Here is a 56,192-nt window from a genome sequence, read left to right on the forward strand (position 1 = left end):
CCTCTGAAACACCACAGTCACCACTAAAGGTGCCACGGAATCACCGTGCCATATGACCTCTGTTTGCCATCTCGGCTCACACGGCTTCCCTGGACACTCCGCCACTGATTTTGCTTTGGTGCATATGAAGTAGAGGGAGGGGCAAACCGTCCACTCAACAGACTTGGCTGCCCGGTGAATAGAGAAGTGATGAAGTAGTGTCCCGCTGGGCGGCTAAGGCGCTCTGCTCTTCTGTCAGTGCAATGGATATTGGTTTCGATAACTGTGGTCAGGGGTTGTCCATGAGATGCACGCGATGCATCTTATGCCTGCGGGCGAGGTGATTCAGGCAACAGCTCCGGAACATGGGGTAAGTGCGCCCCTAGGGTGGGCTCATCCGCTGGAGTGCATATAAAGAAAAGGGGACGGCGTCTGCCGTCCCCTCAAGTCATCTCGTCCAGTCCCTGAACTGCCATGCTCCCTGCAATCCTTGACTCTATCCTTTCCTTTGGAATTTCCCCTTCCCATTCCATTGGGGTGTCCTGTGGCCATCCTAGCCTGGCAATCACTCCTGATTGCTTCACCGTCTCCGTCCTGGAGGTGTCCATTACCACATCCCGTGGTGTTCCTTGCGTCATCCTGACAGATAACCACCCTGGTCATCTCGCTTCATCCTGAAGCTGTTCCTGCCGCTCCTGCGGGGTTCCTGTCATCCTGAAGAGTGACTATCCGTGCCACTTGGCCTCATTCCGAGGTGTCCTGCGACCGCATCCTGCGGTTGTCCTGTCATTCCTTGTGATAACCATCCGGGTTATCAACCTCATCCTGAGGTGTCCTGCCACGTCCTGCGGCTTTTCCTATTTATGCGCTGTTCCTGCATCCTGCCGGACCAGCCGTCCTTGTGAGACCCATACTAAGGCAATCGTGGGCAGGAACAAGGCATGGGAGGGCATCAGATAACACCAGATGATGAATGAATATCTGTCATTAATCTGAATTTGTCTTTTTTATCAGTGCCTTATTTAGTTTCTCAGGAAAGCATAAGGCTCTCGGGATGGCTTCACGTACGGCTCAACACTGAGGGGTCTTACAGGAGGAATGGCGGATCTCTCACAACCAAAAACAGGGAGGAAAACGATGGTACAGAAGGCTCAATCAGGGGTGTAAGAGTTAAAAATTAATTGAATAATTATGTGTGAAAAACAGACAAAAGCCGAGCTCATGCTCGGCTTTTCATCATTCATCCGATTGTGCTCAGCTGACCCGGGTACCCGGTGTCGGGTATGCCTTGCGCAGGGACTCCGGTGCCAATACTTCCAGGTTGCCACTCATGTTGTTCAACCAGGAGCGGAACTCGGGCGTATCCTGGACCTCGGTCTCCACCACCACGCTGCGCTTGTCGTAGCGGGTCATGCGCGGGTTGTGTCCCGGGATCTGCCCATCGATCAGGGTGGGGCAGTTGGCATCGATGCGTCCGACGAAGCGGATCGGGCCGCTGACGTCCTGATAGCCCTGGTCGCGGATCAGCTTCTGGACGTTGAAATCCTTCGGCTGGGTGGCGCTGAAGTTGGTCAGTTCCACGTTCTTGATGTGATCGAACGGGATGCCATAGACCTTGGGATCCAGCTCGGACAGGGTACAGAGCAGGATGGGGCCATCGGGCTGGTTCAGGATCCCGAGCGGATTGATGCGGTCATAGCAGAGCCACACGGTGCGTTCCTTGATGACACGCTGGATCTCGGCGCTGAACTTGCGACCACGCCAGAGGGCGTCGCGGATCAGGGTGCTGCGGCGGATCTCAGGGTTGCCGGCAAACGGACGCGGCGACTGATGCACGCTCTCGAGCCAGCGCTCCGCCAGTTCGCTCTGGCTGTCACGGATCACCTGGCTGGCCTTGTCGACCAGGGGGTTCAATTCGGTCAAGACACTCGCCGGTAGCAGTTGGCTCGCCTGATCACTCCAGGTTTTCAGGGCCACTGCCAGGGAGAGCGGCATGATGTTGGCAAAGTCGTTGAGACCGTGGCGCTCGAAGCACCAGCCGTGTGGTTTGCTGCGCTCATCCGAGGTGAGGTCGAACAGTCCCATGCCGGACATCTCTTCCAGGTCCCGTTGCACGGTACGCAGACTGACGTGAATGCCTTCCTCTTCCAGTTTTACCTGGAGTTGGCTGGCGGTCAGCTTGTAAGGGCGGTGCGGGATGCAACGCGCCAAGGTCAGTTGTCGTAACAGCTTCTTACTCATGGTGCATGCCTTCACTGGTTTAGCGTTGAGTGTATCCTAGCCATGGCATGCGACAGTCTATGTCGCAAGTTTTGCTGCGACAACTGTCGCCATTTTCATACATAACGAGCTAACTGATTGATAATAATCGACAATCAAAGCGTGGAGGGGGTTGTTTGGCGCTGTTTTTTGCCAAAATAAAGCGTTCTCCAGATTTGCCAGGTTGTCACGACAGGGGAGAAATGTATAGGGAGCCAAGGGGGAGGAGGGTATTCGGCAGGGGGAGAGAGGTGAGGGACTGGGCCCTCACCGGCAAAGAGGTCGTTCAGGCCAGCCAGGACCAGGCTGACTTGGTGATGGCGGCGCCAATCATGTAGCCAAATACCGCGAGGGCGGCGACCCCGGCAATCAGTTTCTGGCCGCGCGCAGGGCGCTTGAGCGCCATGACGCCGAGACCTATGTAGAGCACCAGGGCGATCAGCTTGGCCATCAGCCAGGGCTGCTGGCCTGGGCTCATCTGCAGGGTGACCGCCAGCAGCACGCCAAACAGCAGCAGCAAGGTGTCGTTGATGTGGGGCAACACCTTGAGCCACTTCTGCTGCAAGCGCCCGCTGCCAGCCAGCGCCAGGCTCCAGCGGTAGATGAACAGCAGCAGGCTGACCATGGCCAGGGTCATGTGCAGGTGTTTGAACATGGGGTAATAGGCAATCATATTGCTTCCTTGTCGTTGTCGGGCAGACCGCTGTTCCAGTTGTGCGCGTGGGTACGCTCCTGTCCTTCCTGATCGTCTTGCAGCAGATCGGAGAGGATCTCGCGGTATTGCAGGCTCTTGTTGATATAGGTGTGCTCGTCATCCAGGTAATTGACCTGTTCCCGCAGCAGCCGGTTGTCATACTGCTTGAACACCTGACCCGCACGCCAGGCCTGGTTGGCCCGGAATCCGAGCTGGGTCAGTGCCTCTACCCCCAGATCCACGGCCGATCCCAGGGTTTCCCGGTGCACGCTGTCGACGCCGTGTCGAAGGATCTCGTGGGCATGGGGCCTGTCCTGGGCGCGGGCCAGGATCTTGAGGTGCGGGAAGTGTTTCTTCACCATCTCGATCACCTCGAGGGAGGTAGCCGGATCGTTGATGGAGAGCACCAGCAGCCTGGCCTTGTGGGCCCCGGCGGCATGGAGCAGGTCGAGCCGGCTGGCATCGCCGTAGAATACCTGATAGCCGTACTTGCGCAGCATCTCTATCTGGCTGGCGTCCTGCTCCAGTATGGTGGTGCCTATGCCGTGACCGTGCAGCAGACGCCCCACTATCTGGCCGAAGCGGCCGAAGCCGGCGATGATGACCGGGTGCTCGACCAGTTCCGGCTGTTCGTGCTCGGGTGCATCGCTCTGGTTGCGGTAGTCGAACCAGGGCTGGATCACCCGATCGTTGAGGATCAGCAAGAGCGGCGTCAGCGCCATGGAGAGCGCTACCACCAGGGTCAGCAGCGAGATGGTGTCACCGGGCAGCACCTTGTTCTGGGCGGCGAACGAGAACAGCACGAAGGCGAATTCCCCCCCTTGTGCCAGCGCCAGGGCGAAGGTCCAGCGCTGGCTCGGCGAGATGCGAATGATCAGGCCGAGCACCATCAGCACCCCCCATTTCAGGAGCATCAGCCCTATCACCAGGGATGGAATGAGCAGGGGATGGGCGGCAAACAGGCCGAAGTCGATGCCGGCGCCCACCGACATGAAGAAGAGGCCGAGCAGCAGCCCCTTGAACGGCTCTATGTCCGCCTCCAGCTCGTGACGATACTCGCTGTCCGCCAGCACCACGCCAGCGAGGAAGGAGCCGAGGGCGGGGGAGAGGCCCACCGACTCCATCAGCACGGCGATGGCGATCACCAGCAGCAGGGCGGCGGCGACGAAGATCTCCCGCATGTGGGACTGGGCGATGGCACGGAACACCGGCCGCATCAGGTAGTGGCCGCCCAGCACTATGCCGGCGATGGCGGCGACCACCAGCAGGCCGTGCTGCCAGCCCGCCAGATCCGGATTGCCGTTGCTGACCACAGGCGCGATGGCGAGCAGCGGCAGTATGGCCAGGATGGGAATGACCGCGATGTCCTGGAACAGCAGCACTGCGAAGGCGGATCGCCCGCTCTCGCTCTGCATCAGTTTGCGCTCCTGCAGGCTCTGCAGCACGATGGCGGTGGAGGATAGCGCCAGAATGAGACCGATGGCGAGCCCCTGCTGCCAGGGCAGGCCGATGAGATGAGCGACCCCGGTCAGGGCCCCAGTGGTGAGCAGCACCTGCAGGCCACCGGTGCCGAGTATGGGTCCCTTCAGCTGCCACAGCAGAGCAGGGCGCAGCTCCAGCCCGACCAGAAACAACATCAGCACCACCCCGAACTCGGCGAAGTGCATCACATCCTTCTGCTCCCCCACCAGCCCTAGCAGGAAGGGACCTATGATGATGCCCGCCAGCAGGTAGCCGAGCACGGAACCCAGCCCCCAGCGCTTGGCCAGCGGCACCGCTATCACCGCCGCCGAGAGATAGATCAAGGCGTCAAACAACAATCCGTGCCCCATCAGCCGGCCCTCCGTTCGTCTCTGTTCGTCAGGGCCGGCAGCGCAAGCCCGATGAAAATCCAATCCGTCGTCATGACAATTCCCCCAGCAGATCCCGCAGATAGGGGCTGCCAGCGAGCTGGGCCGGGGTCAGCCGCTCATCGCGCAGGGCGCAGATCAGCTGGCGGTAATCCTGGCCACAGCGGCGCAGCGCCTCCGGATCTTTCAGCTTGTGGAAGGAGTGCAGCACGAAGGGGGGCAGCCACTGCATGCCGCACAGCTGCGCCGTCTGCTGGAACGGCAGCAGGAAGTCGAGCAGCGGGCGCTGGTTGTAGCCTTCGCTGCAATATGACTCCGGAGCGCCCCCCGTGGTGATGGCGGAGAGCCACTGCTTGCCACTGAGGGCGTGGGCCTCGGGGCCGTAGGCGTAGCCATATTCCAGCACCAGATCCAGCCACTCCTTCATGATGGCCGGGCAGGAGTACCAGTAGAAGGGGTGCTGGAAGACGATGATGTCGTGCTCAGACAGCAGGGCCTGCTCCCGCTTCACGTCGATGAACATGTCCGGGTAGTGGTGGTAGAGGTCGTGCAGGGTGATGCCCTCCAGACCGTCGAGTGCCTGCAGCAGCTGCCTGTTGGCCCTGGAGCTCTGCAGGGCCGGGTGCGAGAAGATGATCAGAATGCGTTTCATGGGGTCCTAGCCTGAAGAGGGGCCTGGTGCCGATAAAAAAGGGCGGTGAGCTGCGACGTTATCAAGAAGCACCCCGGCTCGCCAGTGGCGGACGTGAATGACGCCTGTATTGGACACTCGTGGCCGCTGGTTGTGGCAGTGTCTGACGGGGGATGACCCTCGCCCCTATTCCAGCCTCTCTTGATCTCTCGCAGGGTGCGGGCTTGACCCTCCCCCTGGGCCAAGGGTTACCATAGGCCCTCTTCGATCACTGAGTCATCCCATGGTCCTGACCCGTCGCCAACTCGCTCGCGCCCGCCGCTGGCTTCCCCTGTGGAGCCTGCTGATGGTGCTGATGTCGTTTGGCAGCCGGGCGGCGACCGATCTCTGTACTCTGACCCCCCATTGCAGCCAGAGCGAACGCACCCTGGAAAAAGCCATGCCTTGCGGCAGCTTCACCTCGGCGCTCGCCATGACGGTGCTTACCAGCGACAGCCTGACGGTGGCCTGGCTTGAGCCCGACATGCCAGCGTTCATTTCCCCCTCCCTCTTCATGCCGGAGGCGCCGCTAGAGCGGCTCGAACGGCCCCCTCGCCAGCTGGGTTGAGTCGAGTTACCCGTTTTTTTGGGCATTTCTTCTTATCCGAGGTGAGTCATGTACAAGTCCCTGTTACTGGCCGTACTGGCCGGTACCGTCAGTTTTTCTGCTCTGGCAACCGAGCAGATGACAGTCTACAAGTCCCAGTATTGCGGCTGCTGCAAGACCTGGATCAAGCACATGGAAGAGAACGGCTTTGCGGTCAAGGTCGTCGAAACCGAGCAGCTTGAACCGGTCAAGCAACAGTACGGCATCACCCCGCAGCTGGCCTCCTGCCACACCGGGGTGGTGAACGGCTATGTGGTGGAGGGACATGTGCCCGCCGCCGACGTGCAGAAGCTGCTCAAGGAAAAACCGGCGATCCGCGGCCTGACCATTCCGGGCATGCCCCAGAGTGCGCCTGGCATGGATATTCCGGGTCAGCCCTACCAGGTGCTGAGCATCAGCGAGGAGGGCGCGACCAAGGTCTGGTCGAGCTATCCCGGCTGACGAACACTGGTCATGAGCCGGCACCACTCCATCATGTGAGGCACACCTGAGCGAATCCGTGCCGCTCATGGCCAGAGCAGGAGGGCCACCCTTGTGAGAGGGTGGCCCTTTTTCATGGTTTGGGGCCGAATGTCCGGGGATCACTTGCAACCCAGGGCGACAAGGGGCAGATTGATCGCCAATTTATTTTCTCAGGGGCGATGTTCCGGTTTGCCAGCCTTGTTTCCGCACCGGCGGAGTGAGCGGCGGCGGCCTGATCGTCAATTCATGGCGCTCCCCGCGAGCCTGCCTGCCCTGTTACAGCGCAAAGGATGCGACATGTTCATCTTTCCCCGAGGGTTGCTGCTGCTGGCTTGTCTGGTCGCCGTGCCCTGTACCCATGCCAATGAAGAGCCCGTCATGCCGACAAGCGAAACCCCCATCCTGCCTCCTGTGGCCCCCAAGCACCCCCATACCCTGAAAAAGCACGGGGACGTCCGGATCGACAACTACTACTGGTTGCGTGACGACGAGCGGGAAAAGCCCGAGGTACTGGACTATCTCAAGGCCGAAAACGCCTACACCGAGGCCATGCTCAAGCCGGTCAAGCCGCTGCGTGACCAGCTCTACAAGGAGATGGTGGCCCGCATCCCCCAGCAGGACGAGTCCGTGCCCTATGTGAAGAACGGCTACCGCTACCAGACCCGCTATGAGCCGGGCAAGGAGTACGCCATCTACTCCCGCACCAGGGTAGGGGAGAAGGACGTCAGCCTGATGCTGGACAGCAACCGGCGCGCCGAGGGTCACGAGTTCTATTCGCTGGGGGCGCTCGAGGTGAGCCGCAACAACCGCTGGCTGGCGGTGGCGGAAGACTTCCTCTCCCGCCGTCAGTACCAGATCCAGTTCCTCGATCTGGAGAGCGGCACCTGGGCCGCCGACAAGCTCGAGAACACCTCGGGCAACCTGGTGTGGGCCAACGACAGCAAGACGGTGTTCTATGTGCGCAAGCACCCCAAGACACTGCTGCCCTATCAGGTCTATCGCCACGAGCTGGGCAGCGATCCCGCCAAGGACAAGCTGGTCTACGAGGAGAAGGATGACAGCTTCTACGTCAGCCTCTATGCCACCACCTCGGAAGACTTCATCGTCATCGCCCTCTCCAGCACCACCACCAGCGAGGCGCGCCTCATCGACGCCAACACGCCGGTTCAGGCGCCGCGCCTGTTCCTGCCCCGCCAGGTGGATCACGAATACAGCTTGGATCACTACCGCGGCCGCTTCTATGTGCGCTCCAACAAGGACGGCAAGAACTTCGGCCTCTACGAGACCAGGGAGAGCCCGGTGGATCGCTGGAAGGCGGTGATAGCCCCCAATCCGGGCGTGCTGCTGGAGAGCTATGCCCTGTTCAGGGACTGGCTGGTGCTGGAGGAGCGCAGCAAGGGGCTGACCCGGCTGCGCCAGATCAACTGGCAGAGCGGCGAGCAGAAAGAGATCGCCTTCGACGATCCCGCCTATGTCACCTGGCTCGCCTACAACCCGGAGCCGGAGACCAGCGCCCTGCGCTATGGCTACTCCTCCATGACCACGCCGTCCTCCACCTATGAGCTGAATCTGGACAGCGGCAAACGCACCCTGCTCAAGCAGCAGCCGGTGGCGGGCTTCAAGGCCGACCAGTACGCCAGCGAGCGGGTCTGGGTGACCGCCCGCGACGGGGTGGCGGTGCCTGTCTCCCTGGTCTATCGCAAGGATCTGTTCAAGAAGGAGGGCAAGAATCCCCTGCTGGTCTATGGCTACGGCTCCTACGGCGCCAGCATGGATCCCGACTTCAGCAGCTCGCGCCTGAGCCTGCTGGACCGCGGCTTCGTCTACGCCATCGCCCATATCCGGGGCGGTGAAGAGCTGGGGCGCCCCTGGTATGAAGACGGCAAGCTGCTGAAAAAACAGAACACCTTCCACGACTTCATCGACGTGACCGAGGCGCTGGTGGCCCAGGGCTATGGGGCGAGAGACCAGGTCTACGCCATGGGCGGCAGCGCCGGCGGCCTGCTGATGGGGGCCGTCATCAACCAGGCGCCCCAGCTCTATCGCGGCGTAGTCGCCCAGGTGCCCTTCGTCGACGTGGTCACCACCATGCTGGACGAGTCCATCCCCCTCACCACAGGGGAGTACGACGAATGGGGCAACCCGAACCAGAAGCGCTACTACGACTACATGAAGAGCTACAGCCCCTACGATCAGGTCAAGGCGCAGGCCTACCCCAACCTGCTGGTCACCACGGGTCTGCACGACTCCCAGGTACAGTATTGGGAGCCCGCCAAGTGGGTCGCCAAGCTGCGGGAGCTGAAGACGGACGACAACCAGCTGCTGCTCAGCACCGACATGGATGCCGGTCACGGCGGCAAGTCGGGTCGCTTCAAGGCTTACGAAGACATCGCTCTGGAGTTTGCCTTCATTCTGGAGCTGGCCAGGCCGAAGGCATGAGACCGGGGTTAACCGCTTGTTGCTGAACCGCGATCCGGGCGCCAGAGATGGCACCGATTCGCAGATGAGATAAGGCCGGCGAGGGCAACCCCGCCGGCCTGTGTCTTGCCCCCTATCCTGACCCTGTCTCGGGGCGCCCTCAGCCAGATGGCAGCCCTTGTCAGCAAAGGGTTACAAAAGAATCCACCCCCTCCATTTCCCCGCTGCCTGCGCACACAAAACCAATTAATCCACGACCGATGAATTGATGATCCAGTTCAAATTTCTCGCTATTTAAATCCGCCGCTTTGCCATTTTGTTTGATTTATGTTGGCACTCTGTGCCTAATCAAGGGGTTACAACTTTTGATCCGGCTCTTTTGTGGTCGAATCACCCTCAGTCGGCATGACGCTGATTATCTCACCGCAGGATGATGGTGGCTTCTGGAAGGGCGTTCGCCGCTCGACCATTTCCTCGTACGAGGCTGTATAGGCAGACCCAGTCTTGGTGCGGGTCCGTCTCATATTCACCCGGGAATCGGGTGAGATAAATCAATGAAAAGGATGAAGAACATGAAAGGATTATCCTTGGCGTGCGCCCTGTCGGCGGCCCTGGTCGGTGTGTCGTTTGGTGGTCCGGTACAGGCGCAGGAGCGCTTCGTGACCATAGGCACCGGCGGTCAGACCGGCGTCTACTACGTGGCGGGCCAGTCCATCTGTCGTTTCCTCAATCGCGGCGCCGCCGATCACCAGATCAAGTGCAATGCGCCTGCCAGTGGCGGTGGCGTGGCCAACGTCAACGGCATCCGCAGCGGCGAGTTCAACTTCGGCATCATGCAGTCCGACCACCAGTACAAGGCGATGAAGGGGCTGCCCCCCTTCCAGGCCGAGGGGGCCATGGATGACATGCGCGCCGTCTTCTCCCTGCAGAGCGAAGTGTTCACCATTCTCGCCCGCCGCGACGCGAAGATCGCCGGCTTCGACGATCTGAAGGGCAAGCGCGTCAACATTGGCAACCCGGGTTCCGGCCAGCGCGACACCATGGAAGAGATCATGGCGGTCAAGGGCTGGAAGAAGAGCGACTTCGGCCTGGTCTCCGAGCTGAAGCCGGCGGAGCAGGCCTCCGCCCTGGGTGACAACAACATCGACGCCATGAGCTACTTCGTCGGCCACCCGAACGGTGCCATCCAGGAAGCCTCCACCACCACGGACGCCGTGCTGGTGCCGGTGACCGGCGCCGACATCGACAAGCTGCTGGCCGAGAAGAGCTACTACACCAAGGCCGAGATCCCGGGTGGTCTCTACAAGGGCAGCGACAAGCCGACCCCGTCCATCGGTGGCAAGGCGGTGCTCTCCACCAGTGCCAAGGCCGATCCTGAAGTGGTCTACCAGCTGGTCAAGTCGGTGTTCGACAACCTGGATCGCTTCAAGCGTCTGCACCCGGCCTTCGCCGATCTGAAAGAGGCCGACATGATCAAGGTGGGTCTCTCCGCGCCCCTGCATGAAGGCGCCGCACGTTACTACAAAGAGCGTGGCTGGCTCTGATTGAAGGCCTGCCGGCCTTCCATCGTTCTCTTCGACACCCGCCCGCCACACCGGCAGCGGGTGTCGTGTCGTTGTACTCGCAGGCAAAAGTTAACCCTATGCAAGAAAAACAACTCTCTACCGAGGAACTGATCGCCCAGGACGTGGGCGCCCGGCTGCCCCTCGGCCTCATGGGCTGGCTGATCACCGGGCTGGCGCTGGCCTGGTCCCTGTTCCAGCTCTGGATCGCCTCGCCGCTCCCCTTCATTTTCGGGGTCGGCGTACTCAATGACACCGAAACCCGCGCCATTCACCTGACCTTCGCCCTGCTGCTGGCCTATCTGGTGTTCCCGGCCTTCCGGCGTTCCCCCAGAGACAGGGTGCCCCTCGGCGACATCGCCCTCGGTCTGATCGCCGCCGGTGCGGCCGCCTATCTGTTCGTCATGTATGAGGCCCTGGCCCAGCGCCCCGGCAACCTCACCACGGCCGATCTGATCACCGCCTGCATCGGCATTCCGCTGTTGCTGGAAGCCGCCCGCCGTGCCCTGGGCCCGGCCCTGGCGGTGATCGCCCTGGTGTTTCTCGCCTACAGCCTGGCCGGCCCCTGGATGCCGGGGCTGCTGGCACACCGCGGGGTGAGCTTCACCGCCCTGGCGAACCACCAGTGGATCACCACGGAGGGGGTGTTCGGCATCGCCCTCGGGGTCTCCACCAGCTTCGTGTTCCTGTTCGTGCTGTTCGGCGCCCTGCTGGAGCGGGCCGGTGCCGGTCACTACTTCATCCAGCTCGCCTTCAGCCTGCTCGGCCACCTGCGCGGCGGCCCGGCCAAGGCGGCCGTGGTGGCCTCGGCCCTGACCGGGGTCATCTCCGGCTCCTCCATCGCCAACGTGGTGACCACGGGCACCTTCACCATCCCCATGATGAAGCGGGTCGGCTTCTCCAAGGAGAAGGCGGGGGCGGTCGAGGTGGCCTCTTCGGTCAACGGCCAGATCATGCCCCCCGTGATGGGGGCGGCGGCCTTCCTGATGGTGGAGTACGTGGGTATTCCCTACGTGGAGATCATCAAGCACGCCTTCCTGCCGGCGGCCATCTCCTACATAGCGCTGCTCTACATAGTCCACCTGGAAGCGCTCAAGCTCGGCATGCAGCCCATCGGCGGCCATCAACCCAAGCCCTGGCTGCGTCGCCTGACCGGCTTCGCCTTCGGTGCCACCCTCATCAGCGGCCTGTCGATGGCGGTCTACCATGGTCTGGGCTGGCTCAAGCCGGCGCTGGGGGACTATGCCCTGCCGGGGATCGCCCTGCTGCTGGCGGCCGTCTATCTGGGTCTGCTGAAGATAGCGGCCAGCAATGCGCCGCTGCCCGCCGAGGATCCGGATCAGCCCCTCACCGAGCTGCCGAACACCCGCGCCGTGCTGCTCTCCGGCCTGCACTTCCTGCTGCCGGTGGTGGTGCTGGTGTGGTGCCTGATGGTGGAGCGCCTCTCCCCGGGGCTGTCGGCCTTCTGGGGTACCGTCATGCTGGTGATCATCCTGCTGACCCAGCGGCCGCTGCTCAACTGGCTGCGCACCGACGGCAAGCATGACTACGGCTCGGCCCGCGATGGTCTGGTGGACTTGAAGGAGGGCCTGGTGGCCGGTGCCCGCAACATGATCGGCATCGGCATCGCCACCGCCACCGCCGGCATCATAGTCGGTGCCGTCTCCCAGACCGGGGTCGGCCTGGTGCTGGCGGATCTGGTGGAGATGCTCTCCATGGGCAACCTGCTGCTGATGCTGATCCTCACCGCCCTGCTGAGCCTTATTCTCGGCATGGGGCTGCCCACCACAGCGAACTACATAGTGGTCTCCAGCCTGCTGGCCCCCGTGGTAGTGACGCTGGGGCAGCAGAACGGCCTCATAGTGCCGCTCATCGCCGTGCACCTGTTCGTGTTCTACTTCGGCATCATGGCGGACGTGACCCCGCCGGTGGGACTGGCCTCGTTCGCGGCGGCTGCCGTCTCCAAGGGGGATCCCATCAAGACCGGGATCACCGCCTTCTACTACAGCCTGCGCACCGCGGCGCTGCCGTTCCTGTTCATCTTCAACACGGATCTGCTGCTGATCGACGTGGACTTCGCCCACGGGGTGCTGATCTTCGTGGTGGCCACGGTCGCCATGCTGATCTTCGCCGCCGCCACCCAGGGCTGGTTCCTGGTGAAGAGCCGCTGGTACGAGAACGTGCTGCTGCTGCTGGTGGCCTTCACCCTGTTCCGTCCCGGTTTCTGGATGGACATGGTGCACGATCCCTATCGTGAGACGCCTCCCGCCCAGCTGGCCCAGACCCTGGGCGAGGTGGACGCGGAGAGCACACTGCGACTGCGGATCCAGGGGGAGGATGCGGTGGGCAAGCTGCGTCAATCCACTGTGCTGCTGGCGGTACCGGCCGGTGCCGATGGCGAAGAGCGATTGGCCGGCCTGGGGCTGACCCTGTACGAGCAGGACGGCAAGACCCTGATCGACAACGTCACCTTCGGCAGTCCGGCGGCGGCGGCCGGCATGGAGTTTGATCAGGAGATCCTCTCCGTGAAGGCGCCTACCGAGCGCTGGCACAAGGAGCTGATGTGGATCCCGGGCTTCCTGCTGTTTGCGCTGGTGATCTGGCTGCAACGGCGACGGGCCACCCGCTCATAGACACCACCAATAAAAACGGCGCCTCGATGGCGCCGTTTTCAATACCGGGCAGGCTAGTTTGACTGGGTCTGCTTCTGCTTTTGCAGCTGATCCAGGGTCTGTTGTTCCTGCGGGCTCAGACCAAGCTGTTCACAGGCTTGTTCGAAGCTGATCCCCAGGTGGCACATCATGATATCGATGGCGGGCAGGTAGTTGGTCATTGCGTCTTCCATGGTGATCTTCCAGAGCTGTCTCTTATGCCCGAGCCGCGAGCAGGGGGCAATTAGACTTTAGGTGTAGGGTGCCATCTGCTTCACCCCCCTGCCACTGGGCGGGGGAATTTGCTACTCTTGCGGGCACTAAAGAGGTTGCCGTGTGACCGCGAGCAATCGGTGAGGAGCAGGGCATGTTATTGAGTTTCTTGATCATCGCATCTGGCTGGTGGCACATCCGCGCGGCTTATGGCTCAGACTCCCGTCAGTTCTACATCAGCAAACCCCTGACCATGCTGTTCATCATCGCCCTGGCCTTTGGCTACCAGAGCGATGACCACAACGGTTCCCACGCCTGGATCCTGCTCGGCCTCTGCCTGTCGCTGGCCGGTGACGTGCTGCTGATGCTGCCACGGGATCGCTTCATCCAGGGACTGGCGGCATTTTTTGTCGCGCACCTCTGCTACATAGTCGGCTTCGCCCAGGGCCCCCTTGTGCTCAAGCTGGTGGATGGCCTGCTGCTGTTGCTGGTGGCCGGCATGGTGTTCGGCCTGCTGTGGGGCAAGCTCGGCGAGATGAAGATCCCCGTCTTCTGCTACATGCTGGTGATCATCGGCATGGCCTGGGTCGCCGCCGGCGCCTGGCACGCCTCTCTTACCGCTGGTTCTGCTGCGGCCCTGGTGGGGGCGCTGATGTTCCTCTTCTCCGACAGCATGCTGGCCCTCGATCGCTTCCGCCGCCCCTTCCCCCATGCCACGGCCTGGATCATGAGCAGCTACTTCGCCGCCCAGTTCCTGATCGCCGCCTCCCTCGCGGGCTGAGCGCCTCGGGGCCCTGTGCAGAGGGCGAACGGGGCACGCGCTCCCACACAAAAAAACGGGCCATGGGGCCCGTTTTGTCATGCCGGTGTCACGCCTCCAGCGGCTCGGCGTCCGCGGCCCTGGGGGCCGGTTGCCTGAGCAGCAGCATCAGGGCGCTGGCGATGAGCAGGAAGATGCCCATCACGTAGAACACCTGGTTGTAGGCCATGATGGCGGCCTCCCGGTTGATGGTATTGGACAGCATGGCCCTGGCCTGCTGCTGGGCGAGCGCGGGATCCGAGCCCTGGGCCATCATGGTCTGGGCCAGCTGCAGCAGGTAGGCCTGCCCCTCTATGCTGGTGGCGGCCAGGGTGCTGCCTATCTGGCTGGCGTGGATGCGGGTGTCGTTGTCGATCAGGGTGGCTATGATGGCGATGCCGAAGGCCCCCCCGAGGTTGCGCAGCACGTTGAGCAGGGTGGAGGAGGAGGGGATCTCCTCCGGGGTCAGACTGGCGGTCGCCACCAGGGAGAGGGGCACCATGATGAAGGGCTGGCCCAGGGCCCGCACGATCAGCGACTGGATCAGCTGGGGGCCGGCGTAGTCGGCGCTCATGTTGACGTTCATGAAGCAGCTGATGGCGAACACCAGGAAGCCGAAGCTCACCAGGTAGCGCGGATCTATCCGGGTGACCAGCCTGGGTACCAGGGGCAGCACCAGCAACTGGGGCAGGCCCATCCACATCAGCACCTCCCCTATCTCCAGGGCGTTGTAGTTGTGGATCTGCGCCATGTAGAGCGGCAGCACATAGATGGAGCCCATCAGCGCCATGCCGAGCACCAGGTAGGCGAAGCAGGCCAGGGCGAAGCGCGGACTGTGCAGCAGCCGCAGATTGACCAGTGGATGGCGGCGCAGCAGCTGGCTGATGACGAAGAACACCAGGGCTACCACCGAGATGACGGTGAGCCGCACTATGAAGCTGGAACCGAACCAGTCCTCTCTGTTGCCCTCCTCCAGCACCACCTCCAGCAGACCCAGCCCCACCGCCATGGTGAGGATGCCGACCAGATCCACCCGTTTTATCACCTCCCAGTCCACCGGCTTCCTGTCCAGACCGTGGGCCAGCATGGCCATCACCAGCAGGCCGGGGGGCACGTTCAGGTAGAAGATGTAGTGCCAGGAGAGCTGCTCCGTCAGCCAGCCACCCAGCGTCGGACCTATGGCGGGGGCGAAGGTGGCGCACAGGCCGAACAGCGCCATGCCGGTGGCCCGTTTGTGCAGCGGCAGCAGGCTGACGATGAGGGAGAAGGCCATGGGGATCAGCGCCCCGCCGGTGAAGCCCTGCAGCGCCCGGAAGACGATCATGCTGGTCAGGTTCCAGCTGAACGAGCAGAGCACGGAGGCGACGATGAAGGCCCCCGTGGTCCACAACAGGTAGCGGCGCACGCTCAGCCCCCGGCTCAGCCAGCCGCTGAGGGGAATGGCGATCATCTCCGCCACCAGATAGGAAGTGGAGATCCAGGAGCTCTCGCTCAGGGTGGCCGAGAGGGCGCCCTGAATGTCCTTCAGGGAGGCGTTGGTGATCTGGATGTCGAGTATGGCCATGAAGGCGCCGATGAGGCCCCCCATGACCGCGATCCAGTTGCGACGTGGAATGGGTTCCATCAGTTGGCGGCGACCACGGGATCAGGGGTGCGGGTGTCCACTATCACCTCGCTGGAGAGACCAGGGCGCAGCTTGCCCGCCAGTGCGCCCGGCTCGGGGATGCGGATCTTGACCGGCACCCGCTGCACTATCTTGGTGAAGTTGCCGGTAGCGTTCTCCGGTGGCAGCAGGGCGAACTTGGCGCCGGTGGCGGGGGCCAGGCTGTCGATGATCCCCTCGACCGGCTGATCCGGATAGGCATCCAGGATCACTTCCACGCGCTGACCCGGTTGCATGTGCTGCAACTGGGTCTCCTTGAAGTTCGCCTCGACCCACACCTGTTGCAGCGGCACCAGGCTGGCCACCTGCATGCCGGACTGCACATAGAGCCCTTCCCGCAGGCTGCGCTTGCCTATGATGCCGTCCGCCGGGGCCCGCAGCTCTGTGTAGCCGAGCTCCAGCCTGGCCTGTTCGAGCTGGGCTTCACTCAGTGCCAGTCTGGCCTGGTTCTGCTTGGCTTCGGCGTCCAGCACCAGCAGGCGCTCGCGAGCGGCCTGCAGGGCGGCTCTGGCCTCCTGCTCCTGGGCCTGATTGACCTGCAGACCGGCGCGCACCTCGTCCAGGCTGTCCTGGGAGCTGTAGTTGCGCTGATTGAGCTGACTGACCCGGCGCACCTGCTGCTGGGCCCGCACCTGCTCGGCATTGGCGGAGCTGACCCTGGCTTCGGCTTGGCGAATGAGGCTCAGCTGCTGGGTACGGGTGGCGGCCAGGTTCTCCGCGGTCGCCTGATTGAGGTGCAGATCGGCCTCGGCCTCGAGCACCCGGGTTCTGTACTCCCTGTCGTCCAGTCTGGCGATGAGCTGGCCGGCCTTGACCTCCTGGTTGTCGGTCACCAGCACCTCGCTGATGTAGCCGGGCAGCTTGGAGCCGATGCCGGTCACCTCGCTCTGCAGATAGGCGTTGTCGGTGCTCTCGAAATGGCGGCCGTGCAGATACCAGTAGGCGGCAAACAGCATGCCGAACAGGGCCAGCAGCAGGGCTGCCAGCAGGGGGATCTTCTTGTGTTGACTCATGATATGGGTTTTTCCTGAACTGTGGCGGGCAGGCTAACATCGCGTAACTGTTTCGATTAGTATCCATTCATGAGATATACAGTTTCACTGGTGAGACAATGGACCTGAACGCAGCCTTGATTCTGGTGCGCATCGTCGACAAGGGCTCCTTCACCGCCGCCGCCCAGGAGCTGGGCATGACCAAGGCGACGGTGAGCCGCCGCATCGCCGAGCTGGAGCAGCACCTCGGCGTGCGGCTGCTCTATCGCTCCACCCGCCAGCTCACCCTGACCGAAGCGGGGGAGCAGTATTACCTGCGCTGCAGCAAGGCGGTGGAGGAGCTGGCCCAGGCCGAGCTGATGCTGAGTGCCAGCCAGCAGGAGGTGACAGGCACCCTCAAGCTGGCGGTCCCCATCGAGACGGGACAGCTGGTGGTGGGCCGACTGGTGGCCCACTTCCTGCAAGCCTATCCGGGGCTGCGGGTGGATCTGGAGCTGACCAACCGCATAGTGGATCCCATCAGCGAGGGGCTGGACGCCATAGTGCGGATCGGCGACATGAGCGACTCCAACCTGGCGGCACGGCGCCTGTGGAGCACGGGGCGCCTGCTCTGCGCCAGCCCGGATTACCTGGCGCGCAGCCCGGCCATCACCCGGCCCGAGGATCTGGTGCGCCATGAGCGGGTCGCGGTGAGCAGCGGTTTTCTGGCTTCCCACTGGTGTTTCGAACGGGATGGCCGGGAGGTGCTGGTGGATCCGCCGTCCCGCTTCCAGGTCAACAACATCACCTGCGCCAGAGAGGCGGCGAAGGCCGGGCTGGGGCTCGCCTCCCTGCCCGCCATGTTGTGCCATGATGAGCTGGCCGACGGCTCTCTGGTGGCTTTGTTGCCGGACTGGCAGCAGCCCAAGGTGCCCATCTATCTGTTGTTTCCCGAGCGGCGGCTGATGCCGCGCAAGTTGCGGGTGTTTATCGATTTTCTGGTGGCCAACGGCCCGGCGTACGGCATCGACAACCTGCTGTGAGCGGCAAGCGGCCATGGAGAGTGATGGTCCGGGGGCTGGCGCCGTCGGGGCATCGACAAGGGGTTGCGAGGTGAGGATTTATGGAGCAGTGGATTAATTTGTATCGGGCCGGGCCTCTCTATCTCGCTGGAGGCATGCCCTGAAGGGAGCGCTGGAAGTCGAAGGAGTGCGGGTGCGGGCTAAGCGGGAGGGGCTCGGGGCGTTGGGGAGTTGCCCGTGGATCTGCTGCAGGTCACCCTGATGGTGAGCGAGCAGGATCGTCAGCGGGCAGGCCGGATCATAGAGCGCTACCAGCAGCGCCAGGGCAATGGCTGGCTGTGCGGCCAGTGCGGAGAGGAGAACGGCGCCAACTTCGATATCTGCTGGCGCTGCCATCACGATCCCCAGGATCACTGAGATCTCCCCCTTCTCCCACCCCTCAGCGCAGGGTGAAGTCGATGTCCTCCCCCGCACTGGCATCGTGATAGATCGCCAGATCCAGCTCCTTCTCGCTGCGGGCGATCAGCACTGACACCAGGATGTCGCCGGAGACGTTGACCGTGGTACGGGCCATGTCGAGGATCCTGTCTATTCCGGCGATCAGCGCCACCCCTTCCAGCGGCAACCCCACCGCGGTCAGGGTCAGGGTCAGCAGCATCAGCCCGGTGCCCGGCGTACCGGCCGTGCCTATGCTGGCCAGGGTGGCGATGCTGATGATGGTCAGGTAATCCACCACGTGCAGATCCACCCCGAAGGCCTGGGCCACGAACAGCGCCGTCACCCCCTGATAGAGGGCGGTGCCATCCATGTTGATGGTGGCGCCTATGGGCAGCACCTTGGCGGTGATGGCGGGGGAGACCCCCAGCCTGCGCTCGGCGCAGGCCAGGCTGATGGGCAGGGTGCTGCTGCTTGAGCTGCTGGTGAAGGCCACCGCCTGGGCGTCGACGATGCTCTTGAAGTAGTGCAGCGGATTGAGGCGGGCCAGCAGGATCAGCAGGCTGCTGTAGACCCCGAGCACGTGCAGCAGGCAGCCGAGGTAGACGGCGCCTATCACCTTGAGCAAGGGGAGCAGCAGGCTCACCCCGTATTTGCCCGTCATCCAGGCCATCAGGGCGCAGACGCCATAGGGGGCCAGCGCCATCACCATCTGGGTCAGCTTGAACATCCCCTCCGCCAGGGAGGTGAAGAACAGGATGGCGGGGCGGCCGCGCCGGCCGGTGGCATTGAGGGCCAGGGCGAGGGCCACCGCAAAGACGATCACCTGCAGTATCTTGCCATCCACCATGGCCTGTACCGGGTTGTGGGGCACCAGATGGCTCAGCACGCTGGCCAGGGTCGGCTGCACCATCACCCCGGTCCGTTCGTAGGGCCCCATGTTGGCGCCCATGCCGGGCTCCAGCAGCCAGCCCATCACCAGGCCGATGCAGATGGCGACGGCGGTGGAGCAGAGGTAGAGACCTATGGCCTTGCTGCCGATCCGATCCAGGCTCTTGCCCTTGAGCAATGAGGTAAGGCCGGCGATGACGGAGCAGAAGATGAGGGGCACCATCAGCATCTGTATGGTGTTCACGAACAGGACGCCGATGGGCTTGAGCAGCAGTGCCTGCTCGCTGAAGCAGAGCCCCAGACCTATCCCGGTCAGCATGCCGAGCAGTGTCTTCAACCAGAGCGGGCGGCGGGTCCAGATCCGCCAGGGCTTGAAGACCAATCCATGGAACAGCATGACGCCAATGTCCTTATTTTCTGTCTGCGATGGCAAAGGGGGCGCTAGTGTAGCCATCCCCCGATCAGGTTGCCACATTATCGACAAAGCTAGGCTCACGGCCAGCCCGGGGGAGCTAAAAAAGGCGTTTTGTTGGCTTATATCAAGATCGGGGACCGGGGTTCAGGCTCTAATGGACATCTGACATGATGATTAAAGAGGCTTGAGATGTCCCAGTCGATACACGGTCACGAAGTGATGGAGATGATGCTGGAAGAGGGGGGCCATTTTACCCTGGCCAGCCTCAGGGAGGCGATTGAGGCGCGCTTTGGCGCCGATGCCCGCTTCCATACCTGCAGCGCGAGCGAGATGGATGCAGAGGCGCTGATCGACTTGCTGGCCAGACGCGGCAAGTTCATCGAGTCCGAGCAGGGCTTCCAGACCCGGGCCGACAAGATCTGCAACCACGGCTGATCCCGCGGCGAGCGCGCCGGGGCGCTCGCCGAATCCCGCCTCCTTTGTTATATTTCGCCCTCTCCCTCCTCTGCTAAAGGCTTGGCCTGGGCAACGCCCGGAATCTGTATGGATACTTTCTCCGCTGCCGTCATGTTGTTTCTGATCATGGATCCGCTGGGCAACCTGCCGGTCTTCCTCTCCATCCTGCGCCATGTCGATCCCAAGCGGCGGCGCAAGGTGATGATCCGCGAGCTGCTGTTTTCCCTGGCCATCATGCTGGGCTTCCTGTTTGCCGGTCAGCAGATCCTGAGCTTCCTGAACCTGCGCCAGGAGGCGGTCAGCATCGCCGGGGGCATCATCTTGTTCCTCATCGCCATCAAGATGATCTTCCCGAGCCCCGGCGGCGTGACCGGGCTGGCGGCGGGGGAGGAGCCCTTCCTGGTGCCCATGGCCATCCCCATGATAGCGGGCCCCTCCATACTGGCCTCCCTGCTGCTGCTGGCGAACCAGGAGCCGACCCGGATGGCGGACTGGTCCCTGGCCCTGCTGATGGCCTGGGGTGCCAGCGCCGTGATCCTGATGTTCTACGAGCTGTTCAACAAGCTGCTGGGTGAGCGAGGACTCACCGCCGTGGAGCGGCTGATGGGCATGCTGCTGGTGATGATCTCGGTGCAGATGCTGCTGGATGGGGTGCACCACTATCTGGCGGTGACGGGCCAGGGGTAAGAAGAAAGGGGCTGCCAGGCAGCCCCTTTCCTATTGTGCGTCCATGACGGCCAGCGCCTCGTCCTGGCGGGACGGGTCGCCTGGGGTCTCCAGCTTGCCCATGATGAGGGTGAGCAGGGTCTCCCGCAGCCAGCGGTGGCCCGGATCCTCCTCGTGGCGCTGATGCCAGATGAGCAGGTGGGAGATGCTGTCCAGGGCGATGGGCAGCGGCAGCGGCACCAGCGGATAGACCTGGGTGGCGTGGCGGGCATAGAGCCGTGACAGGGTCACTATCATGTCCGAGTGCATGCCCATGCGCAGCGCCGCCTCGAAGGAGGGCACGGTCGCCTCGATACGGCGGTAGAGATCCTGCTCCGCCAGCTTGTGATCCAGCATCCAGCGATCCCGTCCCTCGCAATAGGTCTGCACATGGGGATAGGCCAGGTAGCGGGGGAGATCCCACTCGGGTTCGCGCAGGGCCGGGTGATCCCGCTGCACCAGGCAGGTGAGGTCATCGATGGCGAGCAGTCGCTGGCAGATGGCGTTGGGCAGGGTATCCAGCCTGAAATCCGAGTTGATGCAGTTCTCCCGCACCGTGAAGGCGATGTCCACCTGACCCTGGCTCATCTCGGTCAGGCTGTGCTCTGTCCACTCCTCGTAACGCAGCCGGATCCCCGGTGCCTGGCGCTTGAGCTCGCTCAGGTAGAGCGGCGCGAACAGGGTGAAGGCGCTGTCCATGCTGGCGATGACGAACTCCCGCTCTGTGCTGGCGGGATCGAAGGCGGGGGGCTGGATCAGGTTGTCCAGGGAGAGCAGTATGGGTTGCAACTGCTGCTGCAGATCGAGGGCGCGCGGGGTGGGATCCAGCCCGTAGGCGGAGCGGACGAACAGGGGATCGTCGAAGGTTTCCCGTAGGCGACCCAGGGCCTTGCTGACGGCAGACTGGCTCAGATGCAGACGGCGGGCGGCCCGGCTGCCATTGCGCTCTTCCAGCAAGACTTGCAGGATAATCAACAAATTAAGATCTATGCGCCCGAGCTGTTCCAGCAACATGATATGAATCCTCTTCAATTCTTAGATGAATTTATACCATTTGTTTTCATATCTTGGCGACCCTATGCTCGACCTGTCTCTCGCCTTCATGGCGACTGGTACAGGATGTAGCGGTTGAGGGGACAAGTAGCACCGACTCATACGGCGGCCAAGGGTCGCCGTATCTTTTTATGTTTTTTGACGATTTTCCTGCCAACTTGCGCCTGCCTTGATTTTGCCCAACAATCGTTGCGCCTTCTTTTGATACAAACAACGGGTATCTATCTGTCAGGAGTCGCCCTATGGGACTTGGTGGAATTCATATCTGGCATCTGTTGATCCTGCTGGTGGTCGTCGTCGTGGTGTTTGGCAGCAAACGCCTGGCCGGCGCCGGTGAGGATCTGGGCACCGCCATCAGGGATTTTCGTAAAGCCTTGCGTGACGATGAAGTACATCCGAAATGAGTAGGAGTGGAAGTATGTCTGTAGACGAAAAAGTGGAATTGAATGAAACCTGCGACAGCTGCGGCTGTTTCGCCGAGATCGGCACCATCATAGGTGAAGGGGACGATGTGATGGAGCTGGTGATCGAGGCTGCGGCAGAAGCCGACGCTCGCGCCAAGCTCGCAGCCTATGAGGCGCTGGCCAAGCAGGTGACTGCCGAGGCCGTGATCGACAGCGAACTGACCCAGGGCGCCGACGGCGTGATCCTGAAGGCCCGCCTGCAATTCACCTGCACCGCCGAGAAGCTGATTTTCGAGATGCGTGCCCGCTCTATCTGAGCCCCCGATGAGACGGCAGGCTTGCCTGCCGTATTGCCCCTCCGGCGGCCATACCCGTTGTATAGTGAGTTATCCCGCGGACTATCCCGTGCCAGTCCGGCACCTGTGGCTCCGTGGCAGGAGAGTGCCATGATGCAGTGATGGCACCCCGTCATGAGTCCCGTGTGTCGGGCCTTGTCCTGCCGAGAATCTCAAGGCGCGAGTCGACCAACAGAAGGTGGCTACCTCATGATGCGATGGATTTGGGCCCTGCTGGTCCTCTGTTCTCTCCCCCTGCTGGCGGCGGATCCCGGTTCCCCGCCTGGCGATACCCCTTCGCGTGCCGCGGACGTCAAGCCCAAGCTCCTGCCCCAGCCCGGGGATCTCGAACACATACTGCAACAGAAGGAGCTCAGGGCCCTGGTGGTCTATGAACGGGGCTTCTTCTTCTTCGACAAGGGGGCCCAGTACGGCATCCTGGTCAATCAGCTGCAAGGCTTCGAGCGCTGGCTGAACCAGACCTATCTCCCCAAGGAGAAGCTCAAGCTCAAGATCATCTATATCCCGGTGCGTCAGGACAAGCTGCTGGACTATCTCGCCGAGGGGCGGGGGGATCTGGTGGCGGCCAACCTGACGGTGACGCCGACCCGGCGCGAACAGGTCACCTTCTCCCAGCCGCTCATCTCGCCCATAGAGGAGTGGGTGGTGAGCCAGCGGGAGCTGACGGGTTTCAACCGCATCACCCAGCTCTCCGGTCGGCGGATCTGGGTGCGGGCCAGCTCCAGCTATTACGAGAGCCTGCACCAGCTCAACTGGCTGTTCCGCGAGCTGGGGCTGCCCCCCGTCTACATAGAGACGGTGCCCGAGTACCTGCAGGACGGGGATCTGCTGGAGATGGTGGCGGCCGGCATCATACCGCTGACCGTCACCGACAGCTTCAAGGGGCGGATCTGGCTCGACATGATAGGGGGCCTCAAGGCCCACAAGCTGATCCCGCTGCGGGACAAGGGGCGCAGCGCCTGGGCACTGCGCAACAACAGCCCCGAGCTGCTCAAGGCGGTGAACGCCTATATCTCCGAGTCGAGCAAACGCACCCTCTACAGCGACATGACACTGCGTCGCCTGCTGGCCCAGAGTGACAAGATGAGCAACATACTGGCGCCGGATCCCCTGGGGCGGCTGTCGACCATCCGCAAGGTACTGGAAACCCAGGCCGAGAAATATGATCTCGACTGGCTGATGCTGGCGGCGCTGGCCTACAAGGAGTCGGGACTCAATCCCAATGTCCGCTCCAACCGCGGGGCCGTCGGCATCATGCAGCTGCTGCCGAGCACGGGGGGCGAGGTGGGGATCCGCGGCGCCAGGCTCACCAGCCTGGAGGGCAGTGTGGAGGCGGCCTGCCGTTACATGCGGCTCATTCTCGATACCTACTTCAACGATCCCGGGATGGACAGGGTCAATCGTCACCTGTTCGCCCTGGCGGCCTACAATGCGGGCCCGAACCGGGTGCAGGCGTTGCAGGCCAAGGCCAGGGAGAGGGGGCTGGATCCGAACGTCTGGTTTGGCAACGTGGAGCAGCTGGTGGCCAACGAGGTCGGCCAGGGCCCCATCAACTACGTCGGCACCATCTACAAATACTACGTGGCCTACCGCTTCAGCCTGCCCCAGCTTGAGGGCAAGACAGAGGCCATGGAGGCGGCGCAGCCCTGAGTGCTCAGTGCCGGTCGGGCAGGCCATCCTCTGGGGTGAAGGGGAAGGCTTCCCAGCCCTGATCCCTGTGCTGCTGGTACCAGGGGGTCAGCAGTCTGGCGGGAGTGGGGTCCGGCTGACTGGCCTGGGGTCTCTGGCTGAGGCTGGGGTGGTCGCGCACTTCCATCATCGGCTCCTTGACACGCCGCAATCGGGGCTGTTGTCTGGGTTATGCCACCGTCTCATGACAAGGAGATGACCCTTGATCCCCGCCGACTTTGCCCTGCTCGACGATCCCGGTGTCGCCCTCAAGGCCCGCTGCCAGCTGATCCGCGGTGCCCGCAGCCGGATCCAGGCCCAGTATTACAGCTGGGAGGAGGACAGCAGCGGCAAGCTGCTGCTGTCCGAATTGCTCCATGCGGCGCGGCGCGGGGTCCGGGTCCAGCTGCTCATCGACGATCTCTATGCCGGTGACAACCGATTCCTGGAGGTGGTGGCGGCAGAGCCCGGCATCGAGGTGCGGCTGTTCAACCCCTTCTGGCTCAGGGGCTGGCGCCCTCTGACCCTGCTGCTGGAAGGCCTGCTCAGCTTTCGCCGCATCAACCACCGCATGCACAACAAGCTGCTGCTGGTGGATGGCCACGAGGCGGTGATCGGGGGCCGCAACATCGGCGATCCTTACTTCGGGCTGGGGGCGCCCCCTCACTTCGTCGATCTGGATCTGATCTGCCGGGGCCCCCTCTGCCGCCAGGCCGAGCAGGGCTTCGAACTGTTCTGGCGCAGCCGCTGGAGCCACCCCATCCGGCACCTGTTGCGGCGCCCCCTGCTGCCCGCCGAGATCCGCGCGGTGAACGACTTCCTGCTGACCCTGACCGACCCGGCAGTGGCCATGGTCTACGATCTGCCCGCCAGCCTGTTTGATGAAACACCTCTCCCCCTGCGTTGGCATCCTGGGGTCGGAGAGTGCTGGTTTGACAGGCCCGGCAAGGGGCTTATCTCCCGGCCGACCACGGCGCCCCGGCTGGGACGCAAGCTGGCGGGCAACCGGGGGGCGCTGCGGTTGGTGAGTCCTTACCTGATCCTGACCCGAAGCCTGCGCCGCCATCTCAAGCGGCAGCGCCAGGCGGGGGTCGGCATCGAGATCCTGACCAACTCCCTGGCCAGCACAGATGTGCCCCTGGTGTATGGCGCCTATCGGCGCCATCGCCCCTGGCTGGAGCGGCAGGGCATTGTGCTGGCCGAGTTGTCGGATGAGGGGCAGAGCCTGCACGCCAAGCTGATCCTGATGGGGGAGGAGGAGGCGCTGCTCGGCAGCTTCAATCTGGATCCCCGCTCCCTGATGCTCAACACCGAACTGATGCTGCATCTGAGCTGTCCGGCGCTCTGTGCCGAGCTGCGGCACTGGCTCTGCGGGTGGCAACGGGCGGCGGTCCATCCTGTGGTTGCGCCCTCGACGCTGCGGCGTCTGCTGGCGCGACTGAGCGACTGGCTGCCGCTGCGCCCCTGGCTGTGAGTGGAGCACGGCTTGTGCGAGATCTCGCAAAGCCTTGTGCGCCTTAGAGGATAACGTTTGCCATCCAAAGCCTGATTGAGATTTTATCGTATTGTTTTTAATCACTTTATGTTGATAGGCGCAACCTGATGCAGCACCCTGGCTTGCATACGGGGCCGCATATAACGGTTTTTTATTTTATTTAACTGCGTAGTATTTCGGTTGCAAGGACAAACACGGCGGCTGGTCTGCCGTGTGGGTGAAGGCAGCAAGGGAGTGGGTCGGTCAGCGTGTTCTGGCCGGCAGTGCGGATCGGGAGCGGAAACCCGTGACGCGCATCAGCACCGTTATTGCAGGATCCCAATATGGAACATGCTATTTGCGAGGGGGTGACATGCGAATGTCGCCCCATTTTTTATGCCAGGGGATCGCCAGGCACCCATGAAAAGACCGCCAGCGGGCGGTCTTGGGCAGTGGGGCTGGCGGTCGGTCTCTCAGGCGATACCGGCCAGCAGGCGACTCCAGTTGCGCTTGGCAACGAGGAAACCATCCCGCAGGTTGCGATACTCCAGCTGCAGCTTGAGCCTGTCGTAGCGCGCCAGCGCCTTGCGCTTGCGCTGCTCCAGCAACTGCTTGCGGCTGGCGTAGTAGTGCTGGATCTGCAGGCTCAGCTTGTCGTACTCCTCCTGCAGCAGCGCCTGCCACAGCTCCCTGTCATCCTGTTTGTGCAGTCTGGCCTGGGCTCGCTTGAGCTGCATCTCCAGCCTGGCCTGCTCGATCCGCTCCTCAGGACAGGATCTGAGATCCCGGGCCAGCCCGCACCAGGCGGCGGTGCGGATCAGCCACTTGGTGGGATCGAACTGCCACCAGCGGATGCCGTTGCGGTAGTCGTTCTCGAACAGGTGGTGGAAGTTGTGATACCCCTCGCCAAAGGTGAAGAAGGCCAGGATGCCGTTGTCCCGGGCGCTGTTGCGATCGGTGAAGGGCTGGCTGCCCCAGATATGGGCAAGGGAGTTGATGAAGAAGGTGGTGTGATGGGTCATCACCATGCGCAGCACCCCGGCGAGCAGCAGCATGCCGAGCAGATCCCCATGGATCAGGCCGAGCAGCAGCGGGATGCCGATGTTGGTGGCCAGGGTCAATGCCAGATAGTGCCTGTGCTGGAAGGCGACGATGGCATTGTTCTGCAGATCCCGCACATTGCTGTAGTCGTGGTAGATCTCGCGCTGGTATTCCCGCAGCATCCAGCCGATGTGGGAGTACCAGAAGCCGCGGCCCGCGCTGTAGGGATCCTTCTGATTGTCATCCACGTGGCGGTGGTGGCGGCGGTGATCGGACGACCAGTGCAGGGCCGAGTTCTGCAGGGCGAGGGCACCGCCTAGGGCGAAGAACCATTGCAGGGCGGGGTGTGCCTTGTAGGCCTTGTGGGACCAGAGTCGGTGATAACCGGCGGTGATGGAGATGCCGCAGTAGCAGAACAGCAGCAGGAAGCTGCCCCACTGCCAGAGGTCATAGCCGTGGGTCAGGCCGTACCAGGGTACCGCAATCAGTGCCGTCAGCCCGGAGAGGGCGAACAGCAGGGTGTTGGTCATGATGATAGGGGGGCGGTCCATTTCACTCGGCTCCATTCAGCGAACAGCTGTCCACTATTCTCCATTGAGCCGGAATGCGGGTCAATGGTAAAAAAGTCGGAGACAAACCTGATCCAGGCCCCGCCTTCGGGTTATCATCTGGCCTCGCTAATCTCAAGGTGACTGTTTTCGTGGGTATTCGCGCGCAACAAAAAGAAAAGACCCGGCGTACGCTGATCGAGGCGGCGTTCAGTCAACTCTGTGCCAACCGCAGCTTCTCCAACCTCAGTCTGCGGGAAGTGGCCAGGGAGGCGGGCATAGCGCCGACCTCCTTCTACCGCCATTTTCGCGACATGGAAGAGCTGGGACTGACCCTGGTGGACGAGGGCGGCCTGACCCTGCGCCAGCTGATGCGCCAGGCGCGCCAGCGCATCGCCGGTGGCGGCAGCGTCATCAGCACCTCGGTGCAGACCTTCATGGAATTCGTCGAAAACAACCCGAACATCTTCCGGCTGCTGCTCCGTGAGCGCTCCGGTACCTCGGCGGCCTTCCGCCAGGCGGTGGCCCGCGAGATCCAGCACTTCATCGCCGAGCTGACCGATTATCTGGAGGCGACCACGCAGGCGCCACGGGAAGAGGCCTACATCCAGGCCGAAGCCATGGTCACCATCGTCTTCAGCGCCGGTGCCGACGCCCTCGACATGACCCCCGAAGAGTGTCGGGCCCTGTCGGAGCGCACCATCAGCCAGCTGCGGATGATCGCCATGGGCGCCGAGGTGCAGAACCGCAAGCGCCGCGAATCTCTCTCTTAAGTCAAGGATGGACAGTCCCATGCATGAATCGAACGCGATCCCGAAGAAGCCCCTGTTGCTGGCCCTGCTCATCGGCATCTGCGGTGATGCCTTCCTGTCGGTGTTGACCGAGTCGGTCGTGCCCTTCTCCTTCTTCCCCCTGATCGCCCTGCTGCTGGCGGCCTACCAGCTCTATCAGCACTATCGCCACGAGCCCATAGTCGGCAATACCCCCAGCTGCATCCTGCTCTGCTTCTTCATCGGGGCGTTCGGGCACACGGCCCTGCTCAAGGTGCAGTACCCCGAGCTTGGCAGCAACTTCTTCTCCCTGATCGCCATGCTGCTGCTGCTCGCCGTGCTCTCCATCAAGCTCGGCATCAGCCTGGGGAAAAAAGTGAAGGAGTGACGTGTCACTCCTTCAGGTTCGCTCTGGCAGTCTTGGGTTAATCGGCCCGGGGCGGGGTCTCTCCCCTCTGCCTGGCATCTATGATGGCCTGCAGCTTGGCGCGGATCTCCATCATGCCGAACACCCCGAAGATCAGCACCTGGGTGAATTCGAGGCGGGTGATGGCAAAGTAGGGCTTGCAGGCGGCCTTGATCATGCTGGCCTGCACCCAGTGCATCAGTATCACTATGACGCCGCAGACCGGCAGAAAACCGTTCAGTTTGCCCGGCAGTGTACCCAGCAGGGCGAGCACCACGCCGAGCCAGAAGAACAACAGCACGCCCATCGCCAATAGATTAAACACCCGCTTCATCGCTTATCTCCCGTACATAGAGTTGATAGCAGACCCGACCGGCCTGCTTGTCCTTGAGTCGTTGCGCAAGTTGACGGGGAGGGGCATCGCGCCCAGCTCCCGCACCTACCCGGCATTTAAACCGCAGCGTCATCCTTGCTGTCCCGCAGATAGAGCTGGTAGCTGACCTGACCCGCTTGTTTGTCCTTGAGCTGTTGCCAGCTGGCAGGCAGGGGGAGATCGCTCATCTCCTTTTCCCGTTCAAGATAGATGAGGGCGTCCGGTGCCAGCCAGCCACGCTGCTCCAGCAGCTCGCACACCTGGGGCAGCAGCTCACGGCGAAACGGCGGATCCAGGAACACCAGATCGAAGGGGGTGGCCGGACCTTGCAGCCAGCTCACCGCATCGGCCTGGATCACCTGCCCCTGGCTTGAACCCAGGGTGAGCAGGTTTTTCTTGAGCTGATCGGCTGCGCCCTTGTCCATCTCGACCAGGGTCACCTGCTCGGCGTAGCGCGACAGCGCCTCCAGCCCCAGGCCGCCGCTGCCGGCAAACAGATCGAGGCAGCGGGCACCGCGGACATGGGGGGCCAGCCAGTTGAAGATGGTCTCCTTGACGCGATCCGTGGTGGGTCTGAGTCCGTCCACATCCCTGACCGGCAGTTTTCGGCCCTTCCACTGGCCGCTGATGATTCTTACCACGCCCGCTCGCCCCTGGGGGGCTGGGCTCTTGCTCGGGCTGTTACGGCTGGATTTCACTCTGGGCATCGCGTTTCGTCGTCAGAAAATAAAGTGGTAGTATAAGGCGGTTCATTTTTATGCCGACCCGCCGAGGGACGGCTATCTTAGCAGTCAGCCTTTGATGTGAGTATTTTTAGATGGCAAAAGGTTTGTTTTCCTGGCTGGGTTTCGGCCGCAAGAAAGAAGAGGCTGAGGCCGTCCAATCACAGGCCCCTGACGCCACCCCGGCTGTCGCCGAGTCCGAGGCCACCGTTGCCCCCGCTCCCGTCGCTGATGTTTCCCTGACCGAGGCCCCTGCTGTATTGCACGAGGCGCCCCTGGCGACCCCTGATGAAGGCCCCCTGGTGGTGGAGGAACCTGCCTCCGAACTCGAGCCCGTCATCGTCAATGAGGCGCTGATCACCGCCGAGGCAGAGGCCGCCGACGCTGCCCGCGTTGCCGCCGAGGCGCAGGCTGCGGAAGCCGCTCGCGTTGCCGCCGAGGCACAAGCTGCGGAAGCTGCCGAAGCTGTACGCGTTGCCGCTGAGACACAAGCCGCCGAAGCTGCACGCATTGCCGCTGAAGCACAAGCTGCGGAAGCCGCCCGCGTTGCCGTCGAGGCGCAAGCTGCGGAAGCCGCCCGTGTTGCTGCTGAGGCACAGGCTGCCGAAGCTGCTCGCGTTGCCGCCGAGGCGCAGGCCGCCGAAGAGGCCCGTGTTGCCGCCGAAGCTCGCGCCGCAGAAGAAGCCCGTATCGCCGCCGAAGCTCGCGCCGCCGAAGAGGCGCGTATCGCCGCCGAGGCTCGCGCCGCAGAAGAGGCCCGTATTGCCGCCGAAGCCCGTGCCGCGGAAGAGGCTCGTATCGCCGCTGAAGCTCAGGCTGCGGAAGAGGCCCATATCGCCAAAGAGGCCCAGCGAGCGGAAGATCTGCGTCTGGTCGCCGCGATGGAGGCTGAAGCCGCTGCCCTGGCCGCCCTGCCGCTGGCCGCCAAGGTGGACGACGACACCCAGGACAAGCCGCAGCGGGAGGGCTTCTTTGCCCGCCTCAAGCGCAGTCTGGTGCGCACCAGGGAGAATATCGGCTCCGGTTTCTTCGGCCTGTTCCGTGGCAAGAAGATCGATGACGAGCTGTTCGAGGAGCTGGAGACCCAGCTGCTGACCGCCGATCTCGGCGTGGATACCACCAGCCGCATCATCGAAGGCCTGGTGCAGCACGCGGATCGCAAGCAGCTCAAGGATGCCGAGGCGCTCTATGGCTTGCTCAAGCAGGACATGGGCGAGATGCTGGCCAAGGTCGAGCAGCCGCTGGTGATCGACACCGGCAAGAAGCCCTATGTGATCCTGATGGTCGGCGTGAACGGCGTCGGCAAGACCACCACCATCGGCAAGCTGGCCAAGCAGTTCCAGGCCGAGGGCAAGAGCGTCATGCTGGCGGCGGGGGATACCTTCCGTGCCGCTGCGGTCGAGCAGTTGCAGGTGTGGGGTCAGCGCAACAACATTCCGGTTATTGCCCAGCATACCGGCGCCGACTCCGCCTCCGTCATCTATGACGCCATCGAGGCCGCCCGCTCCCGTGGCGCCGATGTGCTGATCGCCGATACCGCCGGTCGCCTGCAGAACAAGAGCAACCTGATGGAAGAGCTCAAGAAGGTGGTGCGGGTGATGAAGAAGCTGGATGAAGAGGCACCCCACGAGATCATGCTGACCCTGGATGCGGGCACAGGCCAGAACGCCCTGAGCCAGGCCAAGCTGTTCAGCGAGGCGGTGGGCCTGACCGGCATCACCCTCACCAAGCTGGACGGGACCGCCAAGGGCGGCGTCATCTTCGCGGTGGCCGACAAGTTCCAGATCCCGATCCGCTACATCGGGGTGGGCGAGGGGATCGACGATCTGCGTCCCTTCGTCGCCAACGACTTTATCGAGGCGTTGTTCAGTCGCGATGAATGAGTCTGGCCGCGATGCGCCAGCTCAGCCGCGATGAGCAGTGTCCCAGCCCCGACTCCGGTCGGGGCTTGTCACTCTCAGGGTATGATCCACCTCGATCCCGGTCGGGGTTTGTCACTGTCAGGGAACCGTTATGATTCGTTTTGACAAGGTCAGCAAGGTATACAGCGGTGGCCATCAGGCGCTGCAGAAAGTCAGCTTCCACCTGCGCAAGGGGGAGATGGCCTTCCTGACCGGCCACTCGGGGGCGGGCAAGAGTACCCTCCTCAAGCTCATCAGCGTGATGGAGCGGCCGACCGATGGTCGCGTCTTCTTCCATGGCGATGACGTCAGCCATATCCAGCGCAGCCAGATCCCCTATGTGCGCCGCCAGATCGGGATGATCTTTCAGGATCACCGGCTGCTGATGGACAGAACCGTGTTCGACAACGTGGCCCTGCCCCTGGTGATCGATGGCTACAGCCATGCCGACATCAACAAGCGGGTGGCGGCGGCGCTGGACAAGGTCGGCCTGCTCGGCAAGGAGCGCTACCAGCCGCGCATGCTCTCCGGCGGTGAGCAGCAGCGGGTCGGCATCGCCCGGGCCATCGTCAACAAGCCGCCTCTGCTGCTGGCGGATGAGCCGACCGGCAACCTGGATCCTCAGCTCTCCATGGACATCATGCGACTGTTCGAGGAGTTCAACCGCTTCGGGGTCTCGGTGCTGATTGCCACTCACGATCTGGGGCTGATCGCCCGGATGCGCTATCGCACCCTGACCCTGAAGGCAGGGCGCATGTATTCCCAAGAGCAGGAGGAGAGCTGATGGCCATAGTTCGTCATAAACAGCCGCCGCTTCGCCGTCTGATGATGTACGGTGTGGACCACGTGCGTCAGGCCTTTGCCAGTCTGGGAGAGCTGTGGCGCAATCCGCTCGCCTCCCTGATGACGCTGGCGGTGCTCGGGGTCAGCCTGGCGCTGCCCTCCTGCTTCCACGTGCTGCTGAAAAACGCCGAGGTGGTGGAGGGGAGCTGGCAGACCAGCTCCCAGATCTCCCTCTATCTGCGCAAGGATCTGCCGGAGCAGAGCATCCTCGACATGAAGCAGCGGATCCTGCTCTATCCCGAGGTGGAGTCCGTCACCTATATGAACCGGGACGAGGCGCTCAAGGAGTTTCGCGAGATCTCCGGTTTCGGCGATGCCCTCGATTACCTCGACAGCAACCCGCTGCCGCCTGTGTTGAGCGTGATCCCGGATCCGCGCTGGCAGAACCCGGAAGGGGCCGCCGAGCTGCTCGCCAAGCTGGAGAACGAACCCGGCATCGAGCAGGGCAAGCTGGATCTGCAGTGGCTGACCCGGCTGCAGGGGATCATGAACCTGCTGCGTCACACCATCACCGGCATAGCGGTGCTGCTGCTCTCAGCGGTGCTGCTGATCGTCGGCAACACCCTCAGACTCAATATCCTCAACCAGAGATCCGAGATCGAAGTGCTCAAGCTGGTGGGGGCGACCGATGCCTTCATCCACCGCCCCTTCCTCTATACCGGCATCTGGTTCGGGGTGATCGGCGGCATGCTGGCCTGGTGGCTGACCGAGGTGATGGTGATCTGGAGCGAGGGAGTGGTGAAGGAGCTGGCGGGGCTTTACAACAGCAACTTCCGGCTGGTGGGGATGGGGGCGTTCGACGGCTTCAACCTGATACTGCTCGGCGCGCTGCTGGGGCTGATTGCGTCCTGGTTCTCGGTGCACAGACACATTCGTGACATAGAACCATCCTGATTAATTTATCAGCATTTTAAAGCGCTGGATTTTGCGAACTGGATCAAGTAAAAGAGTGGCCCGTTTCTGGCACGGGTCACTTTCTCAGAGTAATCTGAATGATGCCTGCGCCAAGGATCATATTTGGATCCTGTGAACCTTTTGATTTATAAACAGTCTATCTAGTGCAACAGAATGTATACGGGTGTGGCCCCTCTGCCTTGCTCGTCTGACTTGGCAAGCATGTGAAGGTTGCGAGCTCCGCAACAATGGACTTAGCATGCTACTTTTCAGGGGTCCTTCATTGTGACCCCTTTTTTTTGACCGTTCATTTATGATTCATCCCGTCAGCCTAAGATAGGCCGGGTTCATGCCGGGGCCGATGTTTGACTGATGTTTGATATGGGCCGCAGAATGACCCCCGGTCAGTAGACAGACCCTCTCAGGGTGTTAGACTGATTCGATTGAAAAGTAAGAGGTAGAACATGGGAACTTCATTGCAACGCACTATGGCTCTGATTCCGCAAGGTAGTCTGGAAGGCTATATCCAAGCCGTCAACTCGATCCCCGTGCTGAGCGCGGAGGAAGAGCGTGAACTGGCGATGCGTTTGCAGCAGGGTGGCGATCTCGAGGCTGCCCGTCAGCTGGTCATGTCGCATCTGCGTTTTGTCGTTCACGTGGCCAAGAGCTACTCCGGCTATGGCCTGCCTCAGGCCGATCTGGTGCAGGAAGGCAACATCGGCCTGATGAAGGCGGTCAAGCGCTTCGACCCGAGTGTGGGCGTGCGTCTGGTCTCCTTCGCCGTGCACTGGATCAAGGCCGAGATCCACGAATATGTGCTGCGCAACTGGCGCATGGTCAAGGTGGCCACCACCAAGGCCCAGCGCAAGCTGTTCTTCAACCTGCGCAAGTCCAAGAAGCGTCTGGGCTGGCTGAACCACGAAGAGGTTCAGGCCGTTGCTGCCGACCTCGGGGTCTCTGCCGCCGACGTCACCGAGATGGAAGCGCGCATGAGCAACTACGATCAGGCCTTCGATCTGGTCGGTGACGATGAGGATGAAGGCGGCTTCGCCCCCGTCCATTATCTGGAAGACAAGTCTTCCGATCTGGCCGCCACCATAGAGAACGACAACTGGGACAGTCACGCCACCCGTCGCCTGAGCGCGGCCATGGCGACCCTGGACGAGCGCAGCCAGCACATCATCCGCGCCCGCTGGCTGGATGAGGAGAGCAAGACCACCTTGCAGGAGCTGGCAGACAACTATGGTGTGTCCGCCGAGCGTGTGCGTCAGCTTGAGAAAAATGCGCTCAAGAAGCTGAAGGATGCGATGGCCGCCTGAGGGCATTCGCCGAGCCTGCGTCAGCTTGAGAAGAACGCACTCAAGAAGCTGAAAGACGCCATGGATGCCTGAGGGCATTCTCTTCTGGAAAACAGGGCCTGATGGCCCTGTTTTTGTTTCACCAGGATCTGGTCGGCCTTGCCTTGGTTACCCTTGTGTATGGTATGTTGCCGCCACTGCCACAGTTAGGGAGAGCAGAAGTGAAACTGTTGAACGACCTGTTTACCAATAACCGCGAGTGGGCGGAACGGATCAAGGCCGAAGATCCCAATTTCTTCGCTACCCTCTCCGCCCAGCAGGCCCCCGAGTACCTCTGGATCGGCTGCTCCGATAGCCGGGTTCCCGCCAACCAGCTGATGGGGCTGCTGCCGGGGGATGTCTTCGTCCACCGCAACGTCGCCAACCTGGTGGTACACACCGATTTCAACTGCCTCTCCGTGCTGCAATACGCGGTGGAGGTGCTCAAGGTGAAGCACATCATCGTCTGCGGCCACTACGGCTGCGGCGGCGTCAAGGCGGCGATGCAGAACCAGGAGCTGGGCCTCATCGACAACTGGCTGCGCAACATCAAGGATGTCTACTTCAAGTACGGCGAAGAGCTCGAAGCCATCGAGGATGAGCACGAGCGCTTCGACTACCTGTGCGAGCTGAACGTGGCCGAGCAGGTCGCCAACGTCTGCCACACCACCATCATCCAGAATGCCTGGCGCAAGGGGCAGGAGCTGGCGGTGCACGGCTGGATCTACGGCATCAAGGACGGTCTGCTGCACGATCTCGATCTCTGCATCAGCGGCCCTGACCAGATCCCGGACGTCTACCGCGCCTGGCCGGACATGCGTCCGCCTCACCGTCGTCGCTGAGGACCCCATTGGTGGCACCCGCCCTCTATCTGCAGATCAAACAGCACATCCTGGACGGGATCCGCGAGCGCCACTATCAGGCGGGCGACAGGATCCCGACCGAGGCCGCCCTGTGTGAGCAGTTTGCCGTGAGCCGGATGACGGTCAACAAGGCGCTGCGTGAACTGGTGGCCGAGGGCTGGCTCAATCGCACCGCCGGATCCGGCAGCTTCGTGGCGGACAGGCGTGCCGAGTCGCCGCTGCTGGCCATTCGCAACATAGCCGACGAGATAGCCGAGCGGGGGAGCCAGTACAGCGCCCGGGTGATCCGCCTGCAGCGCCAGGCCGCCGACGAGAAGGTGGCGGTGCGACTGGGTTTGCGGGTCGGGGCGCCCACCTTCCACAGCCTCATCGTCCATCAGGCCGATGGGGAGCCGCTGCAGCTGGAGGAGCGTTTCGTCGATGCCGAGCGCCTGCCTGGCTATGGCGAGCAGGACTTCACGAGGCAGACGCCGAATAGCTACCTGATGGAAGTCTGCCCGCTCTCCGAGATGGAGCACGTGGTGGAGGCGGTGCTGCCGAGCGCCGGCGAGGCGGGCTTGCTGCAGGTGAGGGTCGATACCCCCTGCCTGCTGCTGCATCGCCGCACCTGGTCGGATGGCTTTCTGGTCTCCTATGCCCGCCTGCTCTCGCCAGGCTCCCGCTACAAGCTGAGCTCCAAGACCCGATTGACTTAATTGTATATACATATCTTGTTTTGAAAGCCCACCCCTTGGTGGGCTTTTTTGTGCTTAAACTCTAATGAAACCGCTGTTATCAAGATGTGAACTTGATCCTTTCTTTCTCGTCAGAGATCGGCTATAAATTATTGTATATACATTTAGAGGTCGGTATGAACAAGGAACTGTTGAACTGCGAGCGGGTCTGGCTCAACGTGACACCCGCCACCCTGCGCTCCGATCTGGCGGACTACGGTCTGCTAGAACCTCATGCCCTCGGTGTGCATGAGGGCAGGATCCACGCCCTGGTCCCCATGCAGGATCTCAAGGGGCCCCATCCCGCCCACTGGCGTGACATGAAGGGCAGGCTGGTGACCCCTGGCCTCATCGACTGTCACACCCACCTCATCTTTGCCGGCAGCCGGGCCGAGGAGTTCGAGCTGCGCCAGCAGGGCGTGCCCTACAGCGACATCGCCCGCAAGGGGGGTGGCATCCTCTCCACCGTGCGCGCCACCCGGGCCGCCAGCGAGGATCAGCTCTATGAGCTGGCGGTGCCGAGGATCAAGTCCCTGATCCGGGAAGGGGTCACCACGGTAGAGATCAAGTCTGGCTACGGCCTCACCCTGGCGGACGAGCTCAAGATGCTGCGGGTCGCCCGCCGGCTGGGGGAGGCGCTGCCGATCCGGGTCAAGACCACCCTGCTGGCGGCCCATGCGGTGCCGCCGGAGTACCGCGACGATCCCGACTCCTGGGTCGAGACCATCTGCCAGGAGATCATCCCGGCGGCGGCCGAGGCGGGTCTGGCGGATGCGGTGGACGTCTTCTGCGAGCACATCGGCTTCTCCCTGGCCCAGACCGAGCAGGTCTATCTGGCGGCGGATCAATACAATCTCGCGGTGAAGGGGCACATGGAGCAGCTCTCCAACCTGGGGGGCAGCACCCTCGCCGCCAACTTCGGCGCCCTCTCGGTGGATCACCTGGAGTATCTGGATCAGGACGGGATCCAGGCGCTGGCCCACCGTGGCGTGGTCGCCACCCTGCTGCCTACCGCCTTCTATTTCCTGAAGGAGACCAAGCTGCCGCCGGTCGCCGCCCTGCGCAAGGCGGGCGTGCCCATGGCGGTCTCCTCCGACATCAACCCGGGCACGGCCCCCATCGTCTCCCTGCGCATGGCCATGAACATGGCCTGCACCCTGTTCGGCCTGACGCCGGTTGAGGCCATGGCCGGGGTGACCCGCCACGCCGCCCGGGCGCTCGGCGAGCAGGAGCGTCTGGGGCAGCTGAGAGTGGGCATGCAGGCCGATTTTCTGATCTGGAATTGCGCCCACCCCTCCGAGATCAGCTACCTGATCGGGGTCGATCAGCTGGTCAGCCGGGTACTCAACGGGGAGGAGACGCTCCATGGATAAGTTCAACATGGCCGACATGTCGCTCTGGCAGGGACGCCAGGATCCGGAAGATGGTGAACTGGCCCTGCGCTGGCACGACAAGGTGAAACCCTGGCAAGCCGACAGCGAGCCCGGCGTGGTGCTGCTCGGTTTTGCCTGTGACGAGGGGGTGCGCCGCAACAAGGGGCGGGTCGGCGCCGCCGCGGCCCCGCTGGCGGTGCGCAAGCTGCTGGCCAACACCGCCTGGCACCTGAGCGCCCCCGTCCATGACGGCGGCGATCTGGCCTGCGAGGACGGCGATCTCGATGCCGCCCACGACCGTCTGGCGGAGCGGGTCGCCCGTGCGCTGGATCTGGGTCACTTCCCCCTGGTGCTGGGGGGCGGCCACGAGGTGGCGTTTGGCAGCTGGAGTGGCCTCAATCGCCATCTGGGCGGCAAGGGCCGGGTCGGCATCATCAACTTCGATGCCCACTTCGATCTGCGCATGAAGCAGGAGCAGGCAAGCTCGGGCACCCCCTTCTTCCAGATCGCCGAGCAGTGCGCCGCCCAGGGCACGCCCTTTACCTACGCCTGCCTCGGGGTGGCGGAGACCGCCAACACGGCGGCACTCTTTGCCCGCGCCGAGGCGCTGGGAGTCTGGCACGTGCTGGACGAGGCCATGACCCAGGCCGAGCTGCCAGCCTTGCTCAACGGGCTGGATGCCTTTATCGCCCGTTGCGACCACCTCTACCTCACCATCGATCTCGACGTGCTGCCGGCGGCGGTGATGCCGGGAGTGAGCGCTCCCGCCGCCCGCGGCGTGGAGCTGGCGGTCATCGAACCCCTGATCGCCCATATCCGGGCCAGCGGCAAGCTCAGGCTCGCCGATCTGGCCGAGTACAACCCGAGTCTGGATCTGGACAACCGCAGCGCCCGCGTGGCCGCCCGGCTGGTCCATCAACTAACCAAGTAGTCGGCCGACTCGCCAGGGGGCACTGTGCCCCCGCATGGCGGCTGCATTGATAAACAAGGAGTGTCTATGTCTGTGCAACACCAGGATCCCCGTCACGACCCGAGCCGGGTCATTCGCGCCCCCCGCGGCACCGAGTTGACCGCCAAGAGCTGGTTGACCGAGGCGCCCCTGCGGATGCTGATGAACAACCTGGATCCGGAAGTGGCCGAGCATCCCCAGTCCCTGGTGGTCTATGGTGGCATCGGCCGCGCCGCCCGCAACTGGGCCTGCTACGACAAGATCGTCGAGGTGCTGACCCGTCTCGAGGACGACCAGACCCTGCTGGTGCAATCCGGCAAGCCGGTCGGGGTGTTCCAGACCCACAAGGACGCGCCCCGGGTGCTGATCGCCAACTCCAACCTGGTGCCCCACTGGGCCAACTGGGAGCACTTCAACGAACTCGATAAGAAGGGTTTGATGATGTACGGCCAGATGACCGCCGGCTCCTGGATCTACATCGGCACCCAGGGGATAGTGCAGGGCACCTACGAGACCTTCTTCGCGGTGGCGAACCAGCACTTCAACGGCGAACCGAAGGGGCGCTGGATCCTCACCGGGGGCCTGGGCGGTATGGGCGGCGCCCAGCCCCTGGCCGCCACCATGGCCGGCTTCTCCATGATCGCCGTGGAGTGCGACGAGACCCGCATCGATTTTCGCTTGAAGACCCGCTACGTCGACAAGAAGGCTCATAGCCTGGATGAGGCGCTGGCCATGGTCGAGGAGGCCAAGCAGAGCGGCACCGCCGTCTCCGTCGGCCTGCTCGGCAACGCCGCCGACGTCTTCGCCGAACTGGTGGCCCGTGGCATCACCCCGGATGTGGTAACCGACCAGACCTCGGCCCACGACCCGATCCATGGCTACTTGCCGCAAGGGTGGAGCGTCGCCCAGTGGCGCGAGCTGCAAAAATCCGCGCCCCAGGAGGTGAACCAGGCGGCTCGTCACTCCATGGCCCGTCAGGTGGAAGCCATGCTGACCCTGCAATCCCGTGGCGCCGCCACGCTCGATTATGGGAATAACATCCGCCAGATGGCGCTGGAGGAGGGGGTGAAAAACGCCTTCGACTTCCCCGGCTTCGTCCCGGCCTACATTCGTCCGCTGTTCTGCGAGGGCATTGGCCCCTTCCGCTGGGTGGCTCTGTCCGGTGATCCGGAAGACATCTACAAGACCGACCAGAAGGTGAAGGAGCTGATCCCGGACGATCCCCACCTGCACAACTGGCTCGACATGGCCCGCGAGCGCATCGCCTTCCAGGGCCTGCCGGCACGGATCTGCTGGGTCGGGGTCAAGGATAGAGTGCGCCTGGGTCTCGCCTTCAACGAGATGGTGAAGAACGGCGAGCTGAAAGCCCCCGTGGTGATCGGCCGCGACCACCTGGACTCCGGTTCGGTGGCGAGCCCGAACCGCGAGACCGAATCCATGATGGACGGCTCGGACGCCGTCTCCGACTGGCCGCTGCTCAACGCCCTGCTCAACACCGCCGGCGGCGCAACCTGGGTCTCCCTGCACCACGGTGGTGGTGTCGGCATGGGCTTCTCCCAGCACTCCGGCGTGGTGATCGTCTGTGACGGCACCGATGACGCCGCCAAGCGGGTCGGCCGCGTGCTGCGCAACGATCCGGCCACCGGGGTGATGCGTCACGCCGACGCCGGCTACGAGATTGCCATCAACTGTGCCCATGAGGCGAAACTGGATCTGCCGATGATCGACGCGACCAGCAAAGGGGTGAAATAAGATGTTCGAACTCAATCTGCAACCGGGCAAGCTCTGCCTCGCCACCCTGCGCCGCGTCAGCCGCGAGCCTGTGCATGTCAGCCTGGATCCGGCAGCCCTGGCGGGGATCCACGCCTCCGCCGCCGTGGTCACCAAGGTGATAGAGCAAAACCGCGTGGTCTACGGCATCAACACCGGCTTTGGCCTGCTGGCCAACACCCGGATCCCGGTAGAGCAGCTGGACGAGCTGCAACGCTCCATCGTGCTCTCCCATGCCGCCGGCATCGGTGAGTACATGAATGACGCCACCGTGCGGCTGATGATGGTGCTCAAGGTCAACTCCCTGGCCCGCGGCTTCTCCGGCATCCGGCTGACGGTGCTCGAGGCCCTGATGCGCCTCATCAACACCGAAGTCTATCCGGTGGTGCCGAAGAAGGGCTCCGTCGGCGCCTCCGGCGACCTGGCGCCCCTGGCCCATATGAGCTGCCTGCTGATAGGCGAAGGCAAGGCCCGCCACAAGGGCGAGCTGATCGACGCCGCCACTGCGCTCAAGATTGCCGGGCTCGAGCCCATCGCCCTGGCACCCAAGGAGGGGCTGGCCCTGCTCAACGGCACCCAGGCGAGCACGGCGTTCGCGCTGGAGGGGCTGTTCCATGCCGAGGATCTGTTCGCCGGTGCCATCACCATAGGCGCCATGAGTGTGGAGGCGGCGCTTGGCAGCCGCCGTCCGTTCGATGCCCGCATTCACGAAGTGCGCGGCCAGCGCGGCCAGATCGATGCGGCCGCCTGCTACCGCCACCTGCTGGTGGACGGCAGCGAGATCGGCATGTCCCACCACAACTGCGAGAAGGTGCAGGATCCTTACTCCCTGCGCTGCCAGCCCCAGGTGATGGGGGCCTGTCTGGCCCAGATCCGCCACGCCGCCGAGGTGCTGGTGTGCGAGGCCAATGCGGTCTCCGACAACCCCCTGGTGTTCGCCGAGGACGAGGAGATCCTCTCTGGCGGCAACTTCCACGCAGAGCCGGTGGCCTTCGCCGCCGACAACCTGGCCCTGGCCATCGCCGAGATCGGGTCGCTGTCCGAGCGGCGCATGGCGCTGCTGATCGATTCCCGCATGTCGGGCCTGCCGGCCTTCCTGGTCAACAATGGAGGCGTCAACTCCGGCTTCATGATCGCCCAGGTCACCTCGGCGGCGCTGGCCTCCGAGAACAAGACCCTGGCGCATCCGGCCTCGGTGGACAGCCTGCCCACCTCCGCCAACCAGGAGGATCACGTCTCCATGGCCACCTTCGCCGGTCGCCGTCTGGCGGACATGGCGGAGAACACCCGCGGCATACTGGCGGTCGAGCTGCTCGCCGCCGCCCAGGGCCTGGACTTCCGCGCGCCCCTGCGCAGCACCGAGCTCATCGAGCTGGCCAAGGGACGGCTGCGTGAAGAGGTCAGCTTCTACGACAAGGACAGGTACTTCTCGCCGGACATCGAGGCCGCCGCCGCCCTGCTGGGCGCCGCCAGCTACAACGATCTGATCCCGGCCGGGGTGCTGCCCAGCCTCTAAGCGGTTATCCGCCCATAACAAAAGACCGCCCAATGGGCGGTCTTTTCGTTGCTGGTGGTACGGGGTTATTCGTGTTCGAACATCAGGAACAGATAGACCACGAACAGCACCGGAGTGAGTGCTGGCGCCGGCTACTCGTGTTCGAACATCAGGAACAGATAAACGACAAACAGCACCGGGGGGAGTGCTGGCGCCGGTTATTCGTGTTCAAACATCAGGAACAGATAAACGACAAACAGCACCAGGTGGGTGGCGCCATGGAGCACATTGGTGCGGCCGCTGCTGAAGGTTACCTTGCACACCATGAGAGTGGTGATGAGCAGCACCATGTCGGCAGGGGAGAGGCCGAGGCGCACTTCCTGCCCCATCAGGGCGCCGATGAAGAGCACAGAGGGGACCGTCAGGGCTATGGTGGCCAGCACGGAGCCGAAGTAGAGGTTCATGGCGCGCTGCAACTGGTTGTTGAAGGCGGCCTTGATGGCGCCGACCGCCTCGGGGGCCAGCACTATACAGGCCACGATGAAGCCGCCCAGGGCCGCCGGGGCCTCCATCACATGGACCCCGTAGTTGATGGGGATGGCCAGGGTCTTGGCCAGCAGGATCACCACCACCAGGTAGGCGAGCAGCAGCAGGGTGTGATAGACGTTGCTCTGCAGCGGGCCGTGGTGTTCCTCGTGATCCTCGTGGTCGCTGTCGACGAAGAAGTGGCTGTGGCTGCGGGTCTGGATCAGCAGGAAGACGCCATAGAGCAGGATGGAAATGATGATCAGCATCCAGGACATGGCCTTGGAGAGCCCGCCCAGGGTGCCGCCCTGGGTGAAGTTCGGCAACACCAGGCAGAGCAGGGCCAGGGGAATGATGGCCACCAGATAGGATTTGACCCCGTCCAGATTGAAGTTCTGGGTGTGATAGCGCCAGCCGCCAAACAGCAGGGTGAAGCCAACCAGCCCGGTGCTCACCAGCATCACCACGGCGAACATGGTATCGCGGGCCATGGTGGGGTTGGGGTCGCCGGTCAGCATCACGGAGGAGATCATCACCACCTCGAGGGAGATGACCGACAGAGTCAGGATCAGGGTGCCGAACGGTTCGCCCAGCTTGATGGCCAGGGCGTCGGAGTGACGCACGACGGAGAAGATGGCCCAGGTGACGATGGCGAGCAGGGCCAGTGACACCGGCAGGTAGACCGCAAGGGGGGTTGCTTCTGTCAGCAGGTCGCTGCCCAGGGTCTTGAAGAAGAGCAGGGTCAGCAGGCCGACGGGCAGGGCAATCTCTTGCCGGATAAATGACTTCATAGGCAGTGGTTCTCATCTCGGGGCGGCCGTGGCCGACGGGTAGGGAGACAGCAGGTCGCGCCACCGGGGTGGCGCGCCAGTTCATGATAAAGGGAGTTGTCCCGTCAGAGGAGGATCATTTTGTTGCAAAAGATGAGGATCCCCGGGCGGGGACCCTGAGGTTTCTTTCTCATTGCCCGCCGGGCTGGCTCTGTCGCCATGCCAGCAGCCAGATCTTCAGCTTGGTCAGGGCCATGGGTCTGGCATAGACATAACCCTGGATCAGGTGGACCCCATGGCGGTGCAGGTAGTCGACCTGTTCCTGGGTCTCGACCCCCTCGGCGATCATCTCCATGCCTGATTCGTGGCCAAAGGCGATGGTGGCGTCCAGCACGCTGCGTTTGAGGTCGTCCGTGCCTATGGTGTCGACGAACATCTTGTCGATCTTGATCTGGCGGATGCCGAGGCGCTGCAGGTAGGCGAAGCCGCCATAGCCTGTGCCGAAGTCATCCAGCTTGAAGTGATACCCCTTCTCCTGCAGCAGCGCTATCTCCCCCATGGCCGCCTTGATATCGGTGATCGGCTTGCGCTCGGTCAGCTCGAAGGTGAGCCTGGCCGGGGAGGGCCAGTCGTGGCGCTGCAACAGGGGCCGCAGATGGGGTTGTTCCAGGTGGGCGGCTACTATGTTGACGCTGACCCACTGGGTCGGCTCCAGCCAGGGCAGATCCGCGATGACCCGCTCCAGCAGTTGCTCCGTCATGGGCAGGATCAGCCCCTGCTCCTCCGCATAGTCGATGAAGGTGCCTGGGGGCACCAGCTCCCGACCCCGCTGCCAGCGCAGCAGCGCCTCGAAACCGACCACCTTCTTGCTGCGGCTGTCCACTATGGGCTGATAGAAGGGGACGAACTCGCGCCGCACCAGGGCTGCCTGCAGCAGTCCCTTGAGGGAGCGGCGGTAGTTGCGCAGCACCCAGTAGGCGGCGACCAGCAGGAGTCCCAGAGCGCCGCCATACAGGAGACCATAGTGGCGGGCCTGCCGCTTCGCATACTCCTCCAGCGCCTTGCCCGCCCACAGGGTCTGCCGGATGTGGGTGTCTGGCGTAAAGAAACTCAGGCTCTGGCTGCTCTTGTCCTTCTTGATGGCGCTGTCCCCACGGGAAAATGGCTGCGTGATGCCATCAGGGTGTTGCTGGCCAAACTCGAAATAGAAACAGCCCGGGCAGGGAGATTGCAGCAGATCGTGGCTCCAGCTGTTGTTCAGCACCCAGTAGGCGATATTGCCGCCCTGCCTGAAATAGGCGACCAGCTCCTGCTCTGTGTTGAAGCGGGCCTGGGTGGCCGCGAGGCCAAACTGCTCCGGTTCGGGGTAGGGGGGCAGCGAGACGGTGGCGAGGGGAAGATCCTCCCCCAGACTGGAACAGCCGCCGCCGGAGGCGAGGATGAGGCCCTGCAGCCGGATGTGGCGGCTGTAGAAACGGGGATCCCGCAACAGGGCCATGTCTGCGGGGCCGCAATCGAAGGCGAAGCTGGACAGTTGGGCGCGAATGCTCTGGTCCAGCTCATCGTGGCGCTCCGCCAGCGCGGCCTCTATCTGCGCCTTCTTCTCCTGCAACAGATGGTGGGCCAGGGGATTGCCCAGCAGCTGGCTGAGGGGCAGGCTCGCCAGCACGGGCAGGCAGAGCAGCAGCAGACTGATCCAGAAGGGAGACGCTCGTCGCAAGGGGTACCTGCCTGATGGGTGCATGGGATACAAATGGATGGCAACATCATAGCATTAGCTGCATCGATTTGAGTCGTATCGGTCACACTTGGAACAACATTCATAATGCATTGATAAACAACAATATGACAAAACGAGTGGTGAAGATTCAATCGCTGACCTGTCATAAATGACAATTGTCCAGCTTATCTGAAATGGCTAGAGTAGCGGGGCGGTTTGACTCACCGTGTGTTCAATACTCCTGTATCTATTTTTGTCAGTAGCACAGAGTGTTAGTTTTGATATGAGTGTTTCTTTTGGTCCCCGCAGTGGGACCATTTTTCTGTCCGCTGCCCAGCCGGCTGCCCGATTTTCTCCTCCCCCCGAGTCTCTTCCTTCACCAGCGGTCACCCCCAGCCATGAGCGGCCCTGACGCTTATTTGCAGAAGCGGGATCTGCAACCATAGGCGGGGTTTGGCCAAGGCTGATACCATGAGGCCTTATGGATGCTGTCGGCTACGGAAAGGCACATGAAACTGACCACTCAACTCGTCTCCTTTATTACGCTGTGCGTGATCGCGGCCATGGCCGTGGTGATGCTCGGCGGGGTCTTCAGTTTCCGCCAGATGGGGATGGAGCTGCAGCAAAACCGGGTCGACTCCCTGGTGGAGATCATCGACAAGCAACTGGGGGTGACCGACGATCAGCAGGCCCTTGCCCGCTGGCTGCCCTCCCTGCTGCGGGCCTCCCACGTGGTCGAGCTGGAGATCCGCCAGGATAGCCAGCGGGTCTACTGGTTTCGCGATGTGCAGCAGCAGACGGACGAGAGTCTGCTGATCCCCTACAGCAAGGCCATTCCCAATCAGGCCGGCATGCAGGCCGAATTCAAGCTGGACAGGCCCTTCAAGGAGTTCGAGTACTCCATGCAGGCCATGTTCGGCATCTCCCTCGGGGTCTTCATCGTGGTGTTCGGCCTCTGGTACTCCATCCGCTGGCTGCGCCAGCAGTTGCGCGGTGCCGAACTGCTGGCGGAGCGGGCCCAGCTGATCCTGGATGGCAAGCTCACCAAGCTGGCCCATGATCCCGCCGACGAATGGCCCCTCTCCGCCAGCCAGGCCCTCACCCATCTGCTGGCCGAACTGGCCGATGCCCGCAAGGAGCGCAGCCGGTTCGACAACTTCATCCGCAGCAACGCCTTCGTCGACAAGACAACCGGCATAGGCAACCGCCTCTTCTTCGACAACCGGCTGGAAAACGCCATCATGGAGGCGAGCGTGATCAGCGGCGGTGTCCTGCTGATCGAGCTGGCCGGCCTGGAGGAGCTGGATCCCGAGCTGAACGGGCGCCCGAGCCAGGATCTGCTGATGGAGGCGAGCGCCTCCATCGGTACCTTCGTGCGCAAGCACAGCGGTGCCCTGCAGGCCCGCTACGCCGGCCAGGTCTTTGCCGTGCTGCTGCCCAACATGTCCGAGAGCGAGATGGTGGACGGCGCCAGCCAGCTGCTCAAGAGTCTGCAACGGCTGCACTGGCCCGAGTCGGTCAATCTGGACACGGCCGTCTACCTCGGAGCCGTCTGCTACCAGGCAGAGGACTCCCTGCTCAAGGTGCAGGAAGAGGCCGAGCTGGCCCTCAAGAGCGCGCGGCTGCAGGGCCACAGCGGCTGGTTCCTCTACGAGAAGTCCCTGGACGAGGAGGCGAGCAACAAGGGGACGGTGCGCTGGCGTACCCTGATCAACCGCCGCATCGAGGAGCAGGGGATCTCCTTCTATCTGCAGCCGGTGCAGCAGGAGCGGGATCAGGTGGTGCTGCAACAGGAGCTGCTGATCCGCCTCCATGACGAGCAGGGGCGGGAGCTGCAGGCGGGGGTCTTCATGCCCATGGCGGAGAAGGCCGGCCTGCTGCTGCCCCTGGACCGGCTGGTGGTCACCCAGACCCTGCGCCTGCTGCGCCAGCGACCGGAGTCGAGCTGCCCCGTCAGCCTCTCCCTCAGCGCCCAGAACCTGCTCAATCGTGAGTTCCAGCGGGAGCTCTTCTTCGAGCTGTTCCAGCTGCCGCGCAGCATCAACGAGGGGTTGATCCTGCAACTGTCCGAATCCCAGGTGACCCGTCACTACGAGGCGCTCAAGCGACCGCTGCGGGCACTGCGCATGCTGGGGTGCCGACTGGCCATAGATCACGCCGGTCAGGATGTGGTGAGCACCCAGTACATCAAGGAGTTCGAGATCCACTTCCTCAAGCTGCACCCCAGCCTGGTGCGGGAGATCCACCTGCGTCAGGTCAACCAGATGGCGGTGCGCAGCCTGGTGGGGGGCTGTGCCAATACCCAGACCCGGGTGATCGCGGTGGGGGTGGAGAGCGGCGACGAGTGGAAGATGCTGCGCCACCTCGGGGTGCACGCGGGCCAGGGGCCCTGGTTCGCCGAACCAGAGCAGCTGGTGATGCCCATATGACGGAGCCTGCCCGCGTCTAGGAGTCTGCCTGCGGGCCCTCCTAGGCGAGTGAATGATCCTGGCTTACAGTCTGCCCTGCTCCCTGAGTCCCGCCAGCCCCTGCAGGCCGCCGGTGTGGATGAAGACCACCTGGCTGCCGCGGGGGATCCGGCCCGCGGCCAGCTCCCGAAACAGTCCCCACATCGCCTTGCCACTGTAGATGGGCTCAAGCGGCAGGCCCGTGTGGGCGCTGAAGGCCTGCACCCATTGCCACAGGGCCGGGCTGAATTTGGCGTAACCGCCGTCGTGGTGATCCAGGGCTATCCGCCAGTTGCCGGTCGTGGCCGCCGCCGGGTTGAGCCGGCACACTTCATCGTGGAGGAAGGCGCCCCCCTTGAGCACGGCGATGGCGAGGATCTGCTCCCTTTCCCGCTTGCCCGCGATGAGCCCCGCCAGGGTGCCGCCGCTGGCGCAGGGCAGTACCCAGAGATCCGGCGAGAAGGGCACCTCGGCCACCAGCTCGGCCACCCCGGGGATGGCGAGCGGGCTACTGCCCCCTTCCGGCACTATCAGGGTGTCCGGTGCCTCGAACCGGGCCAGCCAGTCCGGATCCTGGCGCCGCCGATAGCTCTGGCGGTCGACGAAAACGAGATCCATGCCCCAGCCTCTGGCCGCACTCAGGGTTGCGTTGCTGACGGTGTCGGCTTCACCGCGTATGATGCCCGTGGTGCGCAGCCCGGACCTGAGTCCGGCCGCCGCCAGGGCGTGGATGTGATTGGAGTAGGCCCCCCCAAACGACAGCAGGTGGGTCTTGCCCTGCTCCTGCGCCTGTTGCAGATGGTACTTGAGCTTGCGCCACTTGTTGCCGGAGAGGGTCGGGTGGATCAGATCATCCCGCTTGCACCAGAGCCGCACGCCCTGAGCATCCAGCAGGGGGTGGTGAACGGGGTGCAGGGGCGAGGGGACCTGAGCGGGGGCCAGGATGGCATCCCCGGAGGACGCCAGGGTGGCGGTCAATGCATCGTTTGTCATAAATATGGAGGCTAATAGCCTGTTTATGTTAAGGTTTAGTCCGTTTCATACAGCCAGGTCCGGGTCTAGATGAAGTCACTTTTCCGACGTTCGCCCCCCAGCCATCAGGTGGGACTCCTGCTGGCCAGCGATCGCATCCTGCTGGCTTGTGTGGAACCCGTCCCCATCTTTACCAGCCGCGCCATCAATGGCCCCCACGACTGGCCCAAGGCCATGGGGGAGCTGTTTGCCCAGCATGGACTGGCCAAGTCTAAGGTGCGGGTGGCCCTGGCCGCCAGCCTTTATCAGCAGATCCAGATCGACAAGCCCGCCGTGCCCGACGCCGAGATGGCGGGGGCCCTGCCCTGGGCCATCAAGGATTTCGTCAACGAACCCGTGTTGCAGCTCGCCATGGACTATGTGGATCTGCCGACCCCCCCTGCGGGTCGACCAAGGATCAACGTGATCTGCGTTCCCAAGAGCCGGGTGCAGCAGCTGGCGGATGCGGTCAACGGCGTGGCGACCCTGGAGGCCATCGTCAGCGACGAGCTGGCCATGACGGCCCTCTACGAGGCGGATCAGACGGTGCGCATGCTGCTCTGGCAGCCCAGGGGGCAGGAGTTGCAACTGCTGGTCTTCCATCGGGGAGGCCTCTGCTTCTCGCGCCCGCTGCGCGGCTTTGTCAGCCTCACCGGGGCCCATGAGCCCGATCAGGGGATGCTCGACGGGCTGGCGCTGGAGATCCAGCGCTCCCTCGACTACCTGGCGGGCCAGCTCAAGCTGCCGGAGCCGGGCCAGATGCAGCTCGCCATCGGCTCCCCCTTCATCGGCACCCTGGTGCGCCACCTGGAGCAGGCGTTCGGCTTCCCTGTGTCCGCCATGGCCAACAAAGCTGTGCTGGCCGGAGTTGAATACCTCTGCGCCTATGGTGCGGCCCTGGGCAGGAGCGAAGGATGAAACACCATATCAACCTCTATGGCGCCGAATTCAGGCCAAGGCGCCTGTGGGCCAGCCTCAATCAGATGGCCCTGGTCTGGGGCGGCTGCCTGCTGCTGCTGGTTGCGGCCACCTTTTTCTATGGCTGGCAACAGCGGGGGGTCGACCGCGAGCTGGCCCAGGTGCGTGCGCTGCTCGATGTGCAGCGCGGCGAGGCAACACGGCTCGATGCCGCCCTGGCGCGCCATCAGGCAGACGGTCAGCTGCAACAGCAGCTGGTCGACAAGCGCGAGGAGCTGGCTGCCAAGCAGGCGCTGATACGCCAGCTCGGCAGCCTCTCCCTGCAAAAATCCCAGGGCTACGCCGGCGTGATGGCGGATCTGGCCCGTCTGCGGGATGCCCGCCTCTCCCTGCAACGGATCGAGATAAGTGACGGGCGCATCAACCTCTCCGGGGTGGCCGAGCGCAGTCAGGATGTACCCGCCTGGGTGAACCGCTTCAAGCAGACTCCGTCCCTGGCGGGCAAGCAGTTTGGCGAGCTGACCCTGAGCCGGGACAAGGCAGGCCAGCTGGCCTTCCAGCTCAGCGGCATAGCACGGGAGACCCCATGATGGAGATGACGGCACAGTGGCGGGCCTGGGCACAGAGTGTGGCCGCCCTCAGCCTGCGGGAGCGGGTCTTGATCCTGCTGACGGGCATTATCTTGCTGGGGGCAGCCGGGATCTACGGCTGGCTGGATGCCGCCGACACCCGCCTGAGCCAGGAGCGGCAGGCGCTGACGGCGGCGCAGCGGGATCTGGAGATCCTGACCCTAGAGAACCAGGGCAAGCAGGCCCGGCTGGGGCGGGATCCCAACGCCCAGGTGCGCCAGCAGCTGGCTGGCGTGGAGGCGTCCCTCGGTCGGCTGGACGCAGAGCTCAAGGCCCAGACGGTGGATCTGATCCCGGCCCACGAGATGCCGGCCGTGCTGGAAGCCCTGTTGTCTCGCTCCGCCAACCTGCATATGCTGGCGCTCACCTCCCTCAAGCCCGAGCCGCTGATGGCCGGCGAGCAGAAGGCCAACCTGTTCAAGCACGGGATCCGGCTCCAGCTGGAGGGGGGCTATTTCGATGTCTACCAGTACCTGAAGGCGCTGGAGGCACTGCCCCGCCACTTCTACTGGAAAGGGTTCGACTACAGGGTGGTCGAGCATCCCAAGGCGGCGGTGGAGATGGAGATCTACACCCTGAGCACCAGCAAGGAGTTCATTCGTGGCTAAGTGGCTGACATTGTTGTGCTGCCTGCTGGGCCCGCTGGCCCAGGCGGAGGTGTTGCAGGATCCGACCGCCCCTCTGGTCGGCAGCGGCGCGGCGGCGAGCCCGAGCAAGGGGGCCGGTCTGCCCAGGTTGCAGAGCGTCATCCTGGGCAATGGACCGGCGCTGGCGGTGCTCGATGGTCAGAGCTATCGGGTGGGCCAGCGGATCGACGGTTTCCTGCTGGTGGGCATCAGCGCCGATGCCGTGGTACTGGAGAAGGCGGGCAAGCGTCAGACACTGACCCTGTTTGGCAGCAAAATCCGGATGTGAAGTCGGTTCCGCGCGGGATGCCGCGGGCCAGGTTTGTCGAGTTTCATTGCGAGTCAGGTGCACCAATAACATGAAAAAACACCATTTCTGTCTGCTTCCCCTCGCATTGGCGGTGGCGGCTTGTACCAGCTATCAGCACCCCGAACCGGTGCAGGCCAAAGACGCCCTCAAGCAGGCCATGAAGGAGCAGACCCCGACCGCGCCGCTGACCACTTTGCCTCCCTCGGTGCAGAGCGAACTGCTGCAGCTCAATCGTCCCCAGCAACCCCTGGCGGTTCCGGAGAAACGGCTGCGCATCGCGGCCCATGACGTCGATGCGGTGGAGTTCTTCGGTTCCCTGTTCAAGGGCTCCCGCTACAGCGTGGCCGTCCATCCCGGGGTGGCCGGTGCCATCTCGGTGGAGTTGAAAGACGTGACCCTGCAGGAGGCGCTGGCCACGGTCGGCGACATGTACGGCTTCGACGTGCAGCGCAAGGGCAACGTGTTTCACGTCTATCCGGCGGGTCTGCGCACCGAGACCATCCCGGTCAACTACCTGATGATGGCCCGTCGCGGCCTCTCCCGCACCTCGGTCAGCACCGGCGGGGTGACGGCCAACGACAACAACAATAACGGCAACAACAACTTCGACAGCAGTGGCAACAATAACAACGGCAACAACAACAACCTCGGCTCCTCCAACGGGGACAACGGCAACAGCAACAACAGCAACGGCACCCGGATCGAGACGGACAGCAACAACGACTACTGGACCGATCTGCGGGACGCCCTGCAGTCCCTGATCGGCACCGGCGAGGGGCGGGCCGTCATCACCAGTCCCCAGGCGGGCCTGGTCACCGTGCGTGCCTATCCGAAGGAGCTGAAAGCGGTGCGCGAGTTCCTGGATCAGTCCGGCGAACACCTCAAGCGCCAGGTGGTGCTGGAGGCGCGGATCCTGGAGGTATCCCTCAACGAGGGCTACGAGCAGGGGGTGGACTGGAGCGGCCTCTCCGCCAGCTGGGACGGCAACAAGGGCATCACGGGGGGCGGTTCCCTGCTCGACAGCCCCATCGCCTCGACCCCCAACCAGATCTTCAGGGCCCTGGGGGGCGGCGCCGGTTTCACCATATCCGATGGCAACTTCAACGTGGCGGTCAGCCTGCTCAAGACCCAGGGGGACGTGAACACCCTCTCGAGCCCGCGCGTCACCGCCACCAACAACCAGAAGGCGGTGATCAAGGTGGGGACGGACGAATACTTCGTCACCAACGCCTCGACCACCACCACCACCTCGGGCAACTCGGCGCCCATCGTCACGCCGAACGTGGAGCTAACCCCCTTCTTCTCCGGCATCGCCCTGGACGTGACCCCGCAGATCGATGAGCAGGGCAAGGTGCTGCTGCACATCCACCCCTCCGTCATCGACACCGAGGAGCAGAGCAAGACCATCAACGTCGGCACGGCGGATCCCCTGGTGCTGCCGCTCGCCAAGAGCGCCATTCGCGAATCGGATACCGTGGTGCAGGCCAACAACGGCGACATCATCGTCATCGGCGGCCTGATGAAGACCGACAAGCAGGAGATCGTCAGCAAGGTGCCGCTGCTGGGGGACATTCCCTGGGTCGGCGAGGCCTTTACCAACCGCCGGGAGAGCACCAAGAAGGTCGAGCTGGTGATCCTGCTCAAGCCGACAGTTGTGGAGAAGGATACCTGGCAGAAGGAGCTGCAACGCTCCTCCGAGCTGCTCGACAAATGGTATCCGCCCAAGGGCTAAGCCATGATGCTGAATTGGTCTATTCCCGGTGTTGCCCTGCCGCGAGCCTTTGAGCTCTGCCTGGGGGGGGCGTCCTCATGTACCTGAGTCACTTCGGCTTGCAGGAGGCCCCCTTTGGCCTGACCCCGAACACCGGCTTCTACTACGGCCTGCCTCCCCATGAGGAGGCCATGCAGGTGCTGAACTGGGCGCTGGCACAGGGAGAGGGCTTCATCAAGGTGACCGGCGAGGTGGGCACCGGCAAGACGCTGCTCTGCCGCAAGCTGCTGAGCGAGCTCGGCTCCGAGGCGTGCCCGGTACGCCTGGCCTGGCTGCCCAATCCCCACCTCAGCCCGGGGGAGCTGCGCACCGCCCTGGCCCTGGAGCTGGGACTGGCGGTACAGGGGGAGAGCGAGCTGGATCTCACGGATCGCATCCATCGCCACCTCATCGCCCTGCACCAGCAGGGGAGCCGGGTGGTGGTGCTGATCGACGAGGCGCAGGCCCTGCCGGACGAGACCCTGGAGGCCATCCGCCTGTTCGGCAACCTGGAGACGGAGTCCAGCAAGTTGCTGCAAATCGTGCTGTTCGGCCAACCCGAGCTGGATGTCCGGCTGGCCAGGCCCCACCTGCGCCAGCTTCGCCAGCGCATCGGCTTCTCCTACTGCCTGCGCCCCCTGCGGTGCGATGAAACCCGGGCCTATCTGGAGCACAGGCTGCACGTCTCTGGCTATCGCGGGGCGACCCTGTTTGGCGGCCTGGCCCTGCGCCTGCTGTGGCGGGCATCCCGCGGCATTCCGCGGCTCATCAACGTGCTGGCCCAGAAGTGCCTGATGCTGGCCTACGGCCGCGGGACGCGCCGGATCGACAGCGCCCTGGTTCGCCTCGCCATTCGCGATACCGATGACGCCCGAGGTGGCTCATTCGTGCGCTGGTGGCCCCTGTTGCTGCTGCTGGGCGCAGCCCTGGCCTATGGAGTCTGGTCATGAGCGTGATCAATCAGATGCTCAAAGATCTGGAGCAGCGCCAGTCAGGATCCGATGGCGCCGCCGTCTATGTGGCGCCGGCGCGTCAGCAGGGGTGGTGGATGCTGGTGCTGACCCTGCTGTGCATCCTGGCACTGGCCATCCTCGGCTGGCGCACCTGGATCTACTGGCAGCAGAGCCAGCGCACGGCGCAGCCGACGGTTCAGTTGACCACCCGGCTCGCCCCGGCGAGCGAGCCGTCGCTGCCTGCCTCCTCTGCCGCCGAGGTGGTCGCCGTTGCCCCCGAACCCAGTGGGGCTGCCGCCTCTGGGGTGGTTGGGGTGGATGGCGCCATAGCGGCGAGGGCTGGCGACGCCGCTATGGAGCCGAGATCCTCGGCGAGCGGGGAGGTCGACGGCGAGGCCCCGGCGCCACAGGCCCTGGCCGAGACGCCGCCGGAGAATGAGGTCACGCCGAGCGACGAAGAGTTGCAGCCGGATCTCTATGCCGAGCTGGCCGCAGAGCAGGAGGCTGCCCCTCAGGAGGTGGCCGCCCCGCCCCGCAAACCCGGCGTGCTGAAGATAGAGACGGTGGATCTCTCCGAGCCCGAGCTGGCGGCCCTGGCCGAGCGCAAGGCGACCACCGCCATGGCCAAGGGCGAGATGCGGGAGGCCCAGGACAACTATTACCAGGTGCTGCTCCATGATCCGCACAATCAGGGGGCGCGCGAACAGCTCGCTGGCCTGCTCTACGGCGAGGGACGGCTGACCGAGGCCAGCCAGGTGCTGGAGGAGGGGCTGAGGCTGGATCCCGCCCAGGCCGATCTGCGGCTGCTGCTGGCCCGGGTGGCCATCAGCGGCGGCGATCGCCAGAAGGCGCTGGACTGGCTCACCGGCTATCAGCCGGACCTGGCCGCCAATCTGGACTATTACGCCACCTGGGCGGGGCTCGCCCAGGAGCTGGGTCAGCCAGCCCAGGCGTCCGAGCTCTACGTCAAGTTGTTGCGCCAGCAGCCGGATCAGGGGCGCTGGTGGCTGGGGCTGGGGGTGGCGGAGGATGGTCAGGGCCACCGCCAGCGGGCGCTGGACGCCTATGGCAATGCCCAGCTGCACGGGGATCTGGGCGAGGCATCGACCCGCTGGCTGGAACAGCGGATTGCCCAGCTGACGCCCTCACCCTGACCCTCTCCCAGGGGGAGAGGGAACCGACCGGGGTCGAGTCAGGCTCCCGGGATGATTAGGGTCGTGTAATCGGACACGCCAGTGGGAATGAAATAACGAAATCAGCCCGTAGGTTCGATTAGGGGCGCGAAATCGGACGCGGTGGCGGTTCATCACTGTCATCGGCGTAATCAGAATCAGTAATTCGGAGTAGCAATGGCACAACCCAGACTGAAAATGCGCCTCGGCGACCTGCTGGTACAGGAGCAGATCATCTCGGATGATCAGTTGCAGCTCGCCCTGCAGCAGCAGCGTCAGACCGGGCGCAAGCTGGGGACCACTCTCATCGATCTCGGCTTCATCAGCGAGGTGCAGCTGCTGCAGTTCCTCGCCCGCCAGCTGGACGTGCCCTTCTTCGATCTCAACAACCTCACCATAGACGCCTCGGCCGTGACCCTGTTGCCCGAGGTGCAGGCCCGCCGTTACCGTGCGCTGGCGGTCAACCTCAGCGACGACAAGGTGACCGTGGCCATGTCGGATCCCGCCGACCTGAGCGCCCTGGATGCCATCGCCGCCCTGCTCAGCCCGCGGGAACTGGTGCTGGCGGTGGCGCGGGAAGGGCAGCTGCTGGAGTATTTCGACCGCCTCTATCGCCGCACCCGGGAGATAGAGAGCTTCGCCGAACAGCTGCACGAAGAGTATCAGGATGCCGGTTTCGAGCTGGGATCCAGCAATCTCGGGGCCGGTGACGAGGGGGAGGCGACCGTGGCCAAGCTGCTGCGCTCCCTGTTCGAGGACGCGGTGCAGGTGGGGGCCTCCGACATCCACATAGAGCCGGACGAGAAGGTGCTGCGCATTCGCCAGCGCATCGACGGCGTGCTGCATGAAAACATACTGAGCGAGGTGCGCATCGCCCAGGCGCTGGTGCTGCGCCTCAAGCTGGTGGCCGGGCTCGACATCTCGGAGAAGCGGCTGCCTCAGGATGGCCGTTTCGCCATGAAGGTGCGCGGCCGGGACGTGGATGTGCGTATGTCCACCATGCCGGTGCAGTACGGGGAGTCGGTGGTGATGCGACTGCTGGATCAATCCTCCGGCATACTGTCCCTGGCGGAGACCGGCATGCCGCCGGCCATCCTGAGCCGCTTCCGGCGCCAGCTCAAACGGCCCCACGGCATGATACTGGTGACGGGCCCCACCGGCAGCGGCAAGACCACGACGCTCTACGGCGCCCTCTCCGAGCTCAACCAGGCCAGCCACAAGATCATCACGGTGGAGGATCCGGTGGAATACCGGCTGCCCCGGGTCAACCAGGTGCAGGTCAACCCCAAGATAGGGCTCACCTTCTCCCAGGTGCTGCGATCCACCCTGCGTCAGGATCCCGACATCCTGCTGGTGGGGGAGATGCGGGACAACGAGACGGTAGAGATAGGCCTGCGCGGCGCCATCACGGGCCACCTGGTGTTGACCACGCTGCATACCAATGATGCCGTCACCAGCGCCCTGCGCCTCATCGACATGGGGGCGCCCGGCTATCTGGTGGCGAGCGCCCTGCGCGCCGTGGTGGCCCAGCGCCTGGTGCGACGGCTGTGTGAACACTGCGCCTGCGAGACGGCGCCGGATCAGGGACAGGCCACCTGGCTCACCATGCTCTCCGGCGAGGCACCCGGCCAGCACCTCTATCGCAAGGGGCGGGGCTGCCAGAGCTGCAACTTCACCGGTTATTCG

50 protein-coding genes and 1 pseudogene (1 of these 51 running past the window's edge) are annotated in these 56,192 nt (G+C 63.4%); 35 read left to right on the forward strand and 16 right to left on the reverse strand.

The genetic code is table 11. The annotated features are described in order from the left end of the window. Nucleotides 1-1,233 precede the first annotated feature (1,233 nt). The 4 genes from ACWPWQ_RS13205 to kefF all read right to left on the reverse strand — a co-directional run bounded on the left by ACWPWQ_RS13205 (nt 1,234) and on the right by kefF (nt 5,434). A complete protein-coding gene (locus ACWPWQ_RS13205; RefSeq protein WP_025325391.1) occupies nt 1,234-2,220 on the reverse strand; it encodes a helix-turn-helix transcriptional regulator in 987 nt (328 codons plus the stop codon). Nucleotides 2,221-2,524: 304 nt separating this feature from the next. Beyond that, nucleotides 2,525-2,911, reverse strand: a complete 387-nt coding sequence (locus tag ACWPWQ_RS13210) for a SirB2 family protein (protein ID WP_202047800.1) — start codon at nt 2,909-2,911, stop codon at nt 2,525-2,527. Further along, complete coding sequence (gene kefC / locus ACWPWQ_RS13215) at nt 2,908-4,764, reverse strand: glutathione-regulated potassium-efflux system protein KefC (RefSeq protein ID WP_404837566.1); 1,857 nt, start codon at nt 4,762-4,764, stop codon at nt 2,908-2,910. Before kefC ends, ACWPWQ_RS13210 begins: the two co-directional genes overlap by 4 nt. Before the next feature lie 70 nt (nt 4,765-4,834). After that, a complete protein-coding gene (gene kefF, locus ACWPWQ_RS13220) occupies nt 4,835-5,434 on the reverse strand; it encodes a glutathione-regulated potassium-efflux system oxidoreductase KefF (RefSeq protein ID WP_202047798.1) in 600 nt (199 codons plus the stop codon). Nucleotides 5,435-5,696: 262 nt separating this feature from the next. Between kefF and ACWPWQ_RS13225 the strand changes: the two genes are divergently transcribed. The 5 genes from ACWPWQ_RS13225 to ACWPWQ_RS13245 all read left to right on the forward strand — a co-directional run bounded on the left by ACWPWQ_RS13225 (nt 5,697) and on the right by ACWPWQ_RS13245 (nt 13,134). Beyond that, on the forward strand, nt 5,697-6,020 hold the full coding sequence (locus ACWPWQ_RS13225; RefSeq protein ID WP_202047797.1) for a hypothetical protein: 324 nt from the start codon (nt 5,697-5,699) through the stop codon (nt 6,018-6,020). Between the two features lie 48 nt (nt 6,021-6,068). Further along, complete coding sequence (locus ACWPWQ_RS13230; RefSeq protein ID WP_139745803.1) at nt 6,069-6,500, forward strand: DUF411 domain-containing protein; 432 nt, start codon at nt 6,069-6,071, stop codon at nt 6,498-6,500. A 318-nt stretch (nt 6,501-6,818) separates the two neighbouring features. Then, a complete protein-coding gene (locus ACWPWQ_RS13235; protein ID WP_454009998.1) occupies nt 6,819-8,960 on the forward strand; it encodes a S9 family peptidase in 2,142 nt (713 codons plus the stop codon). Nucleotides 8,961-9,511: 551 nt separating this feature from the next. After that, nucleotides 9,512-10,483: a TAXI family TRAP transporter solute-binding subunit gene (locus tag ACWPWQ_RS13240; protein ID WP_202047795.1), complete on the forward strand. Its 972-nt coding sequence runs from the start codon at nt 9,512-9,514 to the stop codon at nt 10,481-10,483. 98 nt (nt 10,484-10,581) lie between these two features. After that, entirely contained in the window at nt 10,582-13,134 is a 2,553-nt protein-coding gene (locus ACWPWQ_RS13245; RefSeq protein ID WP_454009999.1) for a TRAP transporter permease, read from the forward strand. A 53-nt stretch (nt 13,135-13,187) separates the two neighbouring features. Here the strand turns inward: ACWPWQ_RS13245 and ACWPWQ_RS13250 are convergent, their stop codons facing one another. Next, nucleotides 13,188-13,346 carry a hypothetical protein gene (locus ACWPWQ_RS13250; RefSeq protein ID WP_005332188.1) on the reverse strand — a complete coding sequence of 53 codons (159 nt, stop codon included), beginning with the start codon at nt 13,344-13,346 and terminating at the stop codon, nt 13,188-13,190. 173 nt (nt 13,347-13,519) lie between these two features. Between ACWPWQ_RS13250 and ACWPWQ_RS13255 the strand changes: the two genes are divergently transcribed. Then, on the forward strand, nt 13,520-14,146 hold the full coding sequence (locus ACWPWQ_RS13255; protein ID WP_202047793.1) for a lysoplasmalogenase: 627 nt from the start codon (nt 13,520-13,522) through the stop codon (nt 14,144-14,146). Nucleotides 14,147-14,234: 88 nt separating this feature from the next. On the opposite strand, the gene ACWPWQ_RS13260 is transcribed toward ACWPWQ_RS13255, so the two are convergent. Beyond that, nucleotides 14,235-15,788, reverse strand: a complete 1,554-nt coding sequence (locus tag ACWPWQ_RS13260; RefSeq protein ID WP_247627425.1) for a DHA2 family efflux MFS transporter permease subunit — start codon at nt 15,786-15,788, stop codon at nt 14,235-14,237. After that, entirely contained in the window at nt 15,788-16,840 is a 1,053-nt protein-coding gene (locus ACWPWQ_RS13265) for an HlyD family secretion protein (RefSeq protein WP_454010000.1), read from the reverse strand. Before ACWPWQ_RS13265 ends, ACWPWQ_RS13260 begins: the two co-directional genes overlap by 1 nt. A gap of 98 nt (nt 16,841-16,938) precedes the next feature. On the opposite strand from ACWPWQ_RS13265, the gene ACWPWQ_RS13270 reads away from it, so the two are divergent. Both ACWPWQ_RS13270 and ACWPWQ_RS13275 read left to right on the forward strand, forming a co-directional pair. Continuing rightward, nucleotides 16,939-17,841, forward strand: coding sequence for a LysR family transcriptional regulator (locus tag ACWPWQ_RS13270; RefSeq protein ID WP_202047790.1), 903 nt, complete (start codon nt 16,939-16,941; stop codon nt 17,839-17,841). Between the two features lie 80 nt (nt 17,842-17,921). After that, a pseudogene (locus ACWPWQ_RS13275) lies at nt 17,922-18,237 on the forward strand (putative signal transducing protein). Between the two features lie 22 nt (nt 18,238-18,259). Here ACWPWQ_RS13275 and ACWPWQ_RS13280 read toward each other — a convergent pair. After that, nucleotides 18,260-19,543, reverse strand: coding sequence for a dicarboxylate/amino acid:cation symporter (locus tag ACWPWQ_RS13280; RefSeq protein ID WP_247627422.1), 1,284 nt, complete (start codon nt 19,541-19,543; stop codon nt 18,260-18,262). Between the two features lie 207 nt (nt 19,544-19,750). On the opposite strand from ACWPWQ_RS13280, the gene ACWPWQ_RS13285 reads away from it, so the two are divergent. Both ACWPWQ_RS13285 and ACWPWQ_RS13290 read left to right on the forward strand, forming a co-directional pair. Next, on the forward strand, nt 19,751-19,996 hold the full coding sequence (locus tag ACWPWQ_RS13285) for a YecH family metal-binding protein (RefSeq protein WP_454010001.1): 246 nt from the start codon (nt 19,751-19,753) through the stop codon (nt 19,994-19,996). Between the two features lie 108 nt (nt 19,997-20,104). After that, nucleotides 20,105-20,704: a YhgN family NAAT transporter gene (locus ACWPWQ_RS13290; RefSeq protein WP_139439259.1), complete on the forward strand. Its 600-nt coding sequence runs from the start codon at nt 20,105-20,107 to the stop codon at nt 20,702-20,704. Nucleotides 20,705-20,734: 30 nt separating this feature from the next. Here ACWPWQ_RS13290 and ACWPWQ_RS13295 read toward each other — a convergent pair whose 3' ends face one another. Continuing rightward, nucleotides 20,735-21,736 carry a LysR substrate-binding domain-containing protein gene (locus tag ACWPWQ_RS13295; protein ID WP_139439258.1) on the reverse strand — a complete coding sequence of 334 codons (1,002 nt, stop codon included), beginning with the start codon at nt 21,734-21,736 and terminating at the stop codon, nt 20,735-20,737. Nucleotides 21,737-22,017: 281 nt separating this feature from the next. Here ACWPWQ_RS13295 and tatA point away from each other — a divergent pair, with 281 nt between their 5' ends. The 3 genes from tatA to ACWPWQ_RS13310 all read left to right on the forward strand — a co-directional run bounded on the left by tatA (nt 22,018) and on the right by ACWPWQ_RS13310 (nt 24,185). Next, nucleotides 22,018-22,179, forward strand: coding sequence for a twin-arginine translocase TatA/TatE family subunit (gene tatA, locus ACWPWQ_RS13300; RefSeq protein WP_005323446.1), 162 nt, complete (start codon nt 22,018-22,020; stop codon nt 22,177-22,179). A gap of 14 nt (nt 22,180-22,193) precedes the next feature. Then, nucleotides 22,194-22,496 carry a YfcZ/YiiS family protein gene (locus ACWPWQ_RS13305; RefSeq protein WP_042650556.1) on the forward strand — a complete coding sequence of 101 codons (303 nt, stop codon included), beginning with the start codon at nt 22,194-22,196 and terminating at the stop codon, nt 22,494-22,496. A gap of 228 nt (nt 22,497-22,724) precedes the next feature. Then, the gene (locus tag ACWPWQ_RS13310; protein ID WP_319912336.1) at nt 22,725-24,185 is read left to right on the forward strand and encodes an MltF family protein; all 1,461 of its coding nucleotides are present in this window, start codon (nt 22,725-22,727) and stop codon (nt 24,183-24,185) included. 4 nt (nt 24,186-24,189) lie between these two features. Here ACWPWQ_RS13310 and ACWPWQ_RS13315 read toward each other — a convergent pair whose 3' ends face one another. Next, nucleotides 24,190-24,351: a hypothetical protein gene (locus tag ACWPWQ_RS13315; RefSeq protein ID WP_205642677.1), complete on the reverse strand. Its 162-nt coding sequence runs from the start codon at nt 24,349-24,351 to the stop codon at nt 24,190-24,192. A 75-nt stretch (nt 24,352-24,426) separates the two neighbouring features. On the opposite strand from ACWPWQ_RS13315, the gene ACWPWQ_RS13320 reads away from it, so the two are divergent. Next, nucleotides 24,427-25,677: a phospholipase D family protein gene (locus ACWPWQ_RS13320; RefSeq protein WP_454010002.1), complete on the forward strand. Its 1,251-nt coding sequence runs from the start codon at nt 24,427-24,429 to the stop codon at nt 25,675-25,677. A gap of 473 nt (nt 25,678-26,150) precedes the next feature. Here ACWPWQ_RS13320 and ACWPWQ_RS13325 read toward each other — a convergent pair whose 3' ends face one another. Then, a complete protein-coding gene (locus ACWPWQ_RS13325) occupies nt 26,151-27,269 on the reverse strand; it encodes a fatty acid desaturase (RefSeq protein ID WP_247627418.1) in 1,119 nt (372 codons plus the stop codon). A 149-nt stretch (nt 27,270-27,418) separates the two neighbouring features. Here ACWPWQ_RS13325 and fabR point away from each other — a divergent pair, with 149 nt between their 5' ends. Together fabR and ACWPWQ_RS13335 are read left to right on the forward strand one after the other, a co-directional pair. Further along, nucleotides 27,419-28,039: an HTH-type transcriptional repressor FabR gene (gene fabR, locus ACWPWQ_RS13330; RefSeq protein WP_025325415.1), complete on the forward strand. Its 621-nt coding sequence runs from the start codon at nt 27,419-27,421 to the stop codon at nt 28,037-28,039. 19 nt (nt 28,040-28,058) lie between these two features. Beyond that, complete coding sequence (locus ACWPWQ_RS13335) at nt 28,059-28,424, forward strand: YijD family membrane protein (protein WP_111910783.1); 366 nt, start codon at nt 28,059-28,061, stop codon at nt 28,422-28,424. A 37-nt stretch (nt 28,425-28,461) separates the two neighbouring features. On the opposite strand, the gene ACWPWQ_RS13340 is transcribed toward ACWPWQ_RS13335, so the two are convergent. Then, nucleotides 28,462-28,776, reverse strand: a complete 315-nt coding sequence (locus ACWPWQ_RS13340) for a DUF1145 domain-containing protein (protein ID WP_025325417.1) — start codon at nt 28,774-28,776, stop codon at nt 28,462-28,464. 116 nt (nt 28,777-28,892) lie between these two features. After that, nucleotides 28,893-29,522, reverse strand: coding sequence for a 16S rRNA (guanine(966)-N(2))-methyltransferase RsmD (rsmD, locus tag ACWPWQ_RS13345; RefSeq protein ID WP_454010003.1), 630 nt, complete (start codon nt 29,520-29,522; stop codon nt 28,893-28,895). 110 nt (nt 29,523-29,632) lie between these two features. Here rsmD and ftsY point away from each other — a divergent pair, with 110 nt between their 5' ends. The 10 genes from ftsY (at nt 29,633) to hutH (ending at nt 41,696) form a co-directional block, all read left to right on the forward strand. After that, a complete protein-coding gene (gene ftsY / locus ACWPWQ_RS13350) occupies nt 29,633-31,420 on the forward strand; it encodes a signal recognition particle-docking protein FtsY (RefSeq protein ID WP_454010004.1) in 1,788 nt (595 codons plus the stop codon). Nucleotides 31,421-31,550: 130 nt separating this feature from the next. Beyond that, on the forward strand, nt 31,551-32,222 hold the full coding sequence (gene ftsE, locus ACWPWQ_RS13355; protein WP_005323433.1) for a cell division ATP-binding protein FtsE: 672 nt from the start codon (nt 31,551-31,553) through the stop codon (nt 32,220-32,222). Further along, on the forward strand, nt 32,222-33,175 hold the full coding sequence (gene ftsX / locus ACWPWQ_RS13360) for a permease-like cell division protein FtsX (protein WP_005323432.1): 954 nt from the start codon (nt 32,222-32,224) through the stop codon (nt 33,173-33,175). Before ftsE ends, ftsX begins: the two co-directional genes overlap by 1 nt. A 464-nt stretch (nt 33,176-33,639) precedes the next feature. Then, nucleotides 33,640-34,494 (forward strand): RNA polymerase sigma factor RpoH, encoded by an 855-nt coding sequence (gene rpoH, locus ACWPWQ_RS13365; protein ID WP_025325421.1) that lies wholly within the window; start codon nt 33,640-33,642, stop codon nt 34,492-34,494. 200 nt (nt 34,495-34,694) lie between these two features. Continuing rightward, nucleotides 34,695-35,354 (forward strand): carbonate dehydratase, encoded by a 660-nt coding sequence (gene can / locus ACWPWQ_RS13370; protein WP_042076162.1) that lies wholly within the window; start codon nt 34,695-34,697, stop codon nt 35,352-35,354. A gap of 11 nt (nt 35,355-35,365) precedes the next feature. Further along, entirely contained in the window at nt 35,366-36,070 is a 705-nt protein-coding gene (hutC, locus tag ACWPWQ_RS13375) for a histidine utilization repressor (protein WP_139439250.1), read from the forward strand. A 155-nt stretch (nt 36,071-36,225) separates the two neighbouring features. Continuing rightward, nucleotides 36,226-37,461 carry an imidazolonepropionase gene (gene hutI, locus ACWPWQ_RS13380; RefSeq protein ID WP_247627414.1) on the forward strand — a complete coding sequence of 412 codons (1,236 nt, stop codon included), beginning with the start codon at nt 36,226-36,228 and terminating at the stop codon, nt 37,459-37,461. After that, nucleotides 37,454-38,392 (forward strand): formimidoylglutamase, encoded by a 939-nt coding sequence (gene hutG / locus ACWPWQ_RS13385; protein ID WP_454010005.1) that lies wholly within the window; start codon nt 37,454-37,456, stop codon nt 38,390-38,392. Before hutI ends, hutG begins: the two co-directional genes overlap by 8 nt. A 66-nt stretch (nt 38,393-38,458) precedes the next feature. Then, the gene (hutU, locus tag ACWPWQ_RS13390; RefSeq protein ID WP_454010006.1) at nt 38,459-40,162 is read left to right on the forward strand and encodes a urocanate hydratase; all 1,704 of its coding nucleotides are present in this window, start codon (nt 38,459-38,461) and stop codon (nt 40,160-40,162) included. Between the two features lies 1 nt (nt 40,163). Further along, the gene (gene hutH / locus ACWPWQ_RS13395; protein WP_454010007.1) at nt 40,164-41,696 is read left to right on the forward strand and encodes a histidine ammonia-lyase; all 1,533 of its coding nucleotides are present in this window, start codon (nt 40,164-40,166) and stop codon (nt 41,694-41,696) included. A 197-nt stretch (nt 41,697-41,893) separates the two neighbouring features. On the opposite strand, the gene ACWPWQ_RS13400 is transcribed toward hutH, so the two are convergent. Both ACWPWQ_RS13400 and ACWPWQ_RS13405 read right to left on the reverse strand, forming a co-directional pair. Continuing rightward, nucleotides 41,894-42,991, reverse strand: a complete 1,098-nt coding sequence (locus ACWPWQ_RS13400) for a calcium:proton antiporter (protein ID WP_454010008.1) — start codon at nt 42,989-42,991, stop codon at nt 41,894-41,896. A 169-nt stretch (nt 42,992-43,160) separates the two neighbouring features. Further along, nucleotides 43,161-44,690 carry an EAL domain-containing protein gene (locus tag ACWPWQ_RS13405; protein ID WP_404837583.1) on the reverse strand — a complete coding sequence of 510 codons (1,530 nt, stop codon included), beginning with the start codon at nt 44,688-44,690 and terminating at the stop codon, nt 43,161-43,163. Nucleotides 44,691-45,199: 509 nt separating this feature from the next. On the opposite strand from ACWPWQ_RS13405, the gene ACWPWQ_RS13410 reads away from it, so the two are divergent. Next, entirely contained in the window at nt 45,200-47,119 is a 1,920-nt protein-coding gene (locus ACWPWQ_RS13410) for an EAL domain-containing protein (protein WP_454010009.1), read from the forward strand. Nucleotides 47,120-47,182: 63 nt separating this feature from the next. Here the strand turns inward: ACWPWQ_RS13410 and ACWPWQ_RS13415 are convergent, their stop codons facing one another. Next, nucleotides 47,183-48,130 (reverse strand): 1-aminocyclopropane-1-carboxylate deaminase/D-cysteine desulfhydrase, encoded by a 948-nt coding sequence (locus ACWPWQ_RS13415; RefSeq protein WP_454010010.1) that lies wholly within the window; start codon nt 48,128-48,130, stop codon nt 47,183-47,185. Between the two features lie 69 nt (nt 48,131-48,199). Here ACWPWQ_RS13415 and ACWPWQ_RS13420 point away from each other — a divergent pair, with 69 nt between their 5' ends. From ACWPWQ_RS13420 to mshE, 8 genes are all read left to right on the forward strand, one after another. Next, complete coding sequence (locus ACWPWQ_RS13420; protein WP_454010011.1) at nt 48,200-49,066, forward strand: MSHA biogenesis protein MshI; 867 nt, start codon at nt 48,200-48,202, stop codon at nt 49,064-49,066. Next, nucleotides 49,063-49,656: a PilN domain-containing protein gene (locus ACWPWQ_RS13425; protein ID WP_139439242.1), complete on the forward strand. Its 594-nt coding sequence runs from the start codon at nt 49,063-49,065 to the stop codon at nt 49,654-49,656. Before ACWPWQ_RS13420 ends, ACWPWQ_RS13425 begins: the two co-directional genes overlap by 4 nt. Then, nucleotides 49,656-50,303, forward strand: a complete 648-nt coding sequence (locus ACWPWQ_RS13430) for a type IV pilus inner membrane component PilO (protein ID WP_139439267.1) — start codon at nt 49,656-49,658, stop codon at nt 50,301-50,303. Before ACWPWQ_RS13425 ends, ACWPWQ_RS13430 begins: the two co-directional genes overlap by 1 nt. Further along, the gene (locus ACWPWQ_RS13435; RefSeq protein ID WP_139439241.1) at nt 50,296-50,610 is read left to right on the forward strand and encodes a SctD/MshK family protein; all 315 of its coding nucleotides are present in this window, start codon (nt 50,296-50,298) and stop codon (nt 50,608-50,610) included. Before ACWPWQ_RS13430 ends, ACWPWQ_RS13435 begins: the two co-directional genes overlap by 8 nt. A gap of 70 nt (nt 50,611-50,680) precedes the next feature. Further along, the gene (gene mshL, locus ACWPWQ_RS13440; protein ID WP_454010012.1) at nt 50,681-52,363 is read left to right on the forward strand and encodes a pilus (MSHA type) biogenesis protein MshL; all 1,683 of its coding nucleotides are present in this window, start codon (nt 50,681-50,683) and stop codon (nt 52,361-52,363) included. 77 nt (nt 52,364-52,440) lie between these two features. Then, nucleotides 52,441-53,331: an ExeA family protein gene (locus ACWPWQ_RS13445; protein ID WP_139439239.1), complete on the forward strand. Its 891-nt coding sequence runs from the start codon at nt 52,441-52,443 to the stop codon at nt 53,329-53,331. Continuing rightward, entirely contained in the window at nt 53,328-54,488 is a 1,161-nt protein-coding gene (locus ACWPWQ_RS13450) for a tetratricopeptide repeat protein (protein ID WP_454010013.1), read from the forward strand. The genes ACWPWQ_RS13445 and ACWPWQ_RS13450 overlap by 4 nt, the downstream gene beginning before the upstream one ends. A gap of 195 nt (nt 54,489-54,683) precedes the next feature. Further along, nucleotides 54,684-56,192, forward strand: the 5' portion of a protein-coding gene (gene mshE, locus ACWPWQ_RS13455) for an MSHA fimbrial ATPase MshE (protein WP_265435466.1). It continues 201 nt past the right edge of the window; 1,509 of the gene's 1,710 nt are visible here — the first part of the coding sequence; it begins with the start codon at nt 54,684-54,686; its stop codon lies off the right edge, out of view.

This window comes from Aeromonas sp. Marseille-Q7275, from assembly GCF_965119515.1.

What these genes read in the sequence shown, in the direction of transcription:
- ACWPWQ_RS13285 (WP_454010001.1), top strand. Translation starts at nt 19,751, where the DNA reads ATGTCCCAGTCGATACACGGTCACGAAGTGATGGAGATGATGCTGGAA.
- ACWPWQ_RS13260 (WP_247627425.1), bottom strand. Translation starts at nt 15,788, where the DNA reads ATGGAACCCATTCCACGTCGCAACTGGATCGCGGTCATGGGGGGCCTC.
- ACWPWQ_RS13250 (WP_005332188.1), bottom strand. Translation starts at nt 13,346, where the DNA reads ATGGAAGACGCAATGACCAACTACCTGCCCGCCATCGATATCATGATG.
- kefF (WP_202047798.1), bottom strand. Translation starts at nt 5,434, where the DNA reads ATGAAACGCATTCTGATCATCTTCTCGCACCCGGCCCTGCAGAGCTCC.
- rpoH (WP_025325421.1), top strand. Translation starts at nt 33,640, where the DNA reads ATGGGAACTTCATTGCAACGCACTATGGCTCTGATTCCGCAAGGTAGT.
- ACWPWQ_RS13290 (WP_139439259.1), top strand. Translation starts at nt 20,105, where the DNA reads ATGGATACTTTCTCCGCTGCCGTCATGTTGTTTCTGATCATGGATCCG.
- ACWPWQ_RS13245 (WP_454009999.1), top strand. Translation starts at nt 10,582, where the DNA reads ATGCAAGAAAAACAACTCTCTACCGAGGAACTGATCGCCCAGGACGTG.
- rsmD (WP_454010003.1), bottom strand. Translation starts at nt 29,522, where the DNA reads ATGCCCAGAGTGAAATCCAGCCGTAACAGCCCGAGCAAGAGCCCAGCC.
- ACWPWQ_RS13425 (WP_139439242.1), top strand. Translation starts at nt 49,063, where the DNA reads ATGAAACACCATATCAACCTCTATGGCGCCGAATTCAGGCCAAGGCGC.
- ACWPWQ_RS13325 (WP_247627418.1), bottom strand. Translation starts at nt 27,269, where the DNA reads ATGGACCGCCCCCCTATCATCATGACCAACACCCTGCTGTTCGCCCTC.
- ACWPWQ_RS13265 (WP_454010000.1), bottom strand. Translation starts at nt 16,840, where the DNA reads ATGAGTCAACACAAGAAGATCCCCCTGCTGGCAGCCCTGCTGCTGGCC.
- hutH (WP_454010007.1), top strand. Translation starts at nt 40,164, where the DNA reads ATGTTCGAACTCAATCTGCAACCGGGCAAGCTCTGCCTCGCCACCCTG.
- ACWPWQ_RS13295 (WP_139439258.1), bottom strand. Translation starts at nt 21,736, where the DNA reads ATGTTGCTGGAACAGCTCGGGCGCATAGATCTTAATTTGTTGATTATC.
- ACWPWQ_RS13310 (WP_319912336.1), top strand. Translation starts at nt 22,725, where the DNA reads ATGATGCGATGGATTTGGGCCCTGCTGGTCCTCTGTTCTCTCCCCCTG.
- ACWPWQ_RS13400 (WP_454010008.1), bottom strand. Translation starts at nt 42,991, where the DNA reads ATGAAGTCATTTATCCGGCAAGAGATTGCCCTGCCCGTCGGCCTGCTG.
- ftsE (WP_005323433.1), top strand. Translation starts at nt 31,551, where the DNA reads ATGATTCGTTTTGACAAGGTCAGCAAGGTATACAGCGGTGGCCATCAG.
- hutU (WP_454010006.1), top strand. Translation starts at nt 38,459, where the DNA reads ATGTCTGTGCAACACCAGGATCCCCGTCACGACCCGAGCCGGGTCATT.
- kefC (WP_404837566.1), bottom strand. Translation starts at nt 4,764, where the DNA reads ATGGGGCACGGATTGTTGTTTGACGCCTTGATCTATCTCTCGGCGGCG.
- ACWPWQ_RS13340 (WP_025325417.1), bottom strand. Translation starts at nt 28,776, where the DNA reads ATGAAGCGGGTGTTTAATCTATTGGCGATGGGCGTGCTGTTGTTCTTC.
- ACWPWQ_RS13420 (WP_454010011.1), top strand. Translation starts at nt 48,200, where the DNA reads ATGAAGTCACTTTTCCGACGTTCGCCCCCCAGCCATCAGGTGGGACTC.
- hutG (WP_454010005.1), top strand. Translation starts at nt 37,454, where the DNA reads ATGGATAAGTTCAACATGGCCGACATGTCGCTCTGGCAGGGACGCCAG.
- ACWPWQ_RS13450 (WP_454010013.1), top strand. Translation starts at nt 53,328, where the DNA reads ATGAGCGTGATCAATCAGATGCTCAAAGATCTGGAGCAGCGCCAGTCA.
- hutI (WP_247627414.1), top strand. Translation starts at nt 36,226, where the DNA reads ATGAACAAGGAACTGTTGAACTGCGAGCGGGTCTGGCTCAACGTGACA.
- tatA (WP_005323446.1), top strand. Translation starts at nt 22,018, where the DNA reads ATGGGACTTGGTGGAATTCATATCTGGCATCTGTTGATCCTGCTGGTG.
- ACWPWQ_RS13230 (WP_139745803.1), top strand. Translation starts at nt 6,069, where the DNA reads ATGTACAAGTCCCTGTTACTGGCCGTACTGGCCGGTACCGTCAGTTTT.
- ACWPWQ_RS13270 (WP_202047790.1), top strand. Translation starts at nt 16,939, where the DNA reads ATGGACCTGAACGCAGCCTTGATTCTGGTGCGCATCGTCGACAAGGGC.
- ACWPWQ_RS13255 (WP_202047793.1), top strand. Translation starts at nt 13,520, where the DNA reads ATGTTATTGAGTTTCTTGATCATCGCATCTGGCTGGTGGCACATCCGC.
- ACWPWQ_RS13205 (WP_025325391.1), bottom strand. Translation starts at nt 2,220, where the DNA reads ATGAGTAAGAAGCTGTTACGACAACTGACCTTGGCGCGTTGCATCCCG.
- ACWPWQ_RS13305 (WP_042650556.1), top strand. Translation starts at nt 22,194, where the DNA reads ATGTCTGTAGACGAAAAAGTGGAATTGAATGAAACCTGCGACAGCTGC.
- ACWPWQ_RS13430 (WP_139439267.1), top strand. Translation starts at nt 49,656, where the DNA reads ATGGAGATGACGGCACAGTGGCGGGCCTGGGCACAGAGTGTGGCCGCC.
- ACWPWQ_RS13335 (WP_111910783.1), top strand. Translation starts at nt 28,059, where the DNA reads ATGCATGAATCGAACGCGATCCCGAAGAAGCCCCTGTTGCTGGCCCTG.
- ftsX (WP_005323432.1), top strand. Translation starts at nt 32,222, where the DNA reads ATGGCCATAGTTCGTCATAAACAGCCGCCGCTTCGCCGTCTGATGATG.
- ACWPWQ_RS13210 (WP_202047800.1), bottom strand. Translation starts at nt 2,911, where the DNA reads ATGATTGCCTATTACCCCATGTTCAAACACCTGCACATGACCCTGGCC.
- ACWPWQ_RS13240 (WP_202047795.1), top strand. Translation starts at nt 9,512, where the DNA reads ATGAAAGGATTATCCTTGGCGTGCGCCCTGTCGGCGGCCCTGGTCGGT.
- ACWPWQ_RS13235 (WP_454009998.1), top strand. Translation starts at nt 6,819, where the DNA reads ATGTTCATCTTTCCCCGAGGGTTGCTGCTGCTGGCTTGTCTGGTCGCC.
- ACWPWQ_RS13410 (WP_454010009.1), top strand. Translation starts at nt 45,200, where the DNA reads ATGAAACTGACCACTCAACTCGTCTCCTTTATTACGCTGTGCGTGATC.
- ACWPWQ_RS13445 (WP_139439239.1), top strand. Translation starts at nt 52,441, where the DNA reads ATGTACCTGAGTCACTTCGGCTTGCAGGAGGCCCCCTTTGGCCTGACC.
- ACWPWQ_RS13415 (WP_454010010.1), bottom strand. Translation starts at nt 48,130, where the DNA reads ATGACAAACGATGCATTGACCGCCACCCTGGCGTCCTCCGGGGATGCC.
- mshL (WP_454010012.1), top strand. Translation starts at nt 50,681, where the DNA reads ATGAAAAAACACCATTTCTGTCTGCTTCCCCTCGCATTGGCGGTGGCG.
- ACWPWQ_RS13280 (WP_247627422.1), bottom strand. Translation starts at nt 19,543, where the DNA reads ATGCTGTTCCATGGATTGGTCTTCAAGCCCTGGCGGATCTGGACCCGC.
- ACWPWQ_RS13315 (WP_205642677.1), bottom strand. Translation starts at nt 24,351, where the DNA reads ATGGAAGTGCGCGACCACCCCAGCCTCAGCCAGAGACCCCAGGCCAGT.
- ACWPWQ_RS13225 (WP_202047797.1), top strand. Translation starts at nt 5,697, where the DNA reads ATGGTCCTGACCCGTCGCCAACTCGCTCGCGCCCGCCGCTGGCTTCCC.
- ftsY (WP_454010004.1), top strand. Translation starts at nt 29,633, where the DNA reads ATGGCAAAAGGTTTGTTTTCCTGGCTGGGTTTCGGCCGCAAGAAAGAA.